Below are 56,070 nucleotides of genomic sequence, written 5' to 3'. Positions count from 1 at the left end.
GAGCAGCGAAGCCGGAACCGACCGGACGGGCCGGAGCACCCGCATCGACACCACAAAGCCCCATCCGGCACGGGTCTACGACTGGTTACTCGGCGGCAAGGACAACTACCCGGTCGACGAGCAGCTCGCCCGGCACATTCTGAAGAGCGACGGCGGAGCCACCCGGGCCGCGCGCAGCAACCGCTGGTTCATGCAGCGGGCCACCCGATGGCTCGTCCGCGAGGCGGGCATCCGCCAGTTCCTCGACATCGGCACCGGCATCCCCACCGAGCCCAACCTCCACCAGATCGCCCAGGGCGCCGCTCCGGAGGCGCGGGTCGTGTACGTCGACAACGACCCGATCGTCCTCGCCCACGCCGAGGCGCTCTTGCGCGGTACCCCGCAGGGCACGACGGAGTACATCCAGGCGGACGCCCGCGAACCCGCCGAGATCCTCGAACAGGCGGGCCGCGTACTGGACTTCGGCCAGCCGGTCGCCCTGTCGCTGATCGCCCTGATGCACTTCATCGCCGACGAGGACGGTGCCTACGACCTGGTGGGCACCCTGGTCGACGTACTGGCGCCGGGCAGTCACCTCGTCCTCTCCGCGATGACGGCCGACTTCGAGCCGGAGGACGTGCGGCGCGGCATCGAGATGTACGCGGCCGGCGGGGTGACCCTCGTGGGCCGTTCGCACGCCGAAGTGGGCCGTTTCTTCAAGGGACTCGACCTGGTGGAGCCGGGCATCGTCTCCGTCCCGGACTGGCACCCCGAACTCGCGGAGGGCGAGACCCACCTCGGCGACGGCCCCGTGTCGCTGTACGCGGGCGTGGCCCGTAAGTAGCCCTGGGCACAGGCTCGTTGGCGCACCCACGGGAGGCCGCCGTGGGTCATCCCAGCAGCCAGCCCCCGTCGATGTTCAGGTCGATCGCGTTGACGGACCGGTTGCGCAGCAGGAAGTCCACGGCGTCCACCACGTCGGCCATCGTGGCGAGTTGGCCGGCCGGCGTCCGGGCGCGCAGGCCCGCCAGCACCTCCGCCGGTTTGTCGCGCCAGTAGGGGCTGTCGCCGACGACCCCCGGGTGCACGGCGTTGACCCGGATCGGCGCGAGTTCGACGGCGAGGGTCCGGACGAGGCCGGTGACGCCCGCGTTGACGGTCGCCACCGTGGTCGCGCCCGGGTACGGCCGCTCCTTGGCCTGGCCGCCGAACAGCACGATGGCACTGGTGTCGTGCAGGCGCGGCCGCAGGGTGTGCACGACCTCGGTGTAGCCGACGAGTTTGAGGGTGACGAGATGGAGGGCCGCGTCGATGTCGTACGCGGTGACCCGGTTCTCGTCCCGTGAGACGCCCGCGAGGACGAGATGGTCGACCTGCTCCACATCGGCGAGCGCGGCGGCGATCTCCCGGGGCCGGGAGAGGTCGAGGGCCAGGCCCCGGGCGCCGATCTCCTTGGCCACCGCGTCGGCGCGACCGGCATCGCGGCCGGTGAGGACGACCTCGTCGCCGCGTTCGACGCGGGCGCGGGCGAACTCACGGCCGATTCCGGACGTACCGCCGACGACGACCACACTACTCATGCCTGTTCCTCCCCATTTCCCGTGTCGCGCAGTACGTCCGCCAGGTGGTCCCAGTCCCGCGTGAACCGGTAGGAGTGGCGCGGCGGTGGCTGCGGGGCCTGTGTCTCCAGCCAACGGACGGGTCCGTCACCGGCGTTGGTGAAGCCGTGCACACAACCGGCGCCCGCCCAGGCGGCGTCGCCGGGGCCGAGCCGGTGGCGTTCGCCGTCGAAGGTGGCGTCGACGAGGCCTTCGAGGATCAAGTAGGTCTCCTCGAAGGGGTGATCGTGCGTTCCGGCGACGCCGTCGGGCGCGTACCGCACCATGAACATCGTCGAGGCGACCGCGCCCAGGTCGCTGTCGACCATCATCTTCACGGTGATCCCGCTGTAGACGAGCAGTGCGGTACGCATGCTCGCCGACACCGCGAGGAGGTCCTGGGACTGTTTCCCCGGGTCCATCTGTGCGGGCTCGAAGTGGCCGAACAAGCGGGTGCGCGGGTCGCGTACGTCGATCCGGACAGGCGCGCGCTCCGGCAGCGCGGGCACGGCCCAGGTGTCGTACCCGTACCGGGCGCGTGGCACGGGCGCGAGCATGTCGGCCCAACGGGCGCCCGTCTCCACGGAGTTGATGTCACCCGCGCCGCGCCAGGCATGCGGGACGCCCGTCGGGAGGAGCCCGTAGTCGCCCTCTTCGAGAAGGTACGAGCCCTCGGGCACGTCGAGGACCACGCTCCCGTCGAGCACATGGAAGCTCTCCTCGTACGAATGCACGTGGGCGCCCACCACACCGTCCGGCCGTAGCTCGCAGACCCCGAAGCCGGTGTGGACGCTCCCGTCCTCCTCGCCGATGACCGTGCGGCGCCGGAACCCACCGCTGTCGTACGGGAGTTGCGGCGCGTCCGCCGCGCGCCGCACCACGAAACCCGTCATGCCCCGTTCCTCGCCGCCTTCGCCGCGTTCTGCGCCTTCGCGGCCAGCAGCCGGTCGCGGGACTCCTCGACAAGCCGTCGGGCCCGTCCGGTGTCGGCGAGCAGCGTCCCGTCGCGCTTGAGCACGACGCCGTCGACGAGGACCGTCTCGACGTTGGACACGTCCGCCGACAGGGTCACGGCAGCGGTGGCGTCGTGCACCGGCGCCATGTTCAGCGCCGTCGCGTCGAGTGCGACGACGTCGGCGCGCTTGCCGGGGGTCAGGGAGCCGGTGCGGTGTTCGAGGCCCGCGACATGGGCACCGTTGACCGTGGCCAGCTCCAGCATCTGACGTGCCGTCAACATCGTTGCGGGGACGGGGACATCGGCCTCCCAGCACTCGGCGTTCAGGCGGGCCCGCTCGGCACCGAAGGCCGCGCGGATCTGGGTGAACATGTCGCCGGGCACGGTGGTGACGACGTCGATGCTGAGCGACGGCCGCAGTCCGTGCTCGATCGCCTTCATGACGGGCGGCCAGCCGTGCCCCATCTGCGTCTCGACCTGCGGCGCGATCGACACCGTACCGCCGCTGTCGGCGACCATCCGCCACTCCTCCTCGCTGAGGTAACAGCAGTGGATGTAGGTGGTATCGGCGCCCAGCAGGCCCAGCTCGTGGAGCTGCTTGACCATGCCGAAGCGGCCCGCGAGGCGGCCCATGGCGACGTGCACGGTGATCGGGATGTCCAGTTCGCGGGCGAGGGCCCATTCGGCGGTGACGACGTCGTTGGTGCAGAAGCCGGGGCCGCGCGTGGCCAGCGCCATCGTCAACAGGCCGTCGTCGGAGGCGAAGTGGTTCGAGCGGATGCGTCGTACGTCGTCACCCGGTATCGCGATCTTGCTCTCGAACCAGTAGTCGGCAAGGGAGGTGTTGGCGCTGCCGTAGGCGTACTGGGCGCGTATTCCGGTCTCCGCCAGGGCCCGTACGGCGGCGTCCGGATGCTCGGGTGTGTTGTTGATGTGGGACCAGTCGACGAGCGTGGTGATGCCGGCGTTGACGCATTCCAGCGCGCCCGCGAGGTTGCCCGCGTACACGTCGTCGGGGGTGTAGACGGGGGCGAATGTGTCGAGGACGTCCACGAAGTAGTCGTCGAGGGTGGCGTCCGGGGCGCAGCCGCGGATCGGCGCCTCCCAGGTGTGGCGGTGGGTGTCGACGAAGCCGGGGATCACGATGCGGCCCGTCATGTCGAGCACTTCGGCGTCCGCGCTGATCTCGCGTTCGACCGCCGTGATCCTCCCGTCCTCGATCAGGACATCACCCTGGGGCAGTTCCCCGATGTCGGGGTCCATGGAGACCACATGGCCGGAGCGCAGAAGCAGACGATCGGTCATCGCCTTTCCTCCCAGGGAAGTCGGTACGGGATTCAGTAGGCCGCGAGGGCACGCACGGCCGTCACGACCTTGTCCACGGTGGGGATGACGCGCTCCTCCAGCGCGTCGGCGAACGGCAGCGGGACGCATTCCCCCGCCACCCGCCGCACCGGCGCGTCGAGCAGTCCGAACCCCTCGTCAGCGACGACGGACGCGAGCGTCGCGCCCCATCCGCCCTGGTACGGGTTCTCCTCGACAATCGTAAGTCGCGAGGTCCTGCCCAGCGAGGCGAGAACGGTGGCGACGTCCAGCGGTACCAGGCAGCGCAGGTCGACGACCTCCGCGTCGATACCCTCCCCGGCCAGCTGTTCGGCGGCGGCGAGCGCGACCGGAACCATCGAGGCGAGGGCCACCAGCGTGATGTCGGCGCCCTCGCGGACGACGGCGGCCTTCCCCAGTTCCACCACATGGCCGGGCGGCGCGGGTGCGCCCTTGCTCGCGAAGAGCCCCTTGTGCTCGAAGAAGACCACGGGGTCGTCGCTGCGGATGGCGGACGCCATCATGCCGATAACGTCGGCAGGCGTCGACGGTGCCGCGATCTTCAGCCCGGGCACGGTGAACGCCCAGTTCTCGGTGGCCTGCGAGTGCTGGGCGCCGAAGCCGAGTCCGCCACCGTTCGCCGTGCGCACGACGAGCGGCACGGTCACCTGACCGCCCGTCATATACCGTACTTTCGGTATCTCGTTGGCGAGGTAGTCCCAGCAACAGGCGAGGAAGTCCGAGAACATGATCTCGGCGACCGGCCGCATCCCGGTCATGGCGGCGCCCATCGCGGCACCGACGATGGCCTGTTCGGAGATGGGCGTGTCCCACACCCGCGCGGGTCCGAACTCCTCGAACAGCCCGGCGGTCGTCTTGAACACCCCGCCGGCCGCACCGATGTCCTCCCCGAGGCACACCACCGCCGGATCGCGCCGCATCTCCCGCGCGATGCCCTCGGCGACCGCCTCGCGGTAGGTGATCTGCCGTTGGGCTGACGCTTCTTGAGTGGCCGTCAGGTTCGCCATGCCGCACCCCCGTCCGCCCATACGTCGGTCAACGCCTCGCCGGGATCGGGCCCGGGCGCTGCTTTGGCGGCCTCGACTGCCGCCCGTACGACGTCACTTGCGCGCTTGTCGGCGGCGGTGATCGCCTCGGACGGCACGCCCAGTTCGGTGAGCCGGCCGCGTGCGAGGTCCAACGGGTCGTGCTTGAGCCAGCGTTCGACCTCCTCGGCCGGCCGGTAGGTCGCCGGGTCGGCGCGGCTGTGCCCGTAGTGGCGGTAGGTCTCGGCCTCCAGGACGGCGGGCCCGTCTCCTGCCCGGGCCCGCCGCGCCAGACGGTCCACCGCCTCCTGGACGAGCACCACGTCGTTGCCGTCGACGACCTCGCCGGGAACGCCGTACGCCGGGGCCCGGTCGGCGGCCGGCCGGGGAACCGCCGTGACGTCCGCGATCGCCGTGTACTCCATGTACAGGTTGTTCTCGCAGACGAACAGCACGGGCAGTTTCCATACGGCCGCCAGGTTCAGCGCCTCGTGGAAGGCGCCGATATTGGTCGCGCCGTCGCCGAAGAAGGCGACCGCGAGCTGGTCGGTGCCCCGCAGCCGTGCCGACCAGGCGGCGCCGACCGCCATCGGCAGATGGGCGCCGACGATGGCGTACGAGCCGAGCATGCCGGCGGACGCCTTGGTGAGGTGCATGGAGCCGCCCTTGGCCTTGCAGAGCCCGGTGGCGCGGCTCATCAGCTCGGCGAGGCACTCCTCGGGAGTGGCGCCGCGCGCCAGGGCGTGGTGGTGCCCCCGGTAGGTGGCGAAGACGTAGTCGTCGTCGCGCAGGGCGGCGCTCGCACCGACGGCGATCGCCTCGTGGCCTGCGGCGAGATGGGTGGTGCCCTTGACGAGGCCGGACAGGAACAGATCGTGGGCGGCCTTCTCCGTACGGCGGATGACAGCCATCTGCTCGTACAGCGCGAGGAGTTCGTCCCGGGTGACCATCAGCCGCTGCCGTTCCCGCGCGTGTTGAGGTGCGACTGGGACTCGCGCCGGGTGTTGAGTTCGCCGCCGACCGTCCAGTACTTGCGGCCGGCCACCAGGAGTTCCTCGGCGGGGAACTTGGTGATGACCTCGCAGCCGTCGGCGGTGACGACGATCTCCTCCTCGATGCGCGCCGCCGTCCAGCCGTCCGCGGCAGGCCAGTAGGTCTCCAGCGCGAACACCATGCCCTCTTCGAGGACTTCGGGGTGGTCGAGGGAGACGAGGCGGCTGAAGATGGGCTTCTCCCAGATGGACAGCCCGACCCCGTGGCCGTACTGGAGGGCGAAGGCCGCCGTCTCGTCCGGGAAGCCGAACTCCTCGGCGCGCGGCCAGACTTCGACGATGTCGGCGGTGGTCGCGCCCGGCCGGACGAGCGCGATGGCCTCGTCCATGTACTCGCGGCAGCGGACGTACGCGTCGCGCTGGGCGAGGGAGGCGCTGCCGACGGCGAAGGTGCGGTAGTAGCAGGTGCGGTAGCCGAGATGGCTGTGCAGGATGTCGAAGAAGGCGGGGTCGCCGGGGCGGATCAGACGGTCGCTGAAGACGTGCGGATGGGGTGAACAGCGTTCCCCGGAGATGGCGTTGACACCTTCGACGTACTCGCTGCCGAGGTCGTACAGGACCTTGCTGACGAGTCCGACGCACTCGTTCTCGCGGACGCCGGGGCGGAGGTAGGCGTACAGCTCCTCGTAGGCCGCGTCGACCATCGAGCAGGCCTGGGTGAGCAGGGAGATCTCGTCCAGGGTCTTGGTGCGGCGGGCCTCCAGGAAGACCTGCTGGCCGTCGACGACGTCGATGCCCTCGGCGCGCAGGGCCATCAGGATCGGCATCTCGGCGAGGTCGACGCCGAGCGGTTCGTCCGCGAGACCGTGGGCGCGCAGCTCGGTGGCGATCTTGCGGGCCACGTCCTCGGCGATGCCCGCGTCCGGGTGGAAGGCGCCGCGCAGCGTGGAGATCCCGGCGCGGGCGCCGGTGGGCGGGCCGTCCTTGCCGTCGCTGTAGTCGAGCCAGGGGTTGTAGAGCTGGTGGTGGCGGGCGGCTGAGCCGAAGTCCCAGAGGACCGGTTCGCCGCCGCGCACCAGCAGGGCGAAGCGGATCAGCTTGTCCATGGCCCAGGTGCCGATGTGGGTGGACGTCATGTAGCGGATGTTGGCGAAGTCGAAGCTGAGGACGGCGCCCAGCTCGGACCGGTTCAGGGTCTGGTGGAGCCTGGCCAGCCGCTCCCTGCGCAGCCTGTCCAGGTCGACGCGCTGTTCCCAGTCGACGGCGTTGGGTCCGAAAGTGCGGATCGCCATGGCGACCACCCCCACTTCGGAGTGAACGACTCCACGGCGCGGGTGTCAACCTCTACTGAACACTCTGACTGAACACGAACCACACCCCGACAGCCGGTTCCGCGCTGTCGTTGCGGTACCGGTGCGGGGTCGTCGACTCGAAGCACACAGCATCGCCGGGCCGCAGAGTGTGCTCGTCGAAGCCGAGAGTGAGGACCAGTTCGCCGGAGGTCAGATAGCCGTACTCGGTGCCCGCGTGCCGCATCAGCCCGCCGCCGCTCGACGACGAGCCGCCGGGCCGGTAGGTCACCAGCAGGAAGTCGACATCCGTCCCCGGAACATGCCCGAGCCGCTCCCACACCACCCCGGAGTCGAGCTCGATCGTCTCCCGCTCACCCGCCCCCACCAGCGGACCGATGCGTCGGCCGGGGTCGGCGGCGAAGGCTGCGAGGGCGTGCAGAACCGTGGCGCCGACAACCGTCGAAGGTGTCTGCACGGCGTCCGGCGCCCCCTCGAAGAGCGACTCGACGGAGATGCCGAGGGCCGTGGTGATCGCGTACAGCGTGCTGACGGACGGCTGGCTCTTGCCGGTCTCGATCTGGGAGACGAGACTGGCGGAGACCCCGATCTCCCGCGCGAGCCCCCGCAGACTCACCCCGCGTTCGAGGCGCGCCTGCCGGATCCGCGCACCGACGGGCGGCACGGCGGCAGGTGACACGGGCGGCTCCTCCCAGTCCCGGTCGACTCCCGGTTCGGTTCCGGTTCGCTTCCGTTCGCTCCCGATGACGTTCAGTGCCATTGAACAGCAGATCTCGGCCACGCCACCAGAGCCGCCACCCGTGGGCTCCGCCGCGTCAGGCCTTCCCCATGGGGAACAGCGCCCGCACCTCCCACCCCTCCGGCCGGTCGGCGCGTGGCCCCACGCGCAGGTCGCCGCCGAGTGCGGTGACGCGTTCGGTGAGGCCGACGAGGCCGAAGCCGCCGCCGTGTGCGGCGGCCGGGAGCTGGGTGCCGCCCCGCCCGTCGTCGGTCACGCCGACCTCCAGCCGGCGGCCGTCGTGGCGGAGCCGGACGGTGACCTCGGTGGCGTCGGCCGCGTGCCGGCGTACGTTCGTCAGCGCCTCCTGCACCACCCGGAACGCGGCGGCCTGCACCTCGTGCGGGAGATCGTCCGGTACGGCGGGGTCCCGGTCCAGGGTGACGTGCTGGACCGGGCTCGCGAAGCCGGCCGTCAGTTCCGCGATGCCGGCCAGGTCGCCGACGGGCCTGCGGTCGGCGGCGTCCGGGCCGGTGTCGCGCAGCACGCCCACGGTCCGGCGCATCGACGCCAGCGCCTCCGTGGCCGCGCGTTCGATGCCCGCCAGGACGGTGTCGAGGTTCTCCGGCTGGGTGGTCGCCATCATGCGGGCCACCTGGGTCTGGACGAGGATGCCGGTCACGTGGTGGGCGACGAAGTCGTGCAGGTCGGCGGCGATCGCGACCCGTTCCGACCGCCGGGTCGCACTGACGGCCACGGCCCGCCGGTAGTCCTGCGAGCGCAGGAACGCGGCGAGACCGGCGACGGCTCCGATCACGAGGAGTACCACCACCGTGAAGTCCGGCAGGCTGGACAGGTCGTCCTGGTAGGAGCGCGCGGGCGCACCGAGCAACGCGACGCCGTTCAGGATTCCGCAGACGACGGCCCAGGGCTGGGGACAGTGCCGTACCGCGGTGAACAGCAGACACAGCAGGACAATTGCCTCGCCCGGGATGAACGAGTCCTGCCGGCTCGGCAGCAGCGAACCCACCGTGAACAGCAGCGAGGCGACGGCCGGTGCGCCCGTGCGCAGCTGCGGGGTGAGCCACTCCGGCCGCCGCCGGGCCGGCCAGAGCAGGGCGGCGAACCCGAGAGCCAGGACAACCGCGTGGGGCCAGATCGCGGAGTCGTTCGCCTCCGCGACGACCAGGTCGACGATCCCGGCCATGACCAGGAGCGCGATGACGAAAGCCCGGGAGCAGGTGCGGGGCGAATCCGATGTCATGCCGATCACCGTATGGCGGGGCGGCGGCGCCGGGATCGGCCGAATGGTCGAGGGCCGGGCCGCGAAGGGTGACCGGACGGCCGAGGCGCGCGCCCGTTCCCGCGGGACAGAGTGGAGCCACTTCCCACCCCGCCCCACCTTCAGGAGTACGAGATGCAGCGCAAGGCCCTCATCAGCGTGATCGGCGGAGCGACCGCCGCGGTCGCCCTGGCCGGCGTCGGAACCTATCTGATCTCGGGGACCGAGTCGACGACGTCGTTGGACAAGTACACGACGGTGTCGGTGGACGGTCACAAGGCCCTGTCGGGCGACATCGTCGCGGGTCGCGCCCAGAGCAAGTTCCACCCCATCCCCTGGGTGGGCACGGAGGTCTCCCGGGTGTCCTGCCCGACCGGGCTCAAGGCCGTGGCCGGCGCGAGCATCACGTGCACGGGCCGCACCGGCAAGGGCAAGGACATCGACATACCGGTCACGGTGGTCAAGGCGACGGACACCTCCGTGACCTGGAAGTTCGACCGCTGAGCCACCGGAGGGACAGCACCGGACACCAGGAACCACCAGGCAGGACCGAGGAGAACGAGAAGATCATGAGCACCGTCCTGGCCGGTATCGGCCTCACCAAGAAGTACGGCGCCACCATCGCGCTGCACGGCGTGGACGTGAAGGTCGGCGTCCGCGAGTCGCTGGCGATCATGGGTCCGTCGGGGTCGGGCAAGTCGACCCTCCTGCACGCCCTGGCGGGAGTGGTCCGCCCGGACGGCGGCGAGGTGCTGCTGCAGGGCGAGCGCATCGACAGACTGGGCGAGAACCGGCTGAGCGAGCTGCGTCGCAAGCGGTTCGGATTCGTGTTCCAGTTCGGCCAGTTGCTGCCCGAACTGCCCGCCGAGGAGAACATCGCCCTGCCGCTGATGCTGGACGGCATGCCCCGCGCCCGTGCCGTCTCCCTCGCCCGCCGCTGGTTCGCTCCGCTCGGCCTCGACGGTCTGGAGAAGCGCCGCCCCGGTCAGCTGTCCGGCGGCCAGGCCCAGCGCGTCGCGATAGCCCGCGCCCTGGTCGTCCAGCCGGACGTGGTCTTCGCCGACGAGCCGACCGGCGCGCTGGACCAGGTCACCAGCGAGGAGGTCGTCCGGCTGCTCACCTCTGTCACCCGTGAGCAGGGCGCCTCCCTGGTGATGGTCACCCACGACCCGGATGTCGCCGCCCACTGCGACCGCATCCTCCAGGTCCGCGACGGCCGCGTCACGGGGCACCAGCAGTACACGGTCACTCCGTGACCCATCACCCCCTGACCTCGGCGACTCCTGAACCCGACGGCCTCCGACTCCGGCAGCCCCTGAACCCGGCAGCCCCTCAACCTGGCGGCCCCTGAACCCGGCAGCCCCTGAACCCGGCACCCCCCGGCCCCGGGGCCCCTGAGCCTGGCGGCCCCTCAACCCGACGGCCCCTGACTCCGACCGCACCTGAACCTGGCAGCCCCTCAACCCGTCACCCCCGGCCCCTGAACCTGGCAGCCCCTGACTCCGGCGGTCCCTGCAGCCCACCGCATCGCCCTGGTCACGGGACCCGACCGCTTACCTCTCCCTCCCGGGTCGCTGATCCCGGGTCGCTGGTCCCGGCCACAATTCCTCTCCTCCCTGCCGCAGCCCCCGGTCACATTCCTCTCGCCCTCTTTGGTTGCCGGCCCTGCCACGGTCCTCCCCCCCTCTCCTGGCCGCCGCGTCCGTCACCGTCCTTACGCCCTCCCCGGCCGCCGGCCACGGGGCGCCCGGCCCACGCACCCACGCCTCCCACACGCCCTGCTCTCCCGATCACCCCGGAGCTCTCATGTCCTCGCCCGTCCCGCAGTTGACGTGGTTTCTCGCGCGTCGCTCAGGCCGCCGCGGCCTGCACAGCCAGTTGCTGGCGGCCGGTGCCGCGGCCGTCGGCTCGCTGATCCTGCTGGTGCTGACGGCCGCCTACTTCGGCAGCGGCGCCCGCGCCCACGACACGGCGTGGCGCACCCCGGCCCCCGACCGCCACGGCACAGCCGTACAGACGCTCGCCACGACATACCTCGGTGATCGGGCGGTCACCGTCGTGTCGTTGGCCCAGCTGCCCGGCCGCAGGGCGACTCCGGCGCCTCCGGGGCTGACCGGGTTCCCGAAGCCCGGGCAGGTGTACGTCTCGCCCGCCCTGGCCGAGCTGCTGCACAGGACGCCGGCGGGCCAACTCGCCGACCGCTTCCCGAAGGTGTCCTCGTACGGCACCCTCGGCGACGCCGGTCTCGCGGCGCCCGAGGAGCTCGTGGCCGTCGTGGGGAGGGCCGCGTCCGACCCGGCGGTCTCCACCGCGGCCGAACCGCTCGGCATGTTCGCCGACTTCAGCGGTCAGACCGAACGCGCGGTGATCTCCGGCTTCGACGGTACGCACGTCAGTTTGTTCACGTCGGCGGACAAGCCCGCGGTGTCGATCGGTGTGGCGATCGTCGGCGTCCCTGTGATCGTGCTCGCGGCTGCTGCCGGACGGCTCGGCGCGGCCCGGCGTGAGCAACGGCTCGCCGCACTGCGGCTGGCGGGGGCGACGCCGCGCCAGATCCTCGCGATGACCGGCCTGGAGTCGGCGGCCGTCGGCGCGGCCGGGGCCCTCACGGGCGCCTTCGCATACGTTCTGCTGTTGCCCGCGCTCGCGCGGATCCCGTTCGGCATCGGCACCTGGTACACCGGCCGGCTGTGGGTGGGGCTGCCCTGGCTGCTGGGGATCGTGGCGTTCGTGGCCGGCCTCATCGCGGTGAGCGCCATGATGACGTTGCGCCAGGTGGCGACCTCTCCGCTGGGCGTGGCCCAGGAGGCGAACCCTCGCCGTACCCGCCTCGTCCGCCTGGTCCTCTTCGCCGCGGTCCTGCTGTACATCTACGTGACGGCCTCGTCGGGCGACACGAGCAGCAGTCAGCAACTCGCGATGCTGCTCATGTTCTACGGCGCCTTCTGGCTGCTCGGCCCCTGGGTCGTGGACCGACTCGGCCGGATCACCGCCCGGTTCGCCCGCCGTCCGGCGACCCTGCTGGCGGCGCGTCGGCTCAGCGACGACCCGCGCGGCTCCTGGCGCACCGTCAGCGGGCTGGTCCTCGCCGGGTTCGTGGCCGGGTTCTTCACCGTGGGCAACGTGGGCAACGACGAGTACCGCTTCCCCGGCCAGGTCGCCGTACCCACCGCAAGCACCGCCGCGGCCGGCACAGCCGCTGCCGAGGCTCGTACTCTGCTCCGCGCCGCCGGAGTGAAGGCGACCGTCACCGCCAGCGACGGTGACGCCGAGATACTGGGCGCCACCCCGGGAGTGGTCGTCCATGTCTTTGGCGGATCCGGCGGATCCGGCGGAGCAGCGCAGCTCGACACTGCCGTCACCGCCCTGTCGGACCTGGTGCCCGGCCAGCTCCCGTACACCCAGGACTACGTCAACGCCGAGTACGTGGCCTTCACCAGCCGGCTGGGCGAACTCGGCACCGCCGCCCTCGCGGTCAGCTTCCTCGTCGCGACGGCCTCCGCCGGGCTGACCGCCGCCGCGAACGTGCTCGACCGGCGACGCGTCTACGCCCTGCTGCGGCTGGCCGGCACCCCGCTGAAGCTCCTCGACCGGGCCAGGGTCCGTGAGACGGTCCTCCCGCTGGTCGTCCTCGCCGGCGGCACCACCGCCGCCGGTGTCTACGCCGCCTTCCAGGTCAACAAGCTGTTCGAGAGCACGATCAGCACCTCCGGTGCGGTGACCCTGGCGGTCTGCGTGACGGTGGGCGTGCTGGCCATGTTCGCGGCGATCGGAGCGAGCAGGCCACTGCTGCGGGCGGTCACGGAGGATGCGACCCGGACGGCGGACTGAGGACAGGAACCCACCGGGTCCGTCCCTTCCCACCCCTGAGGCATGATCGAGTCATGACCCCCGCCCCGCCCAGCCCTCCGATCCGGGTCCTGATCGCAGACGACCAGGACATGGTCCGTACCGGCTTCCGCTTCTTCCTGGACGCCCAGCCCGACATCACCGTGGTCGCCGAGGCCGCCGACGGTGAGGAGGCGGTGGCGCTGGCCCGCCGCGAACGTCCGGACGTGTGCCTGCTCGACATCCGGATGCCCAAGCTCGACGGCCTGGAGGCGACCCGGCTGCTGGCCGGCCCCGGTGTCGCCGACCCGATGCGGGTCGTCGTGGTCACCACCTTCGACCTCGACGAGTACGTGTACGGGGCACTGCGCGGCGGCGCCTGCGGTTTCCTCCTCAAGGACTCGGGGCCCGTCCTGCTCGCGGAGGCGGTACGGGCCGCGGCGGCCGGTGACTCCCTGGTGTCGCCGTCGGTCACCGTCCGCCTGCTCCAGCACATCACCGCCCCGCAGGCCACCGCGTCCCGTCCCGCGGCCCCGCCCCGGGTCTCGTCCGCGACGCTCAGGGAACCGCTCACCGACCGGGAGCTCGACGTTGTCCGGCTGGTCGCCCTCGGGCACACCAACGCCGAGATCGCCGCCTCGCTGTACGTCTCCCTCTCCACGGTCAAGACGCATCTGTCGAGCGTGCAGTCGAAACTGGCCGCACGGAACCGGGTGGAGATCGCGGCCTGGGCCTGGCAGAACGGGCACACACGCCCGGAGGTGTGAGCAGCGGCACCCGGATGTGGCGCGTTCTACGTGGAACGGCTCTGCAGAAACAGGACGAGTTGAAAGTACGATCAGCAAATGTCTGACATGATCGAAACCACGCCCGGCTGGCTGGCACCCGACGAGCTCGAGCAGTCTCGCTCCCGGATGCCGATCCTCTACGTCGAAGCCGTACCGGTGCGCGTCGACGACAACGGCGAAGTCATCAAGATCGGCCTGCTCCTGCGCATCGGATCGGACGGCAACGTCAGCCGCGCGCTGGTGTCGGGCCGGGTCCTGCACCACGAACGCGTGCGCGACGCCCTCCTGCGCAACCTGGAGAAGGACCTGGGCCCGGTGGCACTCCCCCGGGTCCCGGCCTCCCCGCAGCCCTTCACCGTCGCGGAGTACTTCCCGACGCTGGGGGTCACCCCGTTCCACGACCCGCGCCAGCACGCGGTGTCGCTCGCCTACATCGTCCCGGTGGCCGGCGACTGCCGCCCCCGTCAGGACGCCCTCGACCTGGTCTGGTTCAGCCCGGAGGAGGCCTCCTCCCCCGTGGTCCAGAACGAGATGCCGGGCGGCCAGGGAGTCCTCCTCAAGCAGGCCCTGGCCCACGTCGGCTGCCTGTCCTGAACGGGAGCGACGGTGAAGCGGCCCCACCGAGCCGCTTCACCGCTCCCGCCTGCGGATTTCCTCGCCGCAGCTGTCCGGCGGTCAGGTGCAGCGCCTCGGCATCGCCATCTTGATCTGGCCCCCGACGTTCACGCCTCCCCCGTACGCCGTGTTCGACAACCCCGAGAGCCACTACGGCGGACAGGCGTCCTGAGCCTCGACGGCGACCCCGGACTCAGGCGATCTCGACGAGCAGATCGCCGCCCTCCACCTGCTGGATCCTGTTGATGGCCAGCCGCGACACCCGGCCGGCCTTCGAGGCGGTGACCGAGGCTTCCATCTTCATCGCCTCGATGGTGGCCACCGTGGCGCCGGCTGCCACCTCGTCCCCCTCGGAGACCGCGAGGGTCACCACTCCGGCGAACGGCGCGGCGACATGGCCGGAGTTGGCCCGGTCGGCCTTCTCCGTCGCCGGGATGTCGGAGGACACGGCGGTGTCGCGCACCTGGATCGGCCGCAGCTGGCCGTTCAGGGCGGACATCACGGTGCGCATCCCGCGTTCGTCGGCCTCGCCCACGGCCTCCAGCTCGATGAGCAGCCGGACGCCCGGTTCGAGGTCGACGGCGTACTCCGTCCCCGGACGCAGCCCGTAGAAGAAGTCCTTGCTGTCCAGCACGCTGGTGTCGCCGTAGGTCTGACGGTGCGTCTCGTACTCGCGGGTCGGCCCGGGGAACAGCAGCCGGTTGAGCGTCGCCCGCCGGGACTTCGCCAGGCCCGTACGGTCGTCGGCGGTCAGTTCCTCGGCGGGCTTCGGGGCGGCGCGACCCTCCAGGGCCTTCGTGCGGAACGGCTCCGGCCAGCCGCCGGGCGGGTTGCCCAGTTCGCCGCGGAGGAAGCCGATGACGGAGTCGGGGATGTCGAACTTGTCCGGCGTCGCCTCGAAGTCCGCCGGCGAGACGTCGGCGCCCACCAGGTGGAGCGCGAGGTCACCGACCACCTTCGACGAAGGGGTGACCTTCACCAGCCGGCCGAGGATGCGGTCGGCGGCGGCGTACATCGCCTCGATCGCCTCGAAGCGGTCACCGAGGCCCAGCGCGACCGCCTGGGTGCGCAGGTTGGACAGCTGGCCGCCGGGGATCTCGTGGTGGTAGACCCGCCCGGTCGGCGAGGCCAGGCCCGCCTCGAACGGTGCGTAGATCTTGCGGACGCTCTCCCAGTACGGTTCCAGGTCGCCCACGGCCTTCAGGCTGAGCCCGGTGGACCGCTCGGAGTAGTCGGTCGCGGCGACGATGCCCGACAGCGACGGCTGGGACGTGGTGCCCGCCATCGACGCCACTGCGCCGTCGACCGCGTCCGCACCGGCCTGGATCGCCGCGAGATAGGTCGCGAGCTGGCCGCCCGCGGTGTCGTGCGTGTGGATGTGGACCGGCAGCCCGAACTCGCGGCGCAGCGCCGTGACGAGGGTCGTGGCGGCCGGGGCCCGCAGCAGGCCCGCCATGTCCTTGACGGCCAGGACGTGGGCGCCGGCCTCGACGATCTGCTCGGCGAGGCGGAGATAGTAGTCCAGGGTGTAGAGCCGCTCCGACGGGTCGGAGAGGTCGGCCGTGTAGCAGAGGGCGACCTCGGCGATCGCCGTGCCCGTCTCCCGGACGGCGTCGATGGCGGGCCGCATCTGCCCGACGTCGTTGAGCGCGTCGAAGATCCGGAAGATGTCGATGCCGGTGGCCGCGGCCTCCTGCACGAAGGCGTCGGTCACCTCGGTCGGATACGGCGTGTAGCCCACGGTGTTGCGGCCGCGCAACAGCATCTGGAGGCAGATGTTCGGTACGGCCTCGCGCAGGGCGGCCAGCCGTTCCCAGGGGTCTTCGGCGAGGAACCGGAGGGCGACGTCGTAGGTGGCGCCGCCCCAGCACTCCAGGGACAGCAGCTCGGGCAGCGTCCGCGCCACCACCGGGGCGATGGCGAGCATGTCCTTGGTACGGACCCGGGTGGCCAGCAGGGACTGGTGGGCGTCGCGGAACGTGGTGTCGGTGACGCCGATCGCCGGTGACTCGCGCAGCCACCGGGCGAAGCCCTCCGGGCCCAGTTCGACGAGCCGCTGCCTCGATCCCGCGGGCGGTTCCGTGGCCGGCACGGGCGGCACCTTGGTGATCGGGTCGACCAGCTCGGGCCGTTCACCGTGCGGCTTGTTCACCGTGCGGTCGGCGAGGTAGGTGAGCAGCTTCGTACCGCGGTCGGCGGAGTGACGTGCCGTGAGCAGGTGCGGTCGCCGCTCGATGAACGACGTCGTGACCTGGCCGGCCCTGAAGTCCGGGTCGTCGAGCACGGCCTGCAGGAACGGGATGTTGGTGGCCACGCCGCGGATGCGGAACTCGGCCACGGCACGCCGGGCGCGGCCGATCGCGGTGGCGAAGTCACGGCCCCGGCAGGTGAGTTTGACCAGCATCGAGTCGAAGTGCGCGCTGATCTCCGTACCGGCGTGGGTGGTTCCGCCGTCCAGCCGGATGCCGGAGCCGCCGGGTGAGCGGTAGGCGCTGATCCGGCCGGTGTCCGGGCGGAAGCCGTTGGCGGGGTCCTCGGTGGTGATCCGGCACTGGAGTGCGGCACCGTGCAGGGTGACGGTGTCCTGCGAGAGGCCCAGGTCGGCCAGGGTCTCGCCGGAGGCGATGCGCAGCTGCGACTGCACGAGGTCGACGTCGGTGACCTCCTCGGTCACCGTGTGCTCGACCTGGATGCGCGGGTTCATCTCGATGAAGACGTGGTTGCCGTCGCGGTCGAGCAGGAACTCCACGGTGCCCGCGTTGCGGTAGCCGATCCGCTCGGCGAACCGCACGGCGTCGGCGCACATCCGGTCCCGCAGTTCCGGGTCGAGGTTCGGCGCGGGGGCCAGCTCGATCACCTTCTGGTGGCGGCGCTGCACCGAACAGTCGCGCTCGAACAGGTGGATGACGTTGCCCTGCCCGTCCGCGAGGATCTGCACCTCGATGTGGCGGGGCTCGACGACGGCCTTCTCCAGGAAGACCGTGGCGTCGCCGAACGCGGACGCCGCCTCGCGGGCCGCGGCCTCGATGGACTCGCGCAGCAGGGCGGGCTCCTCGACCCGCCGCATGCCACGCCCGCCGCCACCCGCGACGGCCTTGACGAACAGCGGGAAGCCGACATCCTCGGCGGCGCGCACGAGTTCGTCCACGTCACTGGAGGGGGCGGAGGAGCCGAGTACCGGTACGCCGGCCTCGCGGGCGGCGGCCACCGCGCGCGCCTTGTTGCCGGTCAGCTCCAGCGTGTCCGCGCTCGGGCCGACGAAGGTGATGCCGGCCTCCTCGCACGCGCGCGCCAGGTCGGGGTTCTCGGACAGGAACCCGTAGCCCGGGTACACCGCGTCCGCTCCGGCCCGCTGCGCCGCGCGCACGATCTCCTCGACGGACAGATAGGCCCGTACGGGGTGCCCGGGCTCGCCGATCTCATAGGCCTCGTCGGCCTTCAACCGGTGCAGTGAATTGCGATCCTCGTGCGGGAAGACGGCCACGGTCCTCGCGCCCAGCTCATAGCTGGCGCGAAACGCGCGAATCGCGATCTCTCCACGGTTGGCGACCAGCACCTTGCGGAACATCCTGGATCCCTTCAGCCTGCCGGTGACGCGCCCCATGGTGTCGGCCCCGCCCGCCCGGCGCCATGTGAGCCGGGCCACTCACCGCCACCCTAGATGCGTTCACTCAGTGCAGGTCGGCCCGCGCGGGACTGTCGTCGAGGGGGTCGTCGTCGAGGAAGCCCCCCGACTGGTGCTGCCACAGCTTCGCGTACGCGCCCTCCGTCGCGAGGAGCTCCTGGTGCGTGCCCTGCTCGACGATCCGGCCGCGGTCGAGGACGACGAGCCGGTCCATGGTGGCGACCGTGCTCAGCCGGTGCGCCACCACGAGCGCCGTCCGTCCCTCCATGAGCCGCCACAACGCCTCCTGGACGAGGATCTCGCTCTCGGAGTCCAGGGCGCTGGTGGCCTCGTCGAGCAGCAGGATCGGCGCGTCGCGCAGGATCGCCCGGGCGAGCGCGACCCGCTGGCGCTGTCCCCCGGACAGTTTGACTCCACGCTCGCCCACCATGGTGTCGAAGCCGTCGGGCAGCGTGTCGGCGAACTCCGTGACGTGGGCCGCCTCGGCCGCGCGGCGGATCTCGGCGTCGGTGGCGTCCGGCCGGGCGAACGCGATGTTGTCCCGCAGGGTGCGGTGGAACATCGCCGGGTCCTGCGGCACGTAGGCGATCAGACCGCGCAGGTCGGCCTGGCGCAGCCTGCTGATGTCCTGGCCCCCGATCAGGATCCGGCCGGCCTCGATGTCCGTCATCCGCAGCAGCAGCCGGGTCAGCGTGGTCTTGCCGCCGCCGGACCGGCCGACGAGGCCGATCTTCGTCCCGCTGGCAACCGCCAGGTCGAGGTCCTCGAACAGCGGCCGCGCGCCCCCGTGGGCGAAGGTCACCTGTTCGAAGCGGACGTCGGCGGTCCCGGGCAGCGGCGCCGGGGACGCGGGGTCGAGCACGGTGGGCGGCGCCAGCAGCAGCTCGGTGAACTGCGCGGCCTCCGTCATCGAGCTCTCCAGGCGGCGGTAGATCTGGTTGAACTCGAACATGATCCGCGTCGCGTTCGTGTAGTACGTGAAGGCGACCACGACCGCCTCCACCCCGAGCGTGCCCCCGCCGAGCGCGACCGCGAGCAGCAGGCCCAGCGCGTTGGTCAGTACGGACATCGGCGCGACCAGGGTGTCGATGCGCAGGTTGCCGTAGTCCCACGACCGCAGCGTGAGCCGGCGCGACGCGGCGACGCGGGACCGGTGCTCGGCGGCCTCACGTTCCTCGGCGGCGAACGCCCGGACCGTGTCCATGTTCATGAGGCTGTCGGCGACGTGGCCGGCCACCCGGGCGATCGCCTCCTCGCGCTTGTCGACGAGCGCCTGACGGCGACGGATGAGGGGTACCACGATCAGCGCCGTCACCGCGATCATCGCCAACAGGCCGACGACGAGCAGCGGTTCGTAGCGCCACAGCACCACCGACCCGAACAGGAGCGGCACCAGACTGCCCACAACCTGGAACGTCAGCGTGTCGACGAACTCCTCGAAGCGGGACGCGAAGCTCAGGACCCGCTTGGTCAGCGACCCGGCGAAGTTGTCGTGGAAGAACGCGGCGTCCTTGGCGAACAGTTCGTCCATGCCGATCACGTACAGGTTCTCGATGCCGCGGGCGTCGAGGCGGTTGAGACAGTGCAGGCCGAGGCGCCACAGCACTTCCGCGAGCAGCAGGACACCGGCGAAAGCGATGACGTACGGCAGCGTCGAGCCGAGGGTGATACCGGCGTCGTCGGCGATGCGGCCGACGAGCTTCGCGACGATCAGCGGTGCGATGTAGTTGATGCCGATGTTGCCCAGGGCGGGCAGCAGCATCCCGGGTACCGTCAGCAGCCGGAGCCGGGCCAACTCCCGTCCGTAGTAACGAAGTGCGAGGAGCACCGAGCCCCTGCTCCGCGGAACCTCACGCGATTCGGGCAATCCCATTCCCACCCTGTGTTGTCCGTGTTGCCTCAGATGACCGCGATGCCACCGTGCGAGTACGGGGAGGCCAGGACCCGAATTGTCCCGCGCCGGCGCTCCCGGAGTCCAAGCGTTTTCCCCGCCCGTCAACCCGCCGTACCCCCAATATCCCGGCGACCCCCGCAGGAGCCTCACACAGGCTGCACACAGTCCCTCGAACTCGTCGTTAGCGTTACTGGCCACTCGAACGAGGAAGACCCCCCAGATGGACTACTGCTCCTCCTGTCGTCGGCATCTCAACGGCGCCCTGGCGTGTCCCGGTTGCGGTGCCTACGCCCCGGACATCGCCCCGGTCGCCCTGGCGACGACGGGCACAGCGCCCGCGTGGGAGGCGCCGCCCTCGGACACGTGGGCGGACGACCCGGGCCACGACCTCACCCCCGTACCGTCCGCGCCGGACGGACGGGCGGCACGGCGGCGGCAGCGGGCCCGCTGGAAGAAGAACCAACGCCGGGCCGTGGTGGCGACCGCCGTCGCGCTCGTCGGAGGCGGCCTGACGGTGTCCGCGATGAACCAGCGGTCCGGCGACCGGGCACAGGCGGCCACGGCGCCGGAGTCCACGGGCACGGATTCGGGCATGACCACGGATGCGGGCGCCGCGGAGCTGCCGGCGACGTCGTACACGCGGCCGACCGGAACACAGCCCGACACCCGCCTCTCCTCCACACCCTCCGCGCCTGCCGCGCCCGAGCGCTCGCGCGGGCGGCACGCCGCCCCGCCCCTCAACGCGCCCTCGGACGTTCGCCCGGACGCGGCTGCCCCACCGCGTACGGCGACAACGCCGGTCCCTCAGTCGCAGGCCGTCTCCCCGACCCCCGAAGCCACGGTCCCCGACAGCAGCACCCCGGAGCCGGTCCAGACGCCCGCTCCCGCTGCCACTCCCACCGCCACCGACCCGAGCCCGGAAACGCCGGCGCCGAGCCCCACGCCGGCCGCTACTTCGCCGACACAGCTCTGCCTGCTCGTGATCTGCCTCGGCTGACGGTGTCGGGCACGGCCGGCGACCCGACCGTGCCCGATCCCCGTCGACGTATTCTTCGCCCGTGACCGTGCCCGAGAGCGAACCGATGCGGCTTCCCGACATGCCGCTGCACGATCCGTTCGTCGTCGCCGACACGAAGACCCGCGCCTACCACCTCTACACGTCCAACGACCCGTCCGTATCGGGCGTGGACGGCACCGGCACGATGGTCTACCGCAGCCACGACCTGCGCGACTGGACGCGTCCCGTCGTGGTCTTCCTGGCCGCCGAGCAGCGGGAGATCTGGGCGACCGACGGCGGATGGGCGCCGGAGGTGCACGAATGGGACGGCAGGTACTACCTGTTCACCACACTCCACAACGAGGACAGGCCGCTGCCGGTGCCGCCGCCCAACCAGTGGGGCACGCCGTTCCAGGTCCCGGCCCACATGCGCGGCACGATCACCGCCGTGGCCGACTCGCTGCTGGGTCCCTTCACCGTCGTCGACCCCTCGCGCCCCACCCCACCGGGGAACCTCATGACCCTCGACGGCACGCTCCACGTCGACGCGTCCGGGCAGCCCTGGATGGTGTACGCGCACGAGTGGCTGCAGACCATCGACGGAACCATGGAGGCGATCCGGCTGGCCCCGGACCTGACCCGGACGATCGGGGACCCGGTCTTCCTGTTCAAGGCCTCGGACGCGTCCTGGATCACCGAGCAGATCCCCGGCGGCCATCCGCACCAGCTCCCGCCCTACATCACCGACGGCCCCCAGCTCCACCGCACCCCTGACGGATCGCTGCTCATGTTGTGGTCGACGTACGAGAAGAACGTGGCCGGCCGGGACGGGACCATCAGCGGCGGCTATGTGCAGACCTACGCCACCTCACGGTCCGGCGCCGTCACCGGGCCGTGGCAGCAGCACCGGCCGCTGGTCCGCGACGACAGCGGCCACGGCATGCTCTTCCACACGTTCGACGACCGGCTGATGATGGTTCTCCACCGCCCCTTCGAGAACGCGCGGGGCAAGTTGTACGAGATGGAACTCCTCGGCCACGAACTACGGGTGCTCCGCCGACGCGCCGACCTCGACGGCGGCGGATGAGCCGGGCTGCCCGGCCGAGGATCACCGTGCACTCCCACGCCCGCCGGGGTGAGGGCCGGCAGTACGCCAGGGCCGACTCGGAGGCTCGCTCTGCATCGCGAACCACCTCCCGCCTCCTCCGGGTACGAACGTCCTGGGGCCGCCTGGCAGACCCGGCGCCGTCAGGCGAACTGGACCAGGGCCAGAGTCACGTCTGCCGGGTCCTTCACGAGGGCGACGCGTCCGACGCCGGCCACCTCGGCGGGCCCGGAGACGACGGTGCCGCCCAGTGCGGCCGCCGCGACCGCCGCGCCGTCGATGTCCTCGACGCCGAAGTGCAGGGTCCATCCGGAGGCGGCCTCGGGGTCGCTCACGATGCCGCCGAACTCCGCCTTGCCCCCGACGAAGGTCAGCTGGTCCGCGGCGCCGCCGGCCCGGGGAACGGCCGCGGTCCAGCCGAAGACCTGGGCGTAGAACGCCTTGGCACCTTCGGCGTCCGGCGTGTTCAGTCCGAACCAGGACAGCGTGCCGGGCTCGCGCACCAGGCCGGAACCGGGGTGCCGGTCCGGCTCCCAGGCGCCGAAGACAGCGCCGTCGGGCGCCCGGTAGACGGCGGCGCTGCCCGCGACCGACACCTTCGTCGGCGGCTTCAGCACGCTGCCCCCGGCCGCCGCGACCGCCTTCGTCGTCCCGTCCAGGTCGTCCGACATGAAGTACACGCTCCAGCCGGCCGAGTACTCCTCGCCTTCCACGAGCCTGACAGCGCCCACGATCTTCTCTCCGTGCAGGGTGAAGTTCACGTATCCACCCGGGAGTTCGAGGGACTCCCAGCCGAAGAGGGAGCCGTAGAAGGCACGTGCGGAGGCGACGTCGGGGGTGTCGAGATCTGCCCAGCACGGGGCACCGGCGGGGTGACGGGCGATTTTCATCAGTTCTCCTCGGGTCGCGACGATCGATCTCCGTCCAGCGTGTCCGGGCCCTGCGCCCGACTCCAGCCGGAGCTGTCAACTCGACGATTCATTCCATGAGTTGAGCTTTCTACGACGAATCCGCTCGGCGGCCCGCGGCTCAGCTCCCCGCCGCGCTCCGCAGCGCATCCACCCGGTCCGTCCGCTCCCACGTGAAGTCGGGCAGTTCGCGGCCGAAGTGGCCGTACGCCGCGGTCTGGGCGTAGATCGGGCGCAGCAGGTCGAGGTCGCGGACGACGGCGGCCGGGCGCAGGTCGAAGACCTGCCGGACGGCGTGCTCGATCGCCGGGTACGGAACCGCGGCGGTGCCGAAGGTCTCCACGAACAGGCCGACCGGCTCGGCCCTGCCGATGGCGTACGCGACCTGCACCTCGCAGCGGCGCGCGAGTCCGGCCGCCACCACGTTCTTGGCGACCCAGCGCATCGCGTACGCCGCCGAACGGTCGACCTTGGACGGGTCCTTGCCGGAGAAGGCGCCGCCACCGTGGCGCGCCATGCCGCCGTAGGTGTCGATGATGATCTTGCGGCCGGTCAGGCCGGCGTCGCCCATCGGGCCACCGATCTCGAAACGGCCGGTCGGGTTGACCAGGAGGCGGTAGTCCCCGGTGTCGAGTTTGATGCCGTCGTCCGCCAGGCGGGCCAACTCGTGCTCGACGACGTGGGTGCGGATGTCCGGGGCCAGCAGGCCGGCCAGGTCGACGTCCGCCGCGTGCTGGGCGGAGACGACGACCGTGTCGAGGCGCGCGGCCCGGCTGCCCAGGTACTCGATGGTGACCTGGGTCTTGCCGTCGGGGCGCAGGTAGGGGGCGACGCCCTCCTTGCGCACCTGCGTGAGGCGGTACGCCAGCCGGTGGGCCAACTGGATGGGCAGCGGCATCAGTTCGGGCGTCTCGTCGCAGGCGAATCCGAACATCAGGCCTTGGTCGCCGGCGCCCTGCCCGGACAGCGGGTCGACCTCCTCGCCGCTGCCGTCCACGCCCCGCGCGATGTCCGGGGACTGGGCCCCGATCGAGACGGACACCCCGCAGGAGCGGCCGTCGAACCCCTTCCGGGAGGAGTCGTAGCCGATGTCCAGGACGGCGTCCCGGACCAGGCCGGGGATGTCCGCGTACGCCCTCGTGGTCACCTCACCGGCGATGTGCACCTGGCCGGTGGTGATCAGGGTCTCCACGGCGACCCGCGAACACGGGTCCTCCTTGAGCAGGGCGTCGAGGACGGTGTCGCTGATCCGGTCGGCGATCTTGTCGGGGTGGCCCTCGGTCACGGACTCCGAGGTGAACAGGCGGCGGGACATGGCTCTCCCTGGGTCGAGGGGGTGTCATACGGTCGCGGAGGCGAGGGCGCGGGCGAGGCGCACCACCCTTTCGGCCTGGACGCGGGCCGCGTTGCGCGTGACGTCACCGACCGAAACGGTGCCGCCGGCGTCGTGGTGCGCGGTGCCGTACGGGTTGCCGTCGGCGAACTTGGCCGGGTGGGTGAAGCCGGGGGCGACGACGATGCCGCCGAAGTGGTGGAAGGAGTGCATCAGCGCGAGGAGGGTGGACTCGTTGCCGCCGTGCGGGCTGCCCGTGGAGGTGAAGCCGCTGTAGACCTTGTCGGCGAGCTCCCCCTTCCTCCACGCCCCGCCCAGGGTGGCGAGGAACTGACTGAGCTGGGCGGCGATGTTGCCGAACCGGGTCGGCGACCCCATCAGGACTGCGTCGGCCCACACCACGTCCTCGACCGCGGCGAGCGGGGTGCCGTCGGTCGCCGCCGTGGAGTCGACGCCCTCCGGCGGCGCCGACTCGGCGACTCTGCGCAGCCGGACCTCGGCGCCGGCCTTCTCCGCCGTCTCGGCGATCTCGCGGGCGATGTCGGCGACATGACCGGTGGCGGAGTAGTAGACGACAGCGACCTTCACGCGGGCTTCGACGGTCGCCGCGTCACGCACGATGTCGTTCGCCGGGGCCCTCACCAGTCCGCCAGATGCAGGGTCATGAGCGGCTCCGGCACGTCGAGCGCGGAAGCCGGGTGGGTGAAGGTCCGGTCGTAGTACACGAGCGGGGTGCGGTCGTCGTCCACGTGGGTGGTCAGGACCCGGCCGACGAGGATGCTGTGATCGCCCCCGTCCTCGACCGAGTGCAGTGCGCAGGCGACGCGGGCGCACGCGTGGGGCGAACCGGGCAGGCCCAGTTCGCAGGGCTCCATGTCCCCGTCGGCGAACCGGTCGACCCCGGAGCGGGCGAAGCGCCGGGCCACCTGGTCCTGTCCGTGCGCCAGGAGGTTGACCATGAAGTGGCCGGCCGTCGTGAAGGCCCGGTGGGTGCTGGCGGACTGGTTCAGGCAGACCAGGACGAGGGGCGGATCGAGGGACAGGGAGCTGAAGGAGGTCGCGGTGAACCCCCAGCGCCGTCCGGTGCCGTCGATGGTGGTCACCACGGTCACCGGTCCGGGAACCCGCGCCATGGCGCGGGTCAGGGCGGTTGTGTCGTCCATCGGTCGATCACTCTCCCTCACGGTTCACGGTTCACGGCTGGAGGCGGCTCGTACGCCACCCGGGGCCGCTGCGGTCGTAGCGCAGCCTGAGGTGCAGTCGGTCGGAGTCGGCGGACCAGAACTCGACAGTCGCCGGGGCGAGGAGATAGCCGACGTAGCGGGCGGGGCGGGGCAGTGGGGTGCCGGGGGCGGCGAGCCGGGCTGCCTCGGTGCGCAGGGCGGTCGCGTCCCGCAGGGGTTCGCTCTGCCGGGAGGCCGCGGACATGGAGTGCATGGGCACGGGCCGGCCGTACCAGAGGGCGTCGCACTCGCCGTCGCTGAGCTGTGTCACGGGGCCGGAGAGAATGAGCTGCCGGCCGGTCTCGCGCCAGTACAGCAGGCCCGACGCCCAGCCGGTGGCTGCGATCTCCCGGCCCTTCTGGCTGCTGGAGTGGCTGGCGAACACCAGCCCGCGGTCGGTGACTTCGGTGATGGAGACGATGCGGTTGGAGGCCCTTGCCAGGCCGTCGGCGGTCGCGAGAGCCAGGGCGCGCGGTTCCCGGACGCCGCGGGCGGTCGCCTCGCTGATCCACCGGTGGACGAGGTCCATGGGCTCGCCGGGGGGCTCCTCGTATTCGGGGAAGTCCAGGTCGACCTCGCCGGTGAGGCTTTCGAATCGGCTGGTGTTCACGTGTTCCTCGCTAGACGTGGAGGGTCCCGTGGGCGGCGACCGTGCCGTGTCCGCCGACCTCGACCGAACGGACGTGATCGCCGGTGCCCTCGGCGGTGGCGATCATGAGGGACGGGCGGCCCATCTCGACACCCTGGAGGATCTCGAGCCGCTGCCCGTAGGCGCCGAGTCCGTGCCGGGCCAGGTGGACGGCGAGAGGGCCGGCGGCCGAGCCCGTCGCCGCGTCCTCGACCACGCCGTAGGCGGGCGAGAACATCCGGGCCCGCCACCGGGTGCCCGAGCCGGCGAAGCAGTTGGCGGCCATGTCCGGAAAGCGGCTCAGGGCACGGTGGTCGGGCCGGAGGGCGGACAGCGCGGCCACGCTCGTAAGGCCCACGAAGACATGCCGGGGGCCGTTGCGGTAGATCTCGACGGGCGCGACGGTCTTCTCGACGCCCAGGGCCGCGAGCAGTTCCTCGCGGTGTTCGTACGGCTCCCAGGTGGGCACCGGTTGCCGCATGCGGACGGCCAGGACACCGTCGTCGTCGGCGAGTTCGAACGGGACGGTGCCCATCGCGGTCTCCAGCAGGAGCCGGTCCTCCTTGAGGGCGTGGCCCAGCGCCACCGCGGTGCCGAGCAACGGGTGGCCGGCGAACGGCAGTTCGTTGACGGGGGTGAAGATGCGGATCCTGGCGTCGCCGTCCTGCTCGGGCGGCAGTACGAAGGTGACCTCGGAGAGGTTCATCTCCCGGGCGATGCGTTGCATCAGGTCGGTGGTCAGGTCGGCGGCGTCGAAGAAGACGGCCACGGGATTGCCTTCGAGCGGGGTGCGGGCGAAGGCGTCCACCACTACGTATTCGTGCACGGCTGTTCGTCCCCCGAGGTCGCTGCTGCTGATGCGAGTGCCATGAACGCGGGGCCGAGGCCGTCGGGTCCGGGCAGCGTGTGCACGCCCTCGACAGCGGCCTCGACGTCGAAGCGGGTGCGGTGGGCGGGCGGGCCGCCGATCAGCTGCGCGGCGCGGTTCGGCGGCAGCGCGGCCGGGCGGTCCGCCTCCCAGAGCATCACCGCGCCCCACCGGTTGTGCCGGCGGTCCGCGATCCAGAGTTTCAGCCGCAGCCCGGGGACGTCGCTCCAGTCGGCGACGGCGCCGTCCCGCAGGTGCTCACGCAGGGAGTCGATGGTCTGCGGCGTCCCGTCGAGGTCCCACCAGGCGATGTCAACCCGCACGGCCGAGCACCTCCTGGATGGTGCGGCCGACGATGCGCGGGCCGTCGACGGTGAGCACCGACTCGGCGTGGAACTGCATCGAGGCGAAGCCGGGCCCGCGCAGTGCGTGCACCTGGCCGGTCGCCGCGTCCCGGCTCACCTCCACCGGCCCGACCCCCTGGATGTCCAGCTTGTCCTCGCCGCTGCGGGCGGTGAACGTGTTGTAGAAGCCCACGCGTTCACGGCTGCCGAACAGGTCGATCTCCCGTTGCACGCCCTGGTTCGGTACGTCCCGGCGGATCAGGTCGAGGCCGAGACCGAGGCTGAGCACCTGGTGGCTCAGGCACACGGCGACGAAGGGCCGCTGCTCGGCCAGCAGGCGGTCGACCGCCGAGCGGAGGCGGCTGATCTTGGAGTCGTCGGCCGCGCGGGGGTCTCCGGGACCGGGACCCATCACGACAAGGTCGTTGTCGCCGAAGGCGTACGGGTCGTCGAAGTGACGAACCGTCACTTCCATGCCGAGGGAGGCGAGTTGGAGCCCGATCATGGCGGTGAAGGTGTCCTCCGCGTCGATGATCAGGGCGCTCAGCCCCGCCAGTCCGGCCACCGCGGGCTGCCGGGCGGCGCTGTCGTCGAGCCAGAACCGCGCGATGCCGGTGTTGCGCCGGGTCAGGGCCGCTCGTACGTCCGGATGACTGCCATAGCGGACCGGGCCCCCTGATTCCAGCGCGCCGAGGAGCCCGGACGCCTTGGCCCGGGTCTCGGCGACCTCCGAGAGCGGGTCGGAGTGGCGTACCAGCGTGGCGCCGGTACCGATCCGTACCCGGCCGTGGGTGTCGATGTCGGCGGTGCGGATGAGGATGGCCGAGTCGAGGGGGCGTACGCCACCCGTGTCCCGGCCGATCAGCGCCGCGACACCGCTGTAGTAACCGCGGCCCTCGGGCTCGTACTTGTGGATGATCCGTACGGCGCTCTCCACCGGGCTGCCGGTGACGGTGGGGGCGAACAGCGTCTCGTGCAGGATGTCGCGCACGTCGCGGTCGGTGCGGCCCTCGATGATGTACTCGGTGTGGGCCAGCCGGGTCATCTCCTTGAGGTAGGGGCCGAGAACCCGGCCGCCGCCCTCGCAGATGCGGGCCATCATCTTCAGTTCCTCGTCGACGACCATGTAGAGCTCGTCGGTCTCCTTGCGGTCGGCGAGGAACTCGGTGACGCCTTGGAGCGTGGGGCCGGCCGGGGGGTAGCGATAGGTGCCACTGATCGGGTTCATGACGGCCGTGCCGCCGCTCACCGAGATGTGCCGCTCGGGGGTGGCGCCCACGAAGGTGCGCTCCCCGGTGTGGATGACGAAGGTCCAGTACGCGCCCTGCTCCCGCTCCAGCAGCCGCCGGAAGAACGCCAGCGCGTGGCGGAGCGAGTAGTCGGTGATGTCGGCGAGGAAGGAGCGCTTGACCACGAAGTTGGCGCCCTCGCCGGTGCCGATCTCGTCCGCCACGACACGGCGTACGGTCTCGGCGTACCGCTCGTCGTCCACGTCGAACCCGTGGAACGTCACGTCGGTCGGTGTGTCCGGGAGCCGGAGCAGGAGTTCCGGCACGGTCACCCGGTCCTGGCCGGTGACGGACAGGGCGATGAGCGGTGCTCCGTCGTCGGGGGCCGTGAAGCCCCGTTCGGTGATCTGCCGGTAGGGCACCACGACCAGGACGTCGTGCTCGGGGCCCGGTGTGCCGGGTGACGGTTCGGTGAGGGGGATCTTCGCCAGGGTCTCGGGCAGCGTCACGTCTCCGACCAGGACGTCGACGGTGTCGGGGACGCCGGTCTCCGGCCGGTGCAGCAGGGCGAAGGCGGGTGCCCGCAGGCTCAGTACCCGGTCGAGGAGGTCGGCGGGGCGGTCGGGGTTCCGGCCGTGCGACGCGGTCATGCGAACACCTCCGTGGAGGGGAGGACCACCGCGCAGCGCTGGGCCGCGTAGTCGAGCGTCGTCCGGTGGTGGGCCTCGGAGAAGTCACCGAGGGCGTCGGCGGCGAGGAAGGTCTGGATGTCGTTCGAGAACGCCTCCAGCGCGGTGGTCAGGATGCCGACATGGGCGTACACCCCGCACAGCACGAGCTGATCGCGGCCCGCGTCTCGCATACGCCGCAGCAGGTCGGTGCGGAGGAAGGCGCTGTAGCGCCACTTGGTGAGGACCCAGTCGTCCTCGGTGGGCGCGAGCTCGGGCACCACCTCCCGGTCGGCCGGGGCAGTGCGCATGCCCGGGCCCCAGAAGTCCTTGAGCAGTCCGCGCTGTTCGTCGCTCATCCCGCCGGGCTGTGCCGTGTACGCCACCTGGACGCCCAGCGCGGCGGCGCGCTTGCGGAGCGCCGCGGCGTTGTGGACGAGGTCGCCACGCAGGGGGTCGGGCAGCGCCTGGAGGAAGTAGTGCTGCATGTCGTGCACGAGGAGAACGGCACGCTCCGGGTCCGGGGTCCAGGTCGCCACGTTCTCGGGGAGGCTCGGGGCGGTGGGGAGGGGATACGACGCGATGGGGGGCAATCCGGCCATCGGGGTTCCTTTCCGGAGAGGGGAGGCGTCGGCATGCCGGGTCAGAGGGCGTCGGCCCAGGCCGCGACGAGGGACACGGCCTGCCGGGAGTTGAGGCGCGGGTCGCAGAACGTCGTGTGCCGCTCACCGATCCGGCCGAGCGCCGAGACGTCCGCGGCGCACTCCGTCACGTCGTCCGGGGTGGTCTCCAGGTGGAGCCCGCCGGCCACGCCGCCGGCCGCCGCGACCGCGTGGGTGAAGCCGTGCACCTCGCGGGCCACGGTGGTCAGGAGCCGGGTCTTCTTGCCGCCGGGAGAGGTGATCGTGTTGCCGTGCATGGGGTCGCACAGCCAGATCACCGGGTGCCCGGCGGAGCGGACCGCGGCCACCAGCGGCGGCAGTAACTCGCCGACGACATCGGCACCCATACGGGAGATCAGCGTGAGCCGGCCGGGCTCGCGCAGCGGGTCGAGGCGCTCGCACAGCGAGGTGATCTCCTCGCGCGTCATCGTCGGACCGACCTTGCAGGCCACGGGGTTGACCACGCCGGACAGGAGTTCCACGTGGGCGCCGTCCAGGTGGCGGGTGCGCTCGCCGATCCACGGCCAGTGCGTGGAGCCGAGCCAGCGGGTGGCGTCGCCGAGCTCGCGGATCATCGGGACCTCGTAGTCCAGCAGGAGCGCCTCGTGGCTCGTCCACACCAGCGGTTCGATGCCGGGCCACCCGCGCAGGGCGGGGGCGCGCCAGCCGAGGTGTTCCACGATGTCGCTGGCCGCCATGTAGCCGGTGAGGATGCGCAGCGGGTCCGGGCGCCGGGTCTCCGGGGCGGGATGCGGGTCGTTGACCATGTGCCCGCGATAGACCGGCAGCGTCAACTCACCGATCTGCTCGAAGGAGTTGGAGCGGGGCTTGGCGAACTGGCCGGCCATGCGGCCGACCCGCAGCACGGGTTTGCCGGTGAGCATCTTCAGGGTGGCGGCCAGCAGGTCGAGCACGGCGGTCTTGCGCCGGACGTGTTCCGCCGTGCACTCCTCCGGGTCTTCGGCGCAGTCTCCCGCCTGGACGACGAGCGCCTCACCCGCGGCGACGGACGCGAGGAGCGACCTGAGGGTGCGGACGTCGTCGACCCGGACCAGCGGTGGCCGCGAGCCGAGGATCTCCCGCACGCGCCGGACCTGTGCGGGGTCGGGCCATTCGGGTTGTTGCAGGGCCTTGGCCCCTTGGATGTCGGTAACTGCTGCTTGTCCCACGACAGTGCCCCCGGGGAGCGGAGAGGAAAGTGACGTTCCGGCTGATGGCGGGCCGCGTGTGCGGGCCCGCGCGTCAGGTGGGGATTCCTTCGCGCTCGACGCGCGGAACCGCTATTCCCAGGGCCTTGAACTGCTGGCAGGGATTCATGAACTCGCGCTGCTGCTTTATCTTTCCGTGCTCGAACAGGAACGAGTGCAGGAAGTGATTCCGGTAGTACCCGTCAGGATATCCGGGAAAGAGGATTCTTCCCTCCCCGTCGCATTCGACCCAGAAACGGTCGGGGTCCTGGGTGTCGAAGATCTCGACGTCGGTCCAGACCCAGTCGGGGAAGCACTTGAGCGACCAGACGGCGTGCTCACCCAGCCGGTCACGGCCGCGGATCACGATGGGCTCGCCGCTCTCGGTGGTCCACAGGCCTCCGGTGCCGTCCTCGGTGAACAGCAGGTGGCGCCGCAGCCGGGCCTCGCCACGGGTTCTCATGTACTGCTCGACGACGGCACGGTTACGGGCGCGGACCTCGTCCTCGCCGGTGGGTGTTCGGGGTTCTGACATGGCTGTCCTCTGCTCTGCGGTGGAGGGAGGGGGAAGGCGCCGCTCAGACGATGAAGCTGATGTCGCGCGGGTCACCGCCGACCAGGGCGCGGCCGTAGACCTGCTCGGGGATCCCCATCCCGAAGCCGGCGTGGCGGCTGCCGACGTTGATGTCGCGCCACAGCCGCTGCAGCGGGTTGGACTCGTTGAACGCGGAGGAGCCGTGGGCGGTCAGGAGCGTGTCGACCGCCTCCCGGCACAGCCGTCCGACCTGGGCCGACTCGAGCCGGTTGCGGGCCCGGACGGTGAGGTCGGCGTTGACGCCGGCCCGGGCCAGCTCGTCGACCGTGCCGGCGATGCGGGCCGCCACCAGCTTCGCCGTGTCGATCTTCGAGGTGGCGTCGGCGAGGTCGAGCTGGAAGGTCGGGGACTGCGTCTGGTCACGGTAGGAGGAGCCGGCCACGGGGCGGGTGGGGCCCTTGTCCCGGACGAACGCGAGGGCGGCCTCGGCCGCGCCGATCAGAGCGCCGATCAGTCCGATGGCGAACAGGCCGGTCAGGCTGTTGCGGTAGGGCAGGGCGGGGTCGACGACACCGTCGGTCTCGCCGTGCAGGACGGGCAGGAAGGGCACCAGCCGGTGGCGGGGTACGAAGATCCGGTCGGCCACCACGGTGTTGCTGCCCGTGCCGCGCATCCCGGCGAAGTGCCAGGTGTCCTTGAGGGCGACCTCGTTGCCGTTCAGCAGCGCGAACCGCATGTCGGGCCGCCCCGATCCGGTGGGGACGGCGATCAGGACGCTGACCCACTGGGCGTGCAGGCACCCGGAGACGTACGCCCACTCGCCGCTGACCACGACGCCGCCCTCGACCGGCTCGACGGCGGGCGAGGGCAGCCCGAGCACCAGGGCGCAGCGTGCGTCGGGGTCGTCGCCCCACACCTCGTCGCCCGCCGCCGCGGGGAAGAGCGAGGCCATGAAGTTGCCGGCGTTCAGGACGCCGGCGATCCAGGCGGCGGACGGGCAGCCCCGGCCGAGCGTGGTGGCGACGTCGAGGAGCGTGCGCATGTCCGTCCCGTAGCCGCCGAGCCGGCGCGGCGTCATGAGCCGCAGCAGTCCTGCCTCGGTCATGGCCGCGACGACCCGGTCGGAGAGGCGCCGCTCGCGCTCGCACTCGACGGCGTCCTGCCAGAGCAGTTCCCGCAGTCCTTCGGCCCGCCCGACGAGTTCTTCCCGATCGGGAATCCTTACGTCGCTGGAGATTACGGAAGTCGTCATTCCGAATCATTCCTTTCGAATTTCTCGGCGATGAGCACGCTAGGGTTCGAAAAACTCCGGAGTCAAGACATTTGATTCTCGGTTGACCGGGAATTTGGAATGCCGGAAAAGGCAGCACGAACCGACCCGGCGGCTTTTCGTGTCGCGTTCGGGCGTGCCGAATTTCTCGGCCTGGAAAGGAGCCTGGAAGGGAGCCTTCGAGGGAACGCCGGCGGGAAGGAGAGCTACGGCTGCCGGGCCCGCTCCGGGTCCGGCCGGCGGCGCAGATTTCCGCGCACGACCCGTCCGACGGTGCCGGGGCGAAGCAGGATCAGGGGCGACGAGAGCAGCGAGCTGACCTTGACGAACTCCTGGGTGAGTGCCGGGTCCCGTTCCGCGGCGGTCAGCAGCGCGCCGAAGCAGGCGTTGGTGAGGCGGGCCGGAAGCGGGCGCGGACCCTCGACCTCGGGGAGCGCGAGGTCGCTGCCGACGGCCATCTGCCAGGCGACCTCGATCCGCCGGGCGGCCGCCCTGAAGAAACGTTGCGGCAACCGGTCGAGCCCCTGGGTCAGGCAGGTGCGCAGCGCCTCGGCCTGGAGCGCGGCCACGGACATGCCCTGGCCGTAGACAGGGTTGAAGCTGCAGATCGCGTCGCCGAACACCAGGAGCCCCTCGGGGAAGCGCGCCAGCCGTTCGTAACGACGGCGCACACCGGCGGGGTAGCGGTGGGCGACCGGGGCGTCGAGGGGCTCGGCCGCGCACAGTGCCTCGAACACGTCCGGCGGGACGATGGGCTTGGCGAACTCCAGAAAGTCGCTCGGATCGGTCGGCGGATGGTGGCCGCCGTAGCCGATCAGGGTGAGCATCCAGCGATCCGCCTCGTGCTGGAGGAAGGTGGCGCCGGTCGGCCGCCCCGGCTCGGCCCCCACGATCACGACCTTGCGGCGGCCGAGGGCACCGGGCGCGAGCCGCAGGTTCCGGCTGACGTACTTGATGTCGACCGCGATCCGGTCCTCCGGGGGCGGTTCGTGGCCGAGGTCGGCCAGCCACCGGGTGGTGCGTCCCCCGCGTCCGGTCGCGTCCACGACGAGGTCCGCGGCGAGCTCACGCCCCTCCCCGCCTGCCTCCACCACCCGGGCGCCGATGACGCGTGTTCCGTCCGGCGTGCTCAGCAGGCCCGCCGCCTCGCACCGGTCGACCACCTCCACGTTCGGCAGCGCCCGTACGCGGGCCCGGACCCGCCCCTCCAACTGGGGCCGGGTCGGCTGGTAGGTGGGGATGGCGTCGGCATAGCGGCCGTCCTGACACAGGAGGTGGCCGCCGGGCGCGAAGTGCATCTCGGTGGGCTCGCGGACCACGGGGACCCCGTGCGCCTCGAACTCCTCCAGCAGGCCGGGGAACATCCGCTGCAGCCCCTGGGTGCCTGCGGGCAGGATGGCGTGGGCGTGCCGGCCCTGCGGCACCCCGCGCCGGTTCTCGTCCGTCTGCGTGAGCGTGTCCCGGTCGACGACGGTCACCCGGTCGAACGCCTCGGCCAGCACCCGGGCGGCGAAGAGGCCGCCGATGCTGGCGCCGAGCACCACGCAGTGACCGCCCCTCCTCGTCGGCGGGCCGCCCGGGCGGCTGTCGCTCCGTACCCGCGGAGCCTGTCGGTCGTGCGGGCGTGCGGTGGCGTCAGACATGCGCTTCCTCCGCTGTCCGAGGGGTGGGGTGGTGGCGCGAGTGCCGTAAGAAGAACAGCGGGACCGGAGAATTTCCGGAGGCCCGGATTCCTGTTGTCCGGCCCGGGAGAATCGGCTGCCGGGAGGCGCCCCGGTGAAATCCCGGAACTTCGTGGATATCCAGTGCGCGACCCGGGACACCCGAATCGTCTGGACCAATACACAGGAGGGCGTCCAAAAACACGGAACGGGTGGCGGAATTCCGAGTTCCGAATAATTCGCTCGTCATGTTCGGTCAGACTCCGGAACGGTCGAGTACGGCCGTCGCCAGCCAGCACGCCGGGAGCGGTGCGACCGTGCGGCCCTGGCCGATCCGCGGATCGTCGCCCGCGTACACCCGGGCCCGCCAGCCGTGACCGCCCAGCCATTCCGCGAGGTCGTCGCGGGCGGAGAGCCACCGGGCGCCCTGTTCCTCGACGCGCTCCCGCGCGGGCCGGCCCTCCTCCTGGAGCATCGCCGCCTTGAGGTGCTCCAGCGTGAGCCGGCTGCCCGGCGCGGACAGCTTGCTCACACCGGCCAGCAGGGCCTCTCCGGCGGCATCGGTGAGGTACATCAGCAGTCCCTCGACCAACCAGACCGTCGGCAGCCCGGGGTCGAACCCCGCAGCACGAAGGGGTACGGACCAGTCCTCGCGCAGATCCGCGGCGATCCCGTGCCGTGCGCACCGCAGGGGGAGGCCGGAGTGGGCGATCAGGCCGTCCTTGAACTCCGTCATCTCCGGCAGATCGACCTCGTACCACTGGGTTCCGTCCGGGAGGTCGAGCCGCACGGTGCGGCCGTCCACCCCGGCGGCCAGGGTGACGACCTGGCGGATTCCGCCGCGGACCCCGGCGAGGATCTCGTCGTCGAAGAACCGGGTGCGCACGGCGAAGTACGTGGGGAATCCACGGGCGCTGGTGTGCGTCTGCTTGATCACCTCGGCGACGTCGGCCAGGACCGGATCCTCCGCCAGGGCCGAGAGCATCGCCCCGGCGAGCGGATCCCGGAACAGCGCATCCGGACGCTCACTTTCCATTTGACGCATCCAGGCGATGAAGAGCGCGGTCTGCCCGACTCCGATGGAGGGCGCCCTGAGTTCCACCATAAAATCCTCCCCAAGGAGAGTTCAATTCGACGGAAAAGCCTGGGTCGATGCACTCGGATCATCGCGCTTCAAGAATTCGCAAAGACCGCGCAATGTTCCGGCTTGAGAGGCCCGAAAGAGGTCCGAGAGGTCATCTCGAACGGTGGGCCAATGGAATTCTGTGGACATCAGCGGCTGCGATGGTAGCGGTATCTGCGCTATCTTCAACTTTATTCCACTGAGCACGCCCCCACTGAAGGATGTGTGCATGCTCGACGACCTGGACCGTGCCCTGATCCACGCATTGCACATAGACGGCCGCGCGCCTTTCAGTCAGATCGCGGCCGCCCTCGACGTGTCACCGCAGACCGTCGCCCGCCGCTACCGGCGGCTGCGCACCGAGGCGTCCTTACGTGTCGTGGGCCTGTCCGACCCGGATCACGCCGGGCAGACGCAGTGGCTCGTACGGCTCACCGCCGCCGCCAGCTCCGCCCAGGACCTGGCGCGCAGCCTCGTCCGCCGGCAGGACACCTCCTGGGTGAAGCTCACCTCCGGCGGCACGGAGATCGTCGCGATCATCCACACCCCGACCGACGCCGCCGCGGGCAACTCCCTGCTGCTGCGCGACATCCCCCGCACCAACAACATCACTGCGGTGTCCGCCCACTGCCTGCTGCACACCTATCTCGGCGGACCGACGAACTGGCGCAGAAGCGCCAACACACTCGACGAACGGCAGCAGCGCCTCATGCGCGAGCACGAGGCGGCCGACACCTCGTACGTGCCCGTACCGAGACAGCTGACGAAAGCCGACGCCGGCCTGCTGGCCGCCCTGCAGAAGGACGGGCGGGCCACCCACGCGGAACTCGCCCAGGCGACCGGCTGGTCCCCGGTCACCGTGGCACGACGGCTCGCCGATCTGCAGGAGGGCGGCGCGATCTTCTACGACGTGGAGGTGGACACCGGGCACTTCGGCGCCAACACCCGTGCCCTGCTGTGGATGTCGGTCAGTCCGGCGCACCTGGAACACGTGGCGACCACCCTGGCCGGCCACGACGAACTGGCCTTCGTCGCCGCGACCACCGGTCCCACCAACCTGGTCGCCCAGGCGCTCTGCCGCGACCCCGCCGACCTGCACCACTACCTGGCCCGGCGGCTCGGTTCGCTGGAGGCGATCCACACCCTGGAGACGAGCCCGGTGCTGCAGGGCCTCAAGGCGGCGAGCCCGATCATCACGGACCTCGCCCGCACCCGGCTTCCCACGGCCCCCGCACGCACGCGGATCTGACGCGCGACGGCCCGGACATGCCGACGCGGCGGCCCGAAGGCCGCCGCACGGACTGCTCGTGCCCGGACCCGATCAGTGCGCCAGGCCCTCCGGTGCGCCCTTGTCCGCCATCGGCCTGCTGGCCGCGAAGGCGACCAGCACCAGGGCTACGGCCACCCAGAAGGCGACCTGGACGGCGTGCAGGGCGGACGCGGCACCTCCGTCGCCTGCGCTGCCCAGGTAGACGCTGCCGAGGATCGCGACGCCGAGTGTGGCGCCCAGCTGCTGGACCGCGTTGAGCAGCCCGGCGGCCGAGCCGATCTCCTGCGGCTGCAGCGGCTTGAGGGCGATGGTGAAGAACGCGGGGCTGAAGAGTCCGACCCCGATCCCGACGATCCCCAGCGCGAACAGCAGCGCGGTCGGGTAGGACCCGGGATCCGCCGCGTGATAGACGGCGATGGCGGCCAGCGCGCCGACCAGCAGTACGGCAAGGCCCAGGGACATCAGGCGATGTCCGTAACGCCTGACCAGGTGGGCACCGGCCACCCAGGACGCCACGGCCAGCCCGACCGACCAGGGAGCAAGCGTCAGCCCCGCCTTGAGCACGCCGGTACCCAGGCCCAGTTGGAGCTGGAGCACGATGACCATCATCAGACCGTTGGTCACCGCGAAGAAGGACGTCGACGTCACCAGGGCCGCCGCGAAACCACGACGGGCGAACAGACTCGGCTCCACCAGCGGACTGCGGCCGGCGGCGGCGACACCGCGCTGGTGCACGGCGAACACCACCATCAACAGCAGCCCGCCCGTGATGGCCGCCCAGCTCCACCCGGACAGCGCGCCGAGGTCGGCGCCGATCAGGGGGTAGACGACGAGTCCGATACCGGCCATGGCCAGCAGCGTGCCGGTCAGATCGAGAGTGGGCCGCTTCGGGGCACGGTTCTCCAGGAGCCTCGGCGCCAGCCCGAGGACGACCAGCGACACGGGGACGTTCACCAGGAAGACCGCGCGCCACGACGAACCGAACAGGTCGGCATGGGTGAGCACACCGCCGAGCACGGGTCCGCAGACAGCGGCGAGGCCCATCACGGGCCCGATGCTGCCCAGCGCCTTGGACATCTCGGGCCCGGCGAACATCGTCTTGATCAGGCCGATGGTCTGCGGAATGATCACGGCCGCCGCGACTCCCTGCACCACCCGGAAGGCGATCAGAAGCCCTACCGAGGGCGCCACGGCGCAGGCGGCGGAGGCGAGCATGAATCCCGTGACGCCGATCACGAACAGCCGCTTCCGGCCGGCGATGTCGCCCAGCCTGCCGCCGGTGATCAGCAGCACCGCGAACGGCAGGGTGTAGGCCGTGGTGAACCACTGGATGTCCGACACCGACCCGCCCAGATCGGCATGGATCGCCGGTGCGGCGACCTGCACGATGGTCGCGTCCAACAGGTTCATCGCCTCGCCGAGGAGCAGGGCGGTGAGCGCCGGCCACCGCCATCGGTACGCCGCCGTGGCAGGCGGCGCAAGCACACGCTCAGCAGTCATCGGGAGTTCCTCTCCACCGTCGTCGACACGTCGGCCCGGCCCCTGGAACGGGCATCGGGGCCGACCACGAGTCAGCGTGGCGGCGCGGTGGCGAGGTGCTCCAGCCGGCGCCCGTAGATGGAGGATTCCTTCCATGGGCGGCATCCTCGGTGTCGATTTCCCCCGACCGAGGTCCTGACCGCACCCGCCGTCACCGAGGCGCCCACCGGACGGAGAGCCCAGGGCCCGACGTGAGCTTCCTTCAGCACGCGGCCCCTGATGGAAGAAATCCTCCAGTCCGCCGTTCCGGCTGGAGCGCACCGTCGTGGTCACCTCACGCTGGATTCCCCAACCACCCGCTGTGCGCCGAGGTTCCCCTTCGTTGCGTTCATCCCGTTCAGGAGCGTGAATGGCTGCCCTGCCCGCCACCCAAAGGGAAGTCCGTCTGGCCGCCGAGCCCGACGGGCTTCCCCTCCCGGAGCAATTCCGCGTCGTCGAAACGCCCGTCGTAGCGCCGGGCGAGGGCGAGGTGCTGGTGCGCAACCTCTACTTCCATGTCTTCGCCACGTTGCGCATCCTCATCGCGGGCGCGACCCGGGACACCCCGTTCCCCGCGCTCGCCCCCGGCGACACGCTGGTGGGAGCCGCCGTCGGCGAGGTCGTCGAGGCCCCCGAGGACAGCGGCCTGAGGCCGGGCGACGTCGTCTCGCACTGGCTGGGCTGGCGCGAGTACGCCGTCGTACCCGTCGCCGAGTGCACCCGGCTGGACCTGACGTCGCTGCCCGACCCGATCGCCCATCTGCAGCAGGGCTGGACGGCGTACGCGGCGCTCACCCGCGGGGTCGAACTGCGGCCGGGGGACACCGTGTTCGTCTCCGCCGGCGGCAGCGGCATCGGTTCGATGGCCGGGCAGATCGCGCGGCTGCTGGGGGCCGGCCGGGTCATCGCCAGCACCGGATCACAGGAGAAGGCCGAACGGCTGCGCACCGAACTCGGATACGACGACGTCGTGATCCGCGGTGCGGCACCGCTCGCCGAGCAGCTGGCGAAGGCGGCGCCCGACGGCATCGACGTGTACGTCGACAACGTGGGCGGCGAGCAGCTGCGGGCAGCTGTGGACGCGGCGCGCCCCGGCGCCCGGTTCGTCCTGATCGGCGCGCTGTCCGGACAGCTGGCCCCGGACGGCACCGGGACCACGGCGCCGGTCGAGCTGGACTCGCTGCCGCTCATTCACAAGCGGATCGAGATACGCGGCTTCAGCTCCGACGACTTCGACGACAAGGCCGAGTGGACGGAGCGGTTCGGGGCCTGGCTCAGCGCGGGAGAGATCACCTTCCCTCATGTACGGATCAAGGGCATCGAACGCGCGCCGCAGACCCTGCTGGAGGTGATCGAGGGACGGCACATCGGCGCCGTCGTCATCGAGCTGTAGCTCCGCACGACCTCCCCCAACGAGCCCATCGAGCAAGGAGTGACTGTGCCATCAGCCGCCACCGAGATCCTCGACCTTCCCCTCGACGTCCGGCCCGAGCCGGACGAGCTGATCCGCGCCGCCATGGAATGGCACTTCGGCCCCGAGACGGGGTCGCCCTTCTGGCTGGAGCGGGCCAAGACCCTGCCCTTCGATCCCCGCACCGACGTCAAGACCCACAAGGACCTCACCCTGTTCCCGAACGTGGCCGCGGAGCTGAGGGAGGTGCGCGCACACGACCTCGTACCGCGGGGCTATGGCCGACACCCCGACGTCGTCGGCGTGTTCGAGAGCGGCGGAACCACCGGCGCCCCGAAGCGCGTAGTACTGCTGCGGGACTGGATGGAGCGCATGCTCCACTGGAGCAACCTGAACCTCGACGCCCACGGCTTTCCCCGGGGCGCCGACTGGCTCGGTCTCGTCCCGACCGGCCCGCACATCGTGGGCGAGTACTTCCGCCGTTCCGCACACACACACGGCCGGCACGGTTTCACCCTCGACCTCGACCCGCGCTGGGTGAAGAAGCTCATCGCCGCCGGACGCGGAGCCGACGCCGACGCCTATGCCGAACACCTCGTCGACCAGGCGGCGTTCGTCCTGCGCACCCAGGACATCGGCGTCCTGACCATCACTCCCCCACTGCTCGAACGCCTGGCCAGGCGCGACGACCTCGCCGAGCTGGTCGACGAGAAGGTACGGGCGATCCGCTGGGGCGGTACCCAACTGGACCCCGACTCCCGCTTCCTCTACCGGACCGAGGTCTTCCCCACGACGGTCCTCTGCGGGAACTACGGCAGCACCATGATCCTCGGCTTCGCCGGCGAGCGGCCGGGGCTTCCCGACGACGCGGGCTGCGTCTTCGACCCCTACAGCCCGTACGTCACCTTCTCCGTCGTCGATCCGGCGACCTTGCGTCCGGTCGGGTACGGGGACCGGGGCCGCGTCCTCGTCCATCACGTCAGCAAGTCGTTCTTCCTGCCCAACAACCTGGAACGGGACGTGGCGACCCGCATCGAGCCGCTCCCCGGCCAGGCGGGGGACGCGGTGGCGGACATCGCTCCGGTGGCGACCTTCGAGAACGAGCCCGTGATCGAGGGTGTCTACTGATGGCCCAGCTCCCTTCTGGCCCCTCCGGCCTCGTCCCGCTCGACGCGCTGGGCGCCCAGGGCGCCTATCGGTCCCGGAACCGGCTGACTGTCACCGACGTCGCCGGCCGGGAGAGCGCGGAACTCAGCCTCGTACCGGCCCTGTTCGTGGACCGCACGATGAAGGCCCTGCACCGGGCGACCACACCCGCGCCCGACGAGCGGATCGGCATGATCGGCCGGGCCGCCGATCTCTTCGCCGGCGCCACGCTGAACGGCCTCACGCCCGAGGACTACGCATACCGGGTCAGCCGGGTCGGCGGGACGCCGATCTCCGTGGTGCGGGCCACTGCCGCGGCCATCGCGCAGCGGCTGCGGAAGGTCCACCACGGTGTGGACCAGGCCCGGCCGACCGGGGCGGTGACCAGGTGGGACGATCCGCTGACCCGCGCCGGCCGTGCGGTGTGGACACGGCGCGGCAACGTCTTCGCGGTGCACGCGGCCGGCAACCATCCCGGCCCGCACAGCCTCTGGCCACAGGCCCTGGCCCTCGGCTACCGCGTCGCCGTCCGTCCTTCCCGGCGCGAGCCGTTCACCCCGCACCGACTGGTCACCGCGCTGCGCGCCGCGGGCTTCGGCGACGACCAGGTGGCCCTCCTGCCCACCGACCACGCCACCGCCGACGCCCTGCTGCGGGGCGCCGACCTGGGGCTGGTGTACGGCGGTGAGGACATGGTGCGCAAGTACGCCGCCGATGCCTCGGTCCTGCCACAGGGCCCGGGCCGTTCGAAGATCCTGCTGACCCGTGACATGGACTGGCGGGAGCACATCGACACCGTCGTCGACTCGGTGAGCGGCCACGGCGGCACAGGCTGCGTCAACACCACGACCGTCCTCGTGGAGGGCGACCCCGCCCCGCTGTGCGCCGCCCTCGCGGAACGTCTGGCGGCAGTGCCGAGCCTGCCACCGGAGGATCCGGGGGCGGTCTTCCCCGTCCAGCCGCTCGTCACGGCCAAGGCGCTGGAGGCCCATCTGCTCCACCGGGCCCACGGCACCAGGCCGTGGCTCGGCGGCGACGGCGTTCTCGACGAACTCGGCGACGGCAGCGCCGTACTGCGCGCCGCGGTCCACCAGCTGGACCGGCCCGACGCACCGCAGACCGCCGCGGAACTCCCCTTTCCCTGTGTGTGGGTAGCCCCCTGGACACGCGAGGCGGGGGTCGGACCGCTACGGAACAGCCTGGTCCTGACGGCGATCACGCACGACGACCGCCTGGTGACCGAACTGCTGGAAGAACCCTCGATCAGCAATCTGTACGTCGGGGATGTCCCGACCCACCGAATGGAGTCCGGTCTGCCGCACGACGGCTACCTCGCCGAGTTCCTGATGCGCTGCAAGTCCGTGATCAGGCACTGACCCGACCCTGTCCGGCGGGGCGTGTGAAGGATGGTGTGCATGCTCGACGAACTCGACCGCGCCCTGATCCACGCGCTGCACATCGACGGACGCGCCTCCTTCGCCCAGTTGGCCACCGTACTGGCGGTGTCGCCGCAGACGGTCTCGCGTCGCTACGACCGGCTGCGCGAACAGGCGGCGCTCCGCGTCGTCGGACTGTCCGACGCCCGGCTGACGGGTCATGAGCAGTGGCTGCTGCGGCTGACCACCGCCCCGGAGACCGCCCTGGACCTCGCACACGCCCTGGTGCGCCGCACGGACACCTCATGGGTGTACCTCACGGGTGGGGGCACCGAGATCGTCGCCGTGCTGGAGACCCCGTTGGGCACCGCCCACGGCCACTCCCTGCTGCTGCACGAACTGCCGCCCAGCGTGGGCCTCACCGCCGTCTCCGCCCACCACCTGCTGCACACCTACCTGGGCGGGCGCACGCCGTGGCGGATGAGCGCGAACGCGCTGACACCGCGGCAGCAACTCGCGCTGCGGGCAACGAGAAGCGGAGGGGAACGGGAAGGGGACCGGGGAAGGGACCAGGAAGAGGGCTGGAGGGAAGGGGGCATCGAGTCACCGCCCCCCGACCAGCACCGGCACCGGCACCGGCACCGGCACGTACAGCTCTCCCCCGCCGATCACGCGCTGATGGCGGCACTGCGGCGTGACGGGCGCGCCGCCGTCGGGGAACTCGCCGCCGGTACCGGATGGTCCCCGGCCACGGTCTCGCGCCGGCTGGACCATCTGCGAGCCTGCGGAGCGATCTTCTTCGACATCGAGCTCGACCCCGCGCTACTGGGTGGCAGCGTCAAGGTCCTCCTGTGGATGGCGGTCGCCCCGGCTCATCTCGACGAGGTGGCCACGACCCTGGCCGGCCACGACGAGCTCGCCTTCGTGGCACACACCACCGGACCCACCAACCTCGTGGCACACGCCCTGTGCCGGAACACCGCGGCCCTTTATCGCTACCTCACCGACGGCCTGGGCTCGGTCAAGGCGATCCGCACCCTGGAGACGGCCCCGGTCCTGAAGACCCTCAAGGCAGTGGGCACCCTCCCGTCCCCCGGAGCGCCTTCCCGTCGTGAGTGAACGCGAAAAGCCGCCCTCCCGTGAAACGAGAGAACGGCTTCCGACCTGCATTGAAGCTGGTCGGGACGACAGGATTTGAACCTGCGACCCCTTGACCCCCAGTCAAGTGCGCTACCAAGCTGCGCCACGTCCCGATGCCCGTCTGACCTGGGGTTTCCCCTGGCCGAACACGCATGGAAACAATACCGCACTCGGGTCGGTGGTCGCGCACTCCTTTATTCGTGCTCCGGCATGCGGACTCCGGCCTTGACCTCAAGTTTGGTCGAGGTCGCACGATCGTCTGTATGACGATCACAGCGACACACGGCCACCCCACGTACGAGTACGCCGAGCTGACCGCGCTCATGGGACGGATGACCGGCGACGAGAAGCACGGGCCGGCGGCGACGTCCACGCTGGACGTGCTCTGGGTGCTCTACGACCGGGTCCTGCGGGTCGGTCCGGATCGGATGACGGACCCCGGGCGGGACCGGTTCCTGCTGTCCAAGGGGCACGGGCCCATGGCGTACTACGCGGTGCTCGCCGCCAAGGGCTTCCTGCCGGCCGACTGGCTGCCCGGCTTCGGCTCGTACGACTCCCCGCTCGGGCACCATCCCGACCGGGTGCTCGTGCCGGGGGCCGAGATCGGCAGCGGCTCCCTCGGGCACGGTCTGCCGATCGCCGTCGGCACGGCGCTGGGGCTGCGCGCCCAGGGGCTCGACGGGCCCGCGGTGTGGGTGCTGATCGGCGACGCCGAACTGGACGAGGGCAGCAACCACGAGGCCATCGCCTTCGCCGGCCCGGCCGGCCTCGACCGGCTGCACACCGTCGTCGTCGACAACTCCTCCGCCAGCCATGCCCGGCCCGGCGGGATCGCGGCCCGCTTCGAGGCCGCGGGCTGGTCCACGGCGACCGCCGACGGCCGCGACCACGAGGCCCTGCACGCCGCCTTCACCGCACCGCATCCCGGCCGCCCGCACGCGGTCGTGGCACGGGTCGAACCGAAGTCCGACTGAACCCACCCTGCCCGACGCGCACACCGCCCGGCCCGACCGGCCCGACCGACCCGACCGACCTGACCGACCCGACCGACCTGAAGGGATCCACTCCTCCATGGACACCATGCGTGACCGTTTCGCCCCCGTCCTCTCCCGGCTGCTCGACGAGGATCCACGCGTCGCCGTCGTACTCGCCGAGATCGGGGCCGCCACCTTCGCTCAGGCGCGGGCCCGGCATCCCGACCGGGTGATCAACGTGGGCATCCGTGAGCAGCTGCTCGTCGGAGCCGGCGCGGGCCTGGCGCTCACCGGCATGCGCCCTGTCGTACACACCTTCGCGAGCTTCCTAGTGGAGCGGCCCTTCGAACAGGTCAAGCTCGACCTCGGGCACCAGGACGTCGGTGCCGTGCTCGTGAGCGCCGCCGCCTCCTTCGACTGGCCCGCGGGCGGCCTCACGCACATGGCACCCGGTGATGTGGCCCTCCTCGACACCCTGGACGGCTGGACCGTACACGTGCCGGGGCACCCCGACGAGGCCGAGGCGCTGCTGCGGCACGCGGTCGCCGCGGGCGACGACAAGGTGTACGTACGGCTGTCGGTGCAGTCGAACGCGGAGGCGCTCGCGGTGGACGGCGAACGGCTCCTCACCCTCCGCGAGGGCCGCTCCGGTGTCGTGATCGCCGTCGGGCCGATGCTCGACGCGGTGCTGGACGCCACGGAGGGCCTCGACGTCACCGTCCTGTACGCGACGACCGTACGGCCCCTCGACACGGCCACGCTGCGCCGGGCCACGGAGACGGCGGGCACCGACGTCGTCCTCGTCGAGCCGTATCTCGCGGGCACGTCGACGGCCGTCGTGAACGACGCGCTCTCCGACGTGCCCCACCGGGTGCTGGGCCTGGGCGTGGGTCGCCGAGAACTCCGGAAGTACGGGGACATCGAGGACCACATCGCCGCGCACGGGCTCGATGCGCGGACTCTCCGGGAGCGGATCCAGGGGTTTGTGGCGGACTCTCACACCGCCTCCGTACGAATCTGAACCCGCCGCTCGCCGTCGCCGTTCGCGTTCAGTCGCCGGCATCCGGCGCCCCCAACTCCGGGTAGGCGTCGATCAGTCGGGGCGGGGCCGCCTGGCGCCAGGAGTCGGCGAGGATGTCACGCAGTTCGTCCTCGTCCTCCAGCGCGGCCAGCCGCACTCTCACCCAGGCGAACCCCGCCTCGTGGTCGGCGATCCAGAACTTCTCCGGCTCGGCCAGGACCAGTTCGTCGCGCTCCTCCTTCGGGCAGCGCACGGCGATGGAGGTCTCGTCCTCGGGCAGCGTGGCGAACATCTTCTCCGCCACGCGGAACGTGGGCATGCTCCAGGCGATCTTCTCCGTCGTGTCCGGCAGGGAGAGGGAGATACGGCGTACGTCTTCGACTTCCGGCATGCAACGCACCGTAGCCAATGCCACTGACAATCACCCGCGAGTCTTCGCGATCACCCGGTGGGAGCGCCCGCTCACACCTGCGCCGCCGTGCCGAGCGCCGTCAACACCGGGCGGATCAGCGGATGTTCCTCCGCTCCCTTGCGTACGGCCGCGAAGACCCTCCGCGTGGGCGCGACCCCGTCGACCGGTCGCACGACCACACCCGTGAGGTCCATGCCGCGTAGCGCCGAGCGCGGTACGAGGGCCACGCCCGCGTCGGCGGAGGCGAGGGCCACGACCGCGCGGAAATCGTCCGAGGAGTGTTCGAGGCGGGGCCGGAAACCGGCGTTCTCGCAGGCCAGGACGACCACCTCATGGCAGGGATTGCCGGCGTACGGGCCGATCCACGGGTCCTTGGCCAGTTCGGCGAGCGGCACCTCCGGGGCGTCGGCAAGGCGGTGGGTGACCGGGACGACCGCGTCGAAGGGCTCGGCGTAGAGGTGGACGTGGGTGAGGCGGGGGTCGTCGGCCGGCGGCGCTCCCCGGTACTCGACGGCCACCGCGACGTCGACCTGCCGGTCGAGCACCATGGGCAGGCTGGCGTCGCCCTCGGCGTCCTGGACGCGGAGCCGGATGCCGGGGGCGGTCTCGGCGAGGCGGGCCAGGGCGGGGGCCACGACCAGGGCGATGCCGGTCGCGAAGGCGGCGACGGTGACCGTGCCCGCGGCGCCCGAGCCGTACGCGGCGAGCTCGGCCTCGGCCCGCTCCAGCTGGGCGAGGACCACGTTGGTGTGGCCGAGCAGGATCTCGCCGGCCGCGGTCAGCCGTACGCCCTTCGCACCGCGCTCCACCAGGCGGTGGCCGGTCTCCTGCTCCAGGGCGGCCAGCTGCTGGGAGACGGCCGAGGGGGTGAGGTACAGCGCGGCCGCGGCTGCCGTCACCGTGCGGTGGTCGGCCACCGCACGGAGGATGTGGAGCCGCCGAGCTTCGATCATGCAATCGATTCTCTCAAATGCCCGCTCACCGGGAGCCCGCCCGCATCCCGCTCTCGGCCTCGGTCTCAGTCGGCCGCCGGTTCTGCCAGTTCCGCGCGCGCCGCCACGAAGGCGTCGACCGCGCGGTGCACGTCATCCGTGGAGTGCGCGGCGGACAGCTGCACACGGATGCGGGCCTTGCCCTGCGGCACGACCGGGTACGAGAAGCCGATCACGTAGACCCCGCGCTCCAGGAGCAGCTCGGCCATCCGGCCGGCCACGGTCGCGTCGCCGATCATCACGGGGGCGATGGCATGGTCGCCGGGAAGGACGTCGAAGCCCTCCTCGGTCATCCGGTGGCGGAACAGCGCGGTGTTCTCGGCGAGGCGGGTGCGCAGGTCGTCGGCGGTCTCCAGCAGGTCGAGGACCTTCAGCGAGGCCGCCGCGATCACCGGGGCGAGGGTGTTGGAGAAGAGGTACGGCCGGGAGCGCTGACGCAGAAGGGCGACGATCTCGGCGCGGGCGGCGACGTAACCGCCGGAGGCGCCGCCGAGCGCCTTGCCGAGGGTGCCGGTGACGATGTCGACGCGGTCCATGACGCCGTGCAGTTCGGGGGTGCCCCGGCCGCCCGGACCGACGAAGCCGACGGCGTGCGAGTCGTCGACCATCACCATCGCGTCGTACCGGTCGGCGAGGTCGCAGATCTCATCGAGGGGTGCCACGTACCCGTCCATGGAGAACACGCCGTCCGTCACGATCAGCTTCCGGCGCGCGCCGCCCTCGGTGGCCTCCTTCAACTGCCGCTCCAGATCGGCGAGATCACGGTTGGCGTAGCGGAAGCGGCGGGCCTTCGACAGCCGGATGCCGTCGATGATCGAGGCGTGGTTGAGGGCGTCGGAGATCACCGCGTCCTCGGCGTCGAGGAGGGTCTCGAAGACGCCTCCGTTGGCGTCGAAGCAGGAGGAGTAGAGGATCGTGTCCTCCTGGCCGAGGAAGGCCGAGAGCCGGGCCTCCAACTCCTTGTGCACCTCCTGCGTACCGCAGATGAAGCGGACGGAAGCCATGCCGTAGCCCCAGCGGTCGAGCGCCTCGTGGGCGGCGGCGACGACCTCGGGGTGGTCGGCGAGGCCGAGGTAGTTGTTGGCGCAGAAGTTGAGCACCTCGCCGGGACGCCCGCCCCCGGTGACGTTCACGGTCGCGGACTGCGGGCTGCCGATCACGCGCTCGGGCTTGTGCAGACCGGCGGCACGGATCTCGTCGAGGGTGGCGCGGAGGTCGTCGCGCACGGAGTCGAACATCTCAAAGCTCCTAAGAATGCAGGTGACTTAGACCGACCGGCGATTGGAGGGCGGCGTCGCGGGGTCTGGCACGCACTCCCCCACTGCCTCAAGGGCGTGGGGGGACCCCCAGCCGCGTTGTCGTCGGTCGCGATGGCTCCGCCATCACTCCCTCCTCCGCCTTGCAGCTGCACGCACCAGACCCCGCTCCTTCTCCCACCCTCCAATCGCCGGTCGGTCTTACGCGGTCCAGTCGAGGATGACCTTGCCGCCCCGGCCGCTCGCCGCGTCCGCGAACGCGGCCTCGTGGTCGCGGTGGTCGTACCGGCCGGTGATGACCGGGGCGAGATCGAGGCCGCCTTCGAGCAGCACCGACATCGCGTACCAGGTCTCGAACATCTCACGGCCGTAGATGCCCTTGATGGTGATCATGGAGGTGACGATCCGGGCCCAGTCGACCGCGAACTCCTCGGCCGGCAGGCCGAGCATCGCGATGCGTCCGCCGTGGGTCATGTTGGCGATCATGTCGCGCATCGCCTCGGGGCGGCCGGACATCTCCAGGCCGATGTCGAAGCCCTCGCGCAGGCCGAGGGCGCGCTGACCGTCGGCGATGGTCGCGCCGGAGACGTTCAGCGCCAGGCTCGCGCCGATCTTGCGCGCCAGTTCGAGCCGTTCCTCGCTGACGTCGGTGACGACGACGTTCCGCGCCCCCGCGTGCCGGGCCACCGCGGCCGCCATCAGGCCGATCGGACCGGCCCCGGTGATCAGGACGTCCTCGCCGACCAGCGGGAAGGACAGCGCGGTGTGCACGGCGTTGCCGAACGGGTCGAAGATCGCCGCCACGTCGAGGTCCACCGGCACCCGGTGCACCCACACATTGGCGGCGGGCAGCACCACGTACTCGGCGAAGGCACCGTCCCGGCCGACGCCGAGCCCCACCGTGGCCCGGCACAGGTGCCGACGCCCGGCGAGACAGTTGCGGCACCTGCCGCACACGAGGTGCCCCTCGCCGCTGACGCGGTCGCCCACGGAGATGTCACCCCTGCCGGTGACATCGCGTCCGGTCCCGACGACCTCGCCGACGAACTCGTGCCCGATCACGAGCGGCGTACGGATCGCCTGCCGCGCCCAGCCGTCCCAGGCCCGGATGTGCAGGTCGGTACCGCAGATGCCGGTTCTGAGCACCTTGATCAGGACGTCACCGGGGCCGACCTCCGGTTCCGGTACGTCCACGAGCCGCAGCCCGGGCTCCGCCTTCTCCTTGACCAGCGCCTTCATCGCTACGACTCCTGTGGGTGAGGCCCGGGCCGAGGCACGCCGAAGGCGCCCGGGCCGGGGAGAGGGGTGAGCAGTGAGCGGTGAGGTCGCCGGCAGGACCGACGAGGAACGCGAGACGAAATCTGCCGTACCGCGGCCCGGCGGTCCATCGAGGTTTTCTTAAGCGCCGCCGCAGCTTTCCTTCACGCCTGCACCTCCTCCGTCCGCCCCCGAGGGACGAGGACCGGACGACAGCTGGCATATCCCTATTGGCCGGATGAACGACAACAGCGGCACACCTGTTGATCCGACCGGAACTGTCAGCCGTATCCCTTCTGGGAAACCACGCGAACCACCACGCGAACCGACCACCGCGCCCCGCCGGGGCCCGTCCAAGGAGTCAGGAACCCGTCATGCCCGCACCGCACTTGGCGCTACCGCCGAACGACCGGGTCCTGTCGCTGTTCACGGGCTGGACCCGGGCGCACTGGGAGGCGCTCGCCGACCGGCAGTTGGCGGCGCTGGTCCCCCATGCGACGCCGGGTCTCGCGCAGTACCGGCTGCCGGGCCGGAACTCCTCGGCGGGCGTGGTGTCGGACGGACTCGAGGGTTTCGCGCGGTCATTCCTGCTGGCCTCCTTCCGGATCGCCGGAGCGGCGGGGGACGTGGATTCCCGACTCGTAGAACGCTATACGCAGGGTCTGACAACGGGCACGGACCGTGACAGCGGCGAGGCCTGGCCCGAACTCACCGACTGCTCCCCGCCGATGGCCGAGGCGGCCTCGATCGCCATCGGGCTGCACGAGACCCGCCCCTGGATCTGGGACCGGCTCGACGTGGACGTACAGGAACGGATCGTCGACTGGCTCTGGGGTTTCGTGGGCCGCCGTACCCGCGACGACAGCGGGCGGCTGTGCCAGGTGATCGCCGAGCAGTTCCTGGCCTCGGTGGGAGCGCCGCACCGCCAGGAGGACATCGACGGCGGCCTCGACCGGATCGACGACTGGTATGTCGGCGGCGGCTGGTACAGCGACGGGGACGGCCGCACGTTCGACTACTACGTCGGCTGGGCGCTGCACCTGTACCCGCTGCTGTGGTGCCGGATGGCGGGCACCGAGGACGGCGGGCGCGGCCGGGTCTACCGCCGGCGGCTGGCCCAGTTCCTCGCCGCCTATCCGCACTTCTTCGGCGCGGACGGCGCCCCCGTCCACCAGGGCCGCTCCCTGACGTACCGTTTCGCCGCGACCGCTCCCGTCTGGCTGGGCGCGCTGGCGGAGTGCACTCCCCTGGCGCCGGGGCTGACCCGGCGGCTGGCCTCGGGCGCGGTGGCCCACTTCGTGGAGCGCGGGGTGCCCGACGAGCGCGGGCTGCTGCCGCTGGGCTGGTACGGCACGTTTCTGCCCGCGACCCAGGCGTCCTCGGGGCCCGGGTCGCCGTACTGGTCGAGCATGGCCTTCCTGGGCTTGCTGCTGCCCCCGGAGCACCCGGTGTGGACGGCCCGTGAACGGCCGCTGCCCATCGAGGAGTCCGACCAGTACACGGCGCTGCCGGGACCGGGCTGGCTGCTGCACGGCACCCGGCACGACGGCATCGTGCGTCTCGTCAACCACGGCAGCGACCACAACCCGATGGAGGGACCGGCCGCCGACGATCCGCACTACGCCAAGTTCGGCTACTCGACGGCCACCGCGCCCGAGACGAGCGAGGTGGCCTGGAAACGGAACGTGGACGGCCACCTGGCGCTCCTCGCCCCCGACGGCACGGCGTCACGCCGGCGCAGAATCCTTCCTCTGCACTGTTCGGGGCGGGTCGCCGCCTCCCGGTACGAAGCCGAACTCCCCGGCACCGAAGGGGAGTTCCAGGTCGAGTCGACGAGCGTGCTGCACGGCTCCTGGGAGATCCGCGTGCACCGCGTGCAGGCGCCGGCCGGCGCGGCGGTGCGCGAGGGCGGCTACGCGGTGGCCGACACGGCCCTGCCCGAGGCCGAGCGGGGTGACGGCTGGGCACTGACCCGTACCGGCGACGGCCTGACCAGCGTGGTCGTCGCACTGCACGGCTGGGACGACGCCACCGGCGTGGCCCGCGAGGTCGACGCGAACGCCTTCGGCCCGCACTCGGCGACGCCGTACCTCCAGTGCGCGGCCGAATCCCCGGGCGCGAGCAGGCTGTTCGTCACCCTGGTCGCGCTGACCAGGGACTCCGTGCATCCGCAGGCCCTGCGCGAGGCGGTGTCGTGCGCCGTGACGGAGGAGGGCCGCGCCCTGATCATGTTCCCGGACGGAGAGACGGTCTCCGTGTGACGCAGGCGTCGCCCTCAGAGAAGGCCGCCGCCCTCCCCCGGCGCGAGGGGCGCGAGCCGGCCCGCCAGTTCCGCCGCCATCTCCTTGATGGTCTCCAGCCCCGCCCTCCCCCACGGGCGGGGCTCGATGTCGGCGACGCACACCGTGCCCAGCGCCATGCCCGTGGTGTCGATGACCGGCGCGCCCAGGTACGAGTGGATGCCGAACTCGTCGACGACGGGGTTGCCCGCGAAGCGCGGATAGTCACGGACGTCCTCCAGGACGAGCGCCTTGCGCCGGACCACCACATACGGGCAGAACCCCTGGTTGCGCGGCAGCCGACGGCCCAACCGCGGCTTCACGTCCTCGGAGTCGGCACCGGAACCAGACCCGGAACCATTGATACCTGTAGCGGCCGGGACATGGAGCCCCGCGAAGAACTGCCGTTCCTCGCCGATGAAGTTGACCATCGCGTACGGCGCGCCGGCCAGCTCCGCGAGGCGGTCCGCGAAGGCGTCCAGGGCGGGCTCGGGCCGTTCGCCCAGGCCCAGCCCGCTGAGGCGGCGGATGCGGGCGGGTGCCTCCCTGTCCTCGGGGGTCAGCAGCAGACGACCGGCCGGGCGTGGCGGGTCGTAGCTCATGGGCGGGCTCCCTCACTGTGGGCACTGGGTGCGGGCGCCGGCGCATGGGCGAGCAGATGCCGTACGAGGGTGAGCAGGGTCTGCACCCCCGAACTGGAGATACGGGCGTCGCAGCGCACGATCGGAATCCCGGGGTCGAGGTCGATCGCGGCACGTACCTCCTCGGGTTCGTAGCGGTACGAGCCGTCGAACTCGTTGATCGCGATGATGAAGCCGAGGCCGCGCTGCTCGAAGAAGTCGACGGCCGCGAAGCAGTCCTCCAGGCGCCGGGTGTCGGCGAGGATCACCGCGCCGAGCGCACCCTCGGAGAGCTCGTCCCACATGAACCAGAACCGTTCCTGTCCGGGTGTCCCGAACAGATAGAGGACGTGTTGCGGGTCCAGGGTGATGCGGCCGAAGTCCATCGCCACGGTCGTCTCGATCTTGTTCTCGATGCCTTCGAGACTGTCGGTCGAGACACTGACCGTGGTGAGCAGTTCCTCCGTGCTGAGCGGCGCGATCTCGCTCACCGCGCCGACAAGAGTCGTCTTGCCGACTCCGAACCCTCCCGCCACCAGGATCTTCAATGCGGTGGGGAAGGGATCAGAGCTGTCGTCGTAGTCCATCGAGCACTGCCTCCAGAAGAGACCGGTCAGTGGGGTTGTGGTAGAACTCGGGCGGTTTCGTGGTCAGGGCCCCGCAGTCGACAAGGTCGGACAGCAACACCTTGGTGACCGCCGCCGGCAGTTTCAGATGGGCGGCCACCTCGGCGACCGAGACGGGCACACGGCACAGATCGAGTGCCTGTGCGTGCTCGGGGCCGAGGTAGCCGAGAGGAGTGGCTCCGGTGGACATCACCTGTGACATCAGATCGAGGGCGGTGGTCGGCCGGGTCCGGCCGTTGCTGACGGTGTAGGGGCGCACGAGCCGTCCGGCCGCGTCGTCGAGCCAGGGCCCGTCGCCGGCCGCCGTCACGCTCAAGGCCTCATCGCCGAGGGTTCGACGGCGGACTGCCGGGGCGCGGTCATCAGGTACGGGCGGACGCTCTTGACCAGCATCGCCATCTCGTAACCGAGCACCGCGGCATCGGCCTCGCGGCCGGCCAGCACGGCGAGACAGGTGCCGGATCCGGCGGTGGTGACGAACAGCAGGGTCGAGTCGAGCTCGACGACGACCTGGCGGACCTCACCGCCGTCCCCGAACCGGACGCCCGCGCTGCGTCCGAGGGAGTAGAGACCGGAGGCCAGGGCGGCCATGTGGTCGGCGCTGTCCGGGTCGAGTCCGTGGACGGACTTCACGAGTCCGTCGCAGGACAGGAGTACCGCGCTCGTGGTGTGCGGTACACGCTGGACGAGACCGCTCATCAGCCAGTCGAGATCGGATACATGGCCGGTCGGCACATCGCTCGCCATGGTGGATCGACTCCTTGGGGTACGAAGGTCTGCGGGAGCGCTGAAGGTGGGGGCAGGGTTGGTGCTGCGGGGGGTGGTACCGCGGGGGGTGATCATCCGGCCGGTGTGCTCCCGTCGTGCCGGGCAGTGAGGTCCAGGTCGTGTCCGGGCGCGCGCAGCCGGTGCGCCTCGGCTATGTGGGAGGTATCCATGGGCGGCGGTACGTCCGTGGAGTCCATGGAGGACCCGGCGACATCGGTGCGGCCCTCGTCCCCGGCCGGCCGCATGGACACGCGCTCCATGGCCACCGGTTCCAGGGACGACGCCTGCGGCCCGGCCTGCGTCGTGTACGTCGGCTCCGCGTACGTCGGTTCCGGGGGCGCCGTTTCCCCGTACTCCGCCTCGTAGCGCGCCGCCGCGAGGGCCGGGTCCGTGTAGTCGGGCTCCAGTTGGCGCGCCTCGGCGAGTCCCACGCCACGCTGGAACGCGGCCATGAGGCCGGGGTCGTGTCCGACCAGGTGATCGCTCTCGGGGCGGGGCGCGGCCGGGCCGCCGCGCAGTTGGGGCGCGATGTGTTCCTGGGCGCGTCGGCGGGGCAGCTGGGGCTTGCCCATGGTGCCGCGCACGGCGGTGGCCCGTGGGGCGGTCGGTGCGGCCACGTTCTCGGCGACGGTCCGCCGCTCGTCGGAGCTGATGCCGGGCATCGCCTCCGCCGGGTTGGGCCGCTCCACACGGGCCCCCCGTACGGGCAGCGGTGCCGGGCGGCCGTTCGGCGACGGCGCCGCCGGCCGGGGCGCCTCCCGCCGCCGCTGCGTCGAACCGCCGGGCTGCGTACCGGGTCCGGGCGTCCCGGGTCCCGGTGGCCGCCCCTCGTGGGCGGCGGCGGACGGCCGCTGCCGGGGCGGCTCGGGCACCCGCCGCATGCCCCCGGTCTCGTGGGCCTGGGCAGCTGCCTGGGGCCGAGCCGACGCCTGCGGCTGCGGTACGCCCCCGGATCCGCCCGGCTCCGTATCCGCGCCCAGCAGTGCCTGCGGCACGACGAGCACGGCCTGGACGCCGCCGTAGATGTTGGTCTGGAGGCGGACGTGGATGCCGTGGCGGCGGGCGAGCTGGGAGACCACGAAGAGTCCGATGCGGCCATCCTGGAGCAGGCTGGCGACATTGACCTGGTCGGGGTCGGTGAGCAGCTGGTTCATCTTGTGCTGCTCGCCCACCGGCATGCCGAGTCCGCGGTCCTCGACCTCGACCGCGAGCCCCGAGGTGACGAGGTTGGCGCGCAGCAGCACTTGCGTGTGCGGGGCGGAGAACACCGTGGCGTTCTCGACGAGTTCGGCGAGCAGGTGGATGACGTCGGCGACGGCGTGTCCGCGCAGGGTGCCGTCGATCGGGGGCACGAGCTTGACCCGTGAGTACTGCTCGACCTCGGCGATGGCTGAGCGCAGCACCTCCGTCATGGAGACCGGGTTGCTCCACTGGCGGCGGGAGACGGCGCCGCCGAGCACGGCGAGGTTCTCGGCGTGCCGCCGGATGCGGGTGGCGAGGTGGTCGACATGGAAGAGGCCCTTGAGGAGGTCCGGGTCCTCGATCTCGTGTTCCAGCTCGTCAAGGATGGAGATCTCGCGGTGCACGAGCGACTGGAGGCGCCGGGCGAGGTTGACGAAGACCTCGACCTTCTGTTCGCTGCCCGCCTGGCTGGAGAGCTGCGAGGCCTGGACGACCGCGGTGAAGGCACCGTCGTGTGCCCGGGCGAGGTCGCCGGCGAGCAGTTCGAAGTCGTCGGCGTCCGCGGCGGGCCCACCGCGCGGCTTGCGGGCCGGCGGCGCGTCGCCACGCCGCAGCGCGTCGACGAGAGCGCGCAGGTCGACCTCGCCGCGGGCGCTGGTGCGGCGCAGCGCGCCGATGCGTTCGTGTACGGAGCTGGCGGCGCGGTCGGCGGCCACCAGGGCGATCACGATGCCCCCGAGGGCCACGCCGACCGCCCCGGCGAGTACGGCGAACAGGGCGAGGCTGGGCCGTACCTCCGCGGAGCGGGTGATGAACAGGACGGCCGCGCAGGCGCTGAGGGCGACCGCGAGGGGCGGCAGCACGGCGAGCCGCATGAGCTGGGGCCGTATGTGGGTCTCGGGCAGCGAGGGGACGGCACGGGCGACCGGCCGACCGTGCCGACCGCCCTCACGGCGGTCTGCGCGGGGGGCCGGTGCGCGGAGGTGAGACATCTTCGTCCTCGTACTGGTACGTCGGGACCTGGGGACCGCGCGTCTGCGCGGCTCGGGCGTGCGCCATCACGGTGCCGGTCGGGAGAGCCGAAGAAATCGACCCGGTGTCGCCCGGCGGCCACTCACAGTAGTCGGC

Annotated in this window: 50 protein-coding genes and 1 tRNA gene (1 of these 51 cut by a window edge); 16 read left to right on the top strand and 35 right to left on the bottom strand. The window is 71.3% G+C overall.

Annotated elements, in window-relative coordinates; all coding sequences use genetic code 11:
* Positions 1-823: the 3' portion of an SAM-dependent methyltransferase gene (locus ACH4TV_RS20475; RefSeq protein ID WP_398399980.1), read on the top strand. Its footprint begins 29 nt before the window's first position; 823 of the gene's 852 nt are visible here — the last part of the coding sequence; its start codon lies beyond the left edge, outside the window; it ends in the stop codon at positions 821-823.
* Between the two features lie 46 nt (positions 824-869).
* On the opposite strand, the gene ACH4TV_RS20470 is transcribed toward ACH4TV_RS20475, so the two are convergent.
* The 8 genes from ACH4TV_RS20470 to ACH4TV_RS20435 form a co-directional block, all read right to left on the bottom strand.
* On the bottom strand, positions 870-1,559 hold the full coding sequence (locus ACH4TV_RS20470; protein WP_398399978.1) for an SDR family oxidoreductase: 690 nt from the start codon (positions 1,557-1,559) through the stop codon (positions 870-872).
* Complete coding sequence (locus ACH4TV_RS20465) at positions 1,556-2,470, bottom strand: cupin domain-containing protein (protein WP_398399976.1); 915 nt, start codon at positions 2,468-2,470, stop codon at positions 1,556-1,558. The genes ACH4TV_RS20470 and ACH4TV_RS20465 overlap by 4 nt, the downstream gene beginning before the upstream one ends.
* Entirely contained in the window at positions 2,467-3,837 is a 1,371-nt protein-coding gene (locus ACH4TV_RS20460; RefSeq protein WP_398399974.1) for an amidohydrolase family protein, read from the bottom strand. The genes ACH4TV_RS20465 and ACH4TV_RS20460 overlap by 4 nt, the downstream gene beginning before the upstream one ends.
* 32 nt (positions 3,838-3,869) lie before the next feature.
* On the bottom strand, positions 3,870-4,883 hold the full coding sequence (locus tag ACH4TV_RS20455) for an alpha-ketoacid dehydrogenase subunit beta (protein WP_398399972.1): 1,014 nt from the start codon (positions 4,881-4,883) through the stop codon (positions 3,870-3,872).
* A complete protein-coding gene (locus ACH4TV_RS20450) occupies positions 4,871-5,851 on the bottom strand; it encodes a thiamine pyrophosphate-dependent dehydrogenase E1 component subunit alpha (RefSeq protein WP_398399970.1) in 981 nt (326 codons plus the stop codon). The genes ACH4TV_RS20455 and ACH4TV_RS20450 overlap by 13 nt, the downstream gene beginning before the upstream one ends.
* Positions 5,851-7,185 carry a M24 family metallopeptidase gene (locus ACH4TV_RS20445; RefSeq protein WP_398399968.1) on the bottom strand — a complete coding sequence of 445 codons (1,335 nt, stop codon included), beginning with the start codon at positions 7,183-7,185 and terminating at the stop codon, positions 5,851-5,853. The genes ACH4TV_RS20450 and ACH4TV_RS20445 overlap by 1 nt, the downstream gene beginning before the upstream one ends.
* A gap of 52 nt (positions 7,186-7,237) precedes the next feature.
* Positions 7,238-7,882 (bottom strand): helix-turn-helix domain-containing protein, encoded by a 645-nt coding sequence (locus ACH4TV_RS20440; protein ID WP_398399966.1) that lies wholly within the window; start codon positions 7,880-7,882, stop codon positions 7,238-7,240.
* 136 nt (positions 7,883-8,018) lie between these two features.
* Positions 8,019-9,185, bottom strand: coding sequence for a sensor histidine kinase (locus tag ACH4TV_RS20435; RefSeq protein ID WP_398399964.1), 1,167 nt, complete (start codon positions 9,183-9,185; stop codon positions 8,019-8,021).
* A gap of 153 nt (positions 9,186-9,338) precedes the next feature.
* On the opposite strand from ACH4TV_RS20435, the gene ACH4TV_RS20430 reads away from it, so the two are divergent.
* From ACH4TV_RS20430 to ACH4TV_RS20410, 5 genes are all read left to right on the top strand, one after another.
* Positions 9,339-9,707: a DUF4333 domain-containing protein gene (locus ACH4TV_RS20430; protein ID WP_398399962.1), complete on the top strand. Its 369-nt coding sequence runs from the start codon at positions 9,339-9,341 to the stop codon at positions 9,705-9,707.
* 65 nt (positions 9,708-9,772) lie between these two features.
* Entirely contained in the window at positions 9,773-10,459 is a 687-nt protein-coding gene (locus ACH4TV_RS20425) for an ABC transporter ATP-binding protein (protein ID WP_398399960.1), read from the top strand.
* A gap of 550 nt (positions 10,460-11,009) precedes the next feature.
* Positions 11,010-13,034 (top strand): ABC transporter permease, encoded by a 2,025-nt coding sequence (locus tag ACH4TV_RS20420; protein WP_398399958.1) that lies wholly within the window; start codon positions 11,010-11,012, stop codon positions 13,032-13,034.
* A 53-nt stretch (positions 13,035-13,087) separates the two neighbouring features.
* On the top strand, positions 13,088-13,798 hold the full coding sequence (locus tag ACH4TV_RS20415) for a response regulator (RefSeq protein ID WP_398399956.1): 711 nt from the start codon (positions 13,088-13,090) through the stop codon (positions 13,796-13,798).
* A gap of 87 nt (positions 13,799-13,885) precedes the next feature.
* A complete protein-coding gene (locus tag ACH4TV_RS20410; protein WP_398400713.1) occupies positions 13,886-14,413 on the top strand; it encodes an NUDIX hydrolase family protein in 528 nt (175 codons plus the stop codon).
* 214 nt (positions 14,414-14,627) lie between these two features.
* On the opposite strand, the gene ACH4TV_RS20405 is transcribed toward ACH4TV_RS20410, so the two are convergent.
* Positions 14,628-18,002 (bottom strand): pyruvate carboxylase, encoded by a 3,375-nt coding sequence (locus tag ACH4TV_RS20405; protein WP_398400711.1) that lies wholly within the window; start codon positions 18,000-18,002, stop codon positions 14,628-14,630.
* 103 nt (positions 18,003-18,105) lie between these two features.
* Positions 18,106-19,932, bottom strand: coding sequence for an ABC transporter ATP-binding protein (locus ACH4TV_RS20400; protein ID WP_398399954.1), 1,827 nt, complete (start codon positions 19,930-19,932; stop codon positions 18,106-18,108).
* Positions 19,933-20,173: 241 nt separating this feature from the next.
* On the opposite strand from ACH4TV_RS20400, the gene ACH4TV_RS20395 reads away from it, so the two are divergent.
* Both ACH4TV_RS20395 and ACH4TV_RS20390 read left to right on the top strand, forming a co-directional pair.
* Complete coding sequence (locus ACH4TV_RS20395; protein ID WP_398399952.1) at positions 20,174-20,950, top strand: hypothetical protein; 777 nt, start codon at positions 20,174-20,176, stop codon at positions 20,948-20,950.
* An 85-nt stretch (positions 20,951-21,035) separates the two neighbouring features.
* Positions 21,036-22,037 (top strand): glycoside hydrolase family 43 protein, encoded by a 1,002-nt coding sequence (locus ACH4TV_RS20390; RefSeq protein ID WP_398400709.1) that lies wholly within the window; start codon positions 21,036-21,038, stop codon positions 22,035-22,037.
* Between the two features lie 161 nt (positions 22,038-22,198).
* On the opposite strand, the gene ACH4TV_RS20385 is transcribed toward ACH4TV_RS20390, so the two are convergent.
* The 14 genes from ACH4TV_RS20385 to ACH4TV_RS20320 all read right to left on the bottom strand — a co-directional run bounded on the left by ACH4TV_RS20385 (position 22,199) and on the right by ACH4TV_RS20320 (position 35,676).
* Positions 22,199-22,945, bottom strand: a complete 747-nt coding sequence (locus tag ACH4TV_RS20385; RefSeq protein WP_398399950.1) for a VOC family protein — start codon at positions 22,943-22,945, stop codon at positions 22,199-22,201.
* A gap of 139 nt (positions 22,946-23,084) precedes the next feature.
* Positions 23,085-24,278, bottom strand: a complete 1,194-nt coding sequence (metK, locus tag ACH4TV_RS20380) for a methionine adenosyltransferase (RefSeq protein ID WP_398399948.1) — start codon at positions 24,276-24,278, stop codon at positions 23,085-23,087.
* A gap of 24 nt (positions 24,279-24,302) precedes the next feature.
* Positions 24,303-24,938 (bottom strand): NAD(P)H:quinone oxidoreductase, encoded by a 636-nt coding sequence (gene wrbA / locus ACH4TV_RS20375; protein WP_398399946.1) that lies wholly within the window; start codon positions 24,936-24,938, stop codon positions 24,303-24,305.
* Positions 24,935-25,459 carry a flavin reductase family protein gene (locus tag ACH4TV_RS20370; protein ID WP_398399944.1) on the bottom strand — a complete coding sequence of 175 codons (525 nt, stop codon included), beginning with the start codon at positions 25,457-25,459 and terminating at the stop codon, positions 24,935-24,937. The genes wrbA and ACH4TV_RS20370 overlap by 4 nt, the downstream gene beginning before the upstream one ends.
* A gap of 31 nt (positions 25,460-25,490) precedes the next feature.
* Positions 25,491-26,129 carry a phenazine biosynthesis FMN-dependent oxidase PhzG gene (gene phzG / locus ACH4TV_RS20365; RefSeq protein WP_398399942.1) on the bottom strand — a complete coding sequence of 213 codons (639 nt, stop codon included), beginning with the start codon at positions 26,127-26,129 and terminating at the stop codon, positions 25,491-25,493.
* Between the two features lie 10 nt (positions 26,130-26,139).
* Positions 26,140-26,973 carry a PhzF family phenazine biosynthesis protein gene (locus ACH4TV_RS20360; RefSeq protein WP_398399940.1) on the bottom strand — a complete coding sequence of 278 codons (834 nt, stop codon included), beginning with the start codon at positions 26,971-26,973 and terminating at the stop codon, positions 26,140-26,142.
* Positions 26,958-27,338, bottom strand: coding sequence for a hypothetical protein (locus ACH4TV_RS20355; RefSeq protein WP_398399938.1), 381 nt, complete (start codon positions 27,336-27,338; stop codon positions 26,958-26,960). The genes ACH4TV_RS20360 and ACH4TV_RS20355 overlap by 16 nt, the downstream gene beginning before the upstream one ends.
* Positions 27,328-29,238 carry an anthranilate synthase family protein gene (locus ACH4TV_RS20350; protein ID WP_398399936.1) on the bottom strand — a complete coding sequence of 637 codons (1,911 nt, stop codon included), beginning with the start codon at positions 29,236-29,238 and terminating at the stop codon, positions 27,328-27,330. The genes ACH4TV_RS20355 and ACH4TV_RS20350 overlap by 11 nt, the downstream gene beginning before the upstream one ends.
* Positions 29,235-29,858, bottom strand: a complete 624-nt coding sequence (locus tag ACH4TV_RS20345) for an isochorismatase family protein (protein ID WP_398399934.1) — start codon at positions 29,856-29,858, stop codon at positions 29,235-29,237. Before ACH4TV_RS20345 ends, ACH4TV_RS20350 begins: the two co-directional genes overlap by 4 nt.
* A gap of 41 nt (positions 29,859-29,899) precedes the next feature.
* Positions 29,900-31,087 (bottom strand): 3-deoxy-7-phosphoheptulonate synthase, encoded by a 1,188-nt coding sequence (locus ACH4TV_RS20340; RefSeq protein ID WP_398399932.1) that lies wholly within the window; start codon positions 31,085-31,087, stop codon positions 29,900-29,902.
* A gap of 73 nt (positions 31,088-31,160) precedes the next feature.
* Complete coding sequence (locus ACH4TV_RS20335) at positions 31,161-31,640, bottom strand: PhzA/PhzB family protein (protein ID WP_398399930.1); 480 nt, start codon at positions 31,638-31,640, stop codon at positions 31,161-31,163.
* 43 nt (positions 31,641-31,683) lie between these two features.
* Positions 31,684-32,892 (bottom strand): acyl-CoA dehydrogenase family protein, encoded by a 1,209-nt coding sequence (locus ACH4TV_RS20330; RefSeq protein ID WP_398399928.1) that lies wholly within the window; start codon positions 32,890-32,892, stop codon positions 31,684-31,686.
* A gap of 224 nt (positions 32,893-33,116) precedes the next feature.
* Positions 33,117-34,553 carry an FAD-dependent oxidoreductase gene (locus ACH4TV_RS20325; RefSeq protein ID WP_398399926.1) on the bottom strand — a complete coding sequence of 479 codons (1,437 nt, stop codon included), beginning with the start codon at positions 34,551-34,553 and terminating at the stop codon, positions 33,117-33,119.
* 274 nt (positions 34,554-34,827) lie between these two features.
* Positions 34,828-35,676: an SAM-dependent methyltransferase gene (locus ACH4TV_RS20320; RefSeq protein WP_398399924.1), complete on the bottom strand. Its 849-nt coding sequence runs from the start codon at positions 35,674-35,676 to the stop codon at positions 34,828-34,830.
* Between the two features lie 247 nt (positions 35,677-35,923).
* Between ACH4TV_RS20320 and ACH4TV_RS20315 the strand changes: the two genes are divergently transcribed.
* The gene (locus ACH4TV_RS20315; protein WP_398399922.1) at positions 35,924-36,943 is read left to right on the top strand and encodes an Lrp/AsnC family transcriptional regulator; all 1,020 of its coding nucleotides are present in this window, start codon (positions 35,924-35,926) and stop codon (positions 36,941-36,943) included.
* A 72-nt stretch (positions 36,944-37,015) separates the two neighbouring features.
* On the opposite strand, the gene ACH4TV_RS20310 is transcribed toward ACH4TV_RS20315, so the two are convergent.
* Entirely contained in the window at positions 37,016-38,464 is a 1,449-nt protein-coding gene (locus ACH4TV_RS20310) for an MFS transporter (protein ID WP_398399920.1), read from the bottom strand.
* A gap of 388 nt (positions 38,465-38,852) precedes the next feature.
* Between ACH4TV_RS20310 and ACH4TV_RS20305 the strand changes: the two genes are divergently transcribed.
* Genes ACH4TV_RS20305 through ACH4TV_RS20290 form a run of 4 tightly spaced genes read left to right on the top strand, consistent with a single transcriptional unit; the run spans position 38,853 to position 43,534 of the window.
* Entirely contained in the window at positions 38,853-39,875 is a 1,023-nt protein-coding gene (locus ACH4TV_RS20305) for an MDR family NADP-dependent oxidoreductase (protein ID WP_398399918.1), read from the top strand.
* A gap of 45 nt (positions 39,876-39,920) precedes the next feature.
* Positions 39,921-41,021 carry a phenazine antibiotic biosynthesis protein gene (locus ACH4TV_RS20300; protein ID WP_398399916.1) on the top strand — a complete coding sequence of 367 codons (1,101 nt, stop codon included), beginning with the start codon at positions 39,921-39,923 and terminating at the stop codon, positions 41,019-41,021.
* Positions 41,021-42,415 (top strand): aldehyde dehydrogenase family protein, encoded by a 1,395-nt coding sequence (locus ACH4TV_RS20295; protein WP_398399914.1) that lies wholly within the window; start codon positions 41,021-41,023, stop codon positions 42,413-42,415. The genes ACH4TV_RS20300 and ACH4TV_RS20295 overlap by 1 nt, the downstream gene beginning before the upstream one ends.
* Before the next feature lie 39 nt (positions 42,416-42,454).
* Positions 42,455-43,534, top strand: coding sequence for an Lrp/AsnC family transcriptional regulator (locus ACH4TV_RS20290; RefSeq protein WP_398399912.1), 1,080 nt, complete (start codon positions 42,455-42,457; stop codon positions 43,532-43,534).
* A gap of 57 nt (positions 43,535-43,591) precedes the next feature.
* Here the strand turns inward: ACH4TV_RS20290 and ACH4TV_RS20285 are convergent.
* Positions 43,592-43,668, bottom strand: a tRNA-Pro gene (locus ACH4TV_RS20285).
* Positions 43,669-43,818: 150 nt separating this feature from the next.
* On the opposite strand from ACH4TV_RS20285, the gene ACH4TV_RS20280 reads away from it, so the two are divergent.
* Both ACH4TV_RS20280 and ACH4TV_RS20275 read left to right on the top strand, forming a co-directional pair.
* Positions 43,819-44,529 carry a transketolase gene (locus tag ACH4TV_RS20280; RefSeq protein WP_398399910.1) on the top strand — a complete coding sequence of 237 codons (711 nt, stop codon included), beginning with the start codon at positions 43,819-43,821 and terminating at the stop codon, positions 44,527-44,529.
* A gap of 97 nt (positions 44,530-44,626) precedes the next feature.
* Complete coding sequence (locus ACH4TV_RS20275; protein ID WP_398399908.1) at positions 44,627-45,550, top strand: transketolase family protein; 924 nt, start codon at positions 44,627-44,629, stop codon at positions 45,548-45,550.
* Between the two features lie 28 nt (positions 45,551-45,578).
* On the opposite strand, the gene ACH4TV_RS20270 is transcribed toward ACH4TV_RS20275, so the two are convergent.
* The 4 genes from ACH4TV_RS20270 to tdh all read right to left on the bottom strand — a co-directional run bounded on the left by ACH4TV_RS20270 (position 45,579) and on the right by tdh (position 49,449).
* Positions 45,579-45,941, bottom strand: coding sequence for an MmcQ/YjbR family DNA-binding protein (locus ACH4TV_RS20270; protein ID WP_398399906.1), 363 nt, complete (start codon positions 45,939-45,941; stop codon positions 45,579-45,581).
* A gap of 71 nt (positions 45,942-46,012) precedes the next feature.
* Entirely contained in the window at positions 46,013-46,915 is a 903-nt protein-coding gene (locus tag ACH4TV_RS20265) for a LysR family transcriptional regulator (protein WP_398399904.1), read from the bottom strand.
* Positions 46,916-46,980: 65 nt separating this feature from the next.
* On the bottom strand, positions 46,981-48,192 hold the full coding sequence (locus ACH4TV_RS20260; protein ID WP_398399902.1) for a glycine C-acetyltransferase: 1,212 nt from the start codon (positions 48,190-48,192) through the stop codon (positions 46,981-46,983).
* Positions 48,193-48,411: 219 nt separating this feature from the next.
* Positions 48,412-49,449, bottom strand: coding sequence for an L-threonine 3-dehydrogenase (gene tdh / locus ACH4TV_RS20255; protein ID WP_398399900.1), 1,038 nt, complete (start codon positions 49,447-49,449; stop codon positions 48,412-48,414).
* A 392-nt stretch (positions 49,450-49,841) separates the two neighbouring features.
* Between tdh and ACH4TV_RS20250 the strand changes: the two genes are divergently transcribed.
* Positions 49,842-51,728, top strand: coding sequence for a DUF2264 domain-containing protein (locus ACH4TV_RS20250; RefSeq protein ID WP_398399898.1), 1,887 nt, complete (start codon positions 49,842-49,844; stop codon positions 51,726-51,728).
* A 14-nt stretch (positions 51,729-51,742) separates the two neighbouring features.
* Here the strand turns inward: ACH4TV_RS20250 and ACH4TV_RS20245 are convergent, their stop codons facing one another.
* The 5 genes from ACH4TV_RS20245 to ACH4TV_RS20225 form a co-directional block, all read right to left on the bottom strand.
* Complete coding sequence (locus ACH4TV_RS20245; protein WP_398399896.1) at positions 51,743-52,348, bottom strand: GAF domain-containing protein; 606 nt, start codon at positions 52,346-52,348, stop codon at positions 51,743-51,745.
* The gene (locus ACH4TV_RS20240; RefSeq protein WP_398399894.1) at positions 52,345-52,953 is read right to left on the bottom strand and encodes a GTP-binding protein; all 609 of its coding nucleotides are present in this window, start codon (positions 52,951-52,953) and stop codon (positions 52,345-52,347) included. Before ACH4TV_RS20240 ends, ACH4TV_RS20245 begins: the two co-directional genes overlap by 4 nt.
* Positions 52,931-53,302 (bottom strand): DUF742 domain-containing protein, encoded by a 372-nt coding sequence (locus ACH4TV_RS20235; protein ID WP_398400708.1) that lies wholly within the window; start codon positions 53,300-53,302, stop codon positions 52,931-52,933. Before ACH4TV_RS20235 ends, ACH4TV_RS20240 begins: the two co-directional genes overlap by 23 nt.
* 2 nt (positions 53,303-53,304) lie before the next feature.
* Entirely contained in the window at positions 53,305-53,739 is a 435-nt protein-coding gene (locus tag ACH4TV_RS20230) for a roadblock/LC7 domain-containing protein (RefSeq protein ID WP_398399892.1), read from the bottom strand.
* 92 nt (positions 53,740-53,831) lie between these two features.
* The gene (locus ACH4TV_RS20225) at positions 53,832-55,934 is read right to left on the bottom strand and encodes a sensor histidine kinase (protein ID WP_398399890.1); all 2,103 of its coding nucleotides are present in this window, start codon (positions 55,932-55,934) and stop codon (positions 53,832-53,834) included.
* Positions 55,935-56,070: the final 136 nt, after the last annotated feature.

The organism is Streptomyces sp. NPDC020898 (assembly GCF_044333925.1).
In the GTDB taxonomy this organism is placed as follows: Bacteria; Actinomycetota; Actinomycetes; order Streptomycetales; family Streptomycetaceae; genus Streptomyces.
The sequence above is the reverse complement of the archived record's forward strand: the minus strand, read 5'-3'. Positions and strand labels throughout refer to the sequence as shown.

Excerpts from the sequence above, each read along its gene's own strand:
- ACH4TV_RS20470 (WP_398399978.1), bottom strand. The coding sequence starts at position 1,559 with ATGAGTAGTGTGGTCGTCGTCGGCGGTACGTCCGGAATCGGCCGTGAG.
- ACH4TV_RS20465 (WP_398399976.1), bottom strand. The coding sequence starts at position 2,470 with ATGACGGGTTTCGTGGTGCGGCGCGCGGCGGACGCGCCGCAACTCCCG.
- ACH4TV_RS20460 (WP_398399974.1), bottom strand. The coding sequence starts at position 3,837 with ATGACCGATCGTCTGCTTCTGCGCTCCGGCCATGTGGTCTCCATGGAC.
- ACH4TV_RS20455 (WP_398399972.1), bottom strand. The coding sequence starts at position 4,883 with ATGGCGAACCTGACGGCCACTCAAGAAGCGTCAGCCCAACGGCAGATC.
- ACH4TV_RS20450 (WP_398399970.1), bottom strand. The coding sequence starts at position 5,851 with ATGGTCACCCGGGACGAACTCCTCGCGCTGTACGAGCAGATGGCTGTC.
- ACH4TV_RS20445 (WP_398399968.1), bottom strand. The coding sequence starts at position 7,185 with ATGGCGATCCGCACTTTCGGACCCAACGCCGTCGACTGGGAACAGCGC.
- ACH4TV_RS20435 (WP_398399964.1), bottom strand. The coding sequence starts at position 9,185 with ATGACATCGGATTCGCCCCGCACCTGCTCCCGGGCTTTCGTCATCGCG.
- ACH4TV_RS20430 (WP_398399962.1), top strand. The coding sequence starts at position 9,339 with ATGCAGCGCAAGGCCCTCATCAGCGTGATCGGCGGAGCGACCGCCGCG.
- ACH4TV_RS20425 (WP_398399960.1), top strand. The coding sequence starts at position 9,773 with ATGAGCACCGTCCTGGCCGGTATCGGCCTCACCAAGAAGTACGGCGCC.
- ACH4TV_RS20420 (WP_398399958.1), top strand. The coding sequence starts at position 11,010 with ATGTCCTCGCCCGTCCCGCAGTTGACGTGGTTTCTCGCGCGTCGCTCA.
- ACH4TV_RS20415 (WP_398399956.1), top strand. The coding sequence starts at position 13,088 with ATGACCCCCGCCCCGCCCAGCCCTCCGATCCGGGTCCTGATCGCAGAC.
- ACH4TV_RS20410 (WP_398400713.1), top strand. The coding sequence starts at position 13,886 with ATGATCGAAACCACGCCCGGCTGGCTGGCACCCGACGAGCTCGAGCAG.
- ACH4TV_RS20405 (WP_398400711.1), bottom strand. The coding sequence starts at position 18,002 with ATGTTCCGCAAGGTGCTGGTCGCCAACCGTGGAGAGATCGCGATTCGC.
- ACH4TV_RS20400 (WP_398399954.1), bottom strand. The coding sequence starts at position 19,932 with ATGGGATTGCCCGAATCGCGTGAGGTTCCGCGGAGCAGGGGCTCGGTG.
- ACH4TV_RS20395 (WP_398399952.1), top strand. The coding sequence starts at position 20,174 with ATGGACTACTGCTCCTCCTGTCGTCGGCATCTCAACGGCGCCCTGGCG.
- ACH4TV_RS20390 (WP_398400709.1), top strand. The coding sequence starts at position 21,036 with ATGCGGCTTCCCGACATGCCGCTGCACGATCCGTTCGTCGTCGCCGAC.
- ACH4TV_RS20385 (WP_398399950.1), bottom strand. The coding sequence starts at position 22,945 with ATGAAAATCGCCCGTCACCCCGCCGGTGCCCCGTGCTGGGCAGATCTC.
- metK (WP_398399948.1), bottom strand. The coding sequence starts at position 24,278 with ATGTCCCGCCGCCTGTTCACCTCGGAGTCCGTGACCGAGGGCCACCCC.
- ACH4TV_RS20370 (WP_398399944.1), bottom strand. The coding sequence starts at position 25,459 with ATGGACGACACAACCGCCCTGACCCGCGCCATGGCGCGGGTTCCCGGA.
- ACH4TV_RS20350 (WP_398399936.1), bottom strand. The coding sequence starts at position 29,238 with ATGACCGCGTCGCACGGCCGGAACCCCGACCGCCCCGCCGACCTCCTC.
- ACH4TV_RS20345 (WP_398399934.1), bottom strand. The coding sequence starts at position 29,858 with ATGGCCGGATTGCCCCCCATCGCGTCGTATCCCCTCCCCACCGCCCCG.
- ACH4TV_RS20335 (WP_398399930.1), bottom strand. The coding sequence starts at position 31,640 with ATGTCAGAACCCCGAACACCCACCGGCGAGGACGAGGTCCGCGCCCGT.
- ACH4TV_RS20330 (WP_398399928.1), bottom strand. The coding sequence starts at position 32,892 with ATGACGACTTCCGTAATCTCCAGCGACGTAAGGATTCCCGATCGGGAA.
- ACH4TV_RS20325 (WP_398399926.1), bottom strand. The coding sequence starts at position 34,553 with ATGTCTGACGCCACCGCACGCCCGCACGACCGACAGGCTCCGCGGGTA.
- ACH4TV_RS20320 (WP_398399924.1), bottom strand. The coding sequence starts at position 35,676 with ATGGTGGAACTCAGGGCGCCCTCCATCGGAGTCGGGCAGACCGCGCTC.
- ACH4TV_RS20315 (WP_398399922.1), top strand. The coding sequence starts at position 35,924 with ATGCTCGACGACCTGGACCGTGCCCTGATCCACGCATTGCACATAGAC.
- ACH4TV_RS20310 (WP_398399920.1), bottom strand. The coding sequence starts at position 38,464 with ATGACTGCTGAGCGTGTGCTTGCGCCGCCTGCCACGGCGGCGTACCGA.
- ACH4TV_RS20305 (WP_398399918.1), top strand. The coding sequence starts at position 38,853 with ATGGCTGCCCTGCCCGCCACCCAAAGGGAAGTCCGTCTGGCCGCCGAG.
- ACH4TV_RS20295 (WP_398399914.1), top strand. The coding sequence starts at position 41,021 with ATGGCCCAGCTCCCTTCTGGCCCCTCCGGCCTCGTCCCGCTCGACGCG.
- ACH4TV_RS20290 (WP_398399912.1), top strand. The coding sequence starts at position 42,455 with ATGCTCGACGAACTCGACCGCGCCCTGATCCACGCGCTGCACATCGAC.
- ACH4TV_RS20280 (WP_398399910.1), top strand. The coding sequence starts at position 43,819 with ATGACGATCACAGCGACACACGGCCACCCCACGTACGAGTACGCCGAG.
- ACH4TV_RS20275 (WP_398399908.1), top strand. The coding sequence starts at position 44,627 with ATGGACACCATGCGTGACCGTTTCGCCCCCGTCCTCTCCCGGCTGCTC.
- ACH4TV_RS20270 (WP_398399906.1), bottom strand. The coding sequence starts at position 45,941 with ATGCCGGAAGTCGAAGACGTACGCCGTATCTCCCTCTCCCTGCCGGAC.
- ACH4TV_RS20265 (WP_398399904.1), bottom strand. The coding sequence starts at position 46,915 with ATGATCGAAGCTCGGCGGCTCCACATCCTCCGTGCGGTGGCCGACCAC.
- ACH4TV_RS20260 (WP_398399902.1), bottom strand. The coding sequence starts at position 48,192 with ATGTTCGACTCCGTGCGCGACGACCTCCGCGCCACCCTCGACGAGATC.
- tdh (WP_398399900.1), bottom strand. The coding sequence starts at position 49,449 with ATGAAGGCGCTGGTCAAGGAGAAGGCGGAGCCCGGGCTGCGGCTCGTG.
- ACH4TV_RS20250 (WP_398399898.1), top strand. The coding sequence starts at position 49,842 with ATGCCCGCACCGCACTTGGCGCTACCGCCGAACGACCGGGTCCTGTCG.
- ACH4TV_RS20245 (WP_398399896.1), bottom strand. The coding sequence starts at position 52,348 with ATGAGCTACGACCCGCCACGCCCGGCCGGTCGTCTGCTGCTGACCCCC.
- ACH4TV_RS20240 (WP_398399894.1), bottom strand. The coding sequence starts at position 52,953 with ATGGACTACGACGACAGCTCTGATCCCTTCCCCACCGCATTGAAGATC.
- ACH4TV_RS20230 (WP_398399892.1), bottom strand. The coding sequence starts at position 53,739 with ATGGCGAGCGATGTGCCGACCGGCCATGTATCCGATCTCGACTGGCTG.
- ACH4TV_RS20225 (WP_398399890.1), bottom strand. The coding sequence starts at position 55,934 with ATGTCTCACCTCCGCGCACCGGCCCCCCGCGCAGACCGCCGTGAGGGC.